A 56,586-nucleotide genomic window follows, 5' to 3' on the forward strand; every position below is an offset into this window, starting at 1 on the left:
TTAATTTAACTACCACACTCGATAACCCAGCAAATGCGATTGAGGGGAGGACCTTTCAGGTTGAGCAACAAGTGAAGTCGGCGCTGTTTGAGCTTGACTACAATGGCGAAATCGCTGAACAAGGCAAAGTTATTGGCGGTCAGTTAGCATTGAAGGGTGACTCGGTGAAATCACTGGCGCAGTGGCAGGGGGTTGATTTAAAAGCCAAAGACAATGCCTTCAATGACTTTAGCCTCAATGCTCAAATGACCATGCAAGAGCAAGTCTTTACGCTAGAGTCGTTAGAGGCGACTTTGGACGAGTTAGTAATTAAGGGGCAAAGTACAGTGGCGCTGTCTGGTAAGCCAGACATTACTGCGACCGTTGATCTGGGCATGTTAGATCTTAACCCTTACTTACCCGAGCCCGTGGAAAAACAGCAACCGCAGCCTGAATCAAAGGACACACCAGCTCAGCCTATTGAGTGGGATGACACGGCCATCGACTTATCTGCACTTAATAGTCTCAATGCCAATGTGCAAATCACTGCAACAGGACTGCGTGCAAGGAAAATAAAGTTAGGGGCAAACCAAATCAGTCTAGTGCTGAACGCCGGCAAAGCAACACTGAGCCTGGATAAGTTTCAAGCCTACGAGGGTCAAGGTAATGGCAAGGTTATTGTCAATGCGGCAACACCACCTTATGCCATCGAAACTGACTTTGCATTAACGGCAATCAATGCTGAGCCACTGTTAACCGACGCCATTGGTTTTGACAAAGTCTTGGGTAAAGGCAGTCTTAATTGGGCGCTTACCACCCAAGGGGTCAGCCAAAAGCAGTTTGTAAGTGCCTTAGAGGGTAAGTTGGGTTTTGAGTTTAAAGACGGTGGCGTAAAAGGGGCCAACCTTGCCGAGATGATCCGCAAAGGCAAAGACATGTTAAAAGGTGACTTTTCTTCTGTTTCTGAAGGCTTAAATGCCAATTTCGACCCCGAGCAAAAAACCGATTTCTCAGCCATGAGTGGCACGTTTGTCTTTACTGATGGTGTAGGTCAGAACAATGATTTCTCGTTGGCAAGCCCACTGCTACGAGTAACCGGAGAAGGCACCGTGGACTTGCCACAGACCTTGGTTGATTACCGCGTGGTTACTGGCATTGTTGATACCATTGAGGGGCAAGCCAGTAGCGATGACAGTACTGGTTTTAAAATTCCAGTGCGGATCAAAGGCCCATTCCACCAAGTTGAAACCAGCCTAGACCTAAAAGAAGCGGCAAAAGACAAAGCCAAAGACAAGGTTAAGGATAAGGTAAAAGATAAACTTAAAAGTTTGTTTGGTGGATAGGTCTTTATGACATTGCAATAAACAGCTCATCTGTTTGTTTTAAATCAATTTCAGCTTAACAAGGGCTTACCGATGGTAGCCCTTGTTCTATATTTACCGCGGGTTAATTACCTACATGTAGTTGTAGTAAGCATATGACTGGCTTATGCCTATAAGCTGTAACCGATTGTAATAGAATTACTGCTATTCATGTGCTTAGATGGGGCGAATAGCTCTATAAACAAACGAAGGATAAAAGAATGAGTGATCCTATTTCACTAGAAATTACAGTGACACCAAAAGCGGATGGTAATTGGGTATTTTCTAACGAAGATCAACCAGTTGAACTTAAGATAGCTAAGGGCAAAAGCGCTAAGCTAACTTATAAGATTGTTACTGATGAAGATGGCTGGAGCTTTGCTGAAAATGGTACTTTTTTTACTGAGGCGCAAGACAACTTTAATTACAATCTAAGTAGCGAAGTTTCTAAAGATCATCGTTCTGTGACTGTGACGATCCAAGCAGTAAGCCTCGAACACACTATTTCATCAGAGCAGTTACAGAAACTGATGGCAGAACCGACGATCGCCATGCCAATGGAGTTGACGCATAACCATAATTCCAAAGTGGACTTCCGCTTGGTTGCTGAGAATGAGACTATTAATGAGGGAATCCGCTATTTTTCTCAAGATCCAAGGGTGATAATTGATGAGCCAGATGTACCAGTCTAATTCGTAATTTGCACTTGGCACAGATAAGTGTAGTGTTCTGTGCCAATTCTTAATTCAAGTGATGGCGAGTGACATAGTGTCCTGAACCATGACAGGCGATAAAAAGATGGGCTCCAGCCTAAATCAATGCTTTTTTTCAGTGAAGCAATCGCGGAATACTTTTCTTCAATCAGCGTTTGAATCAACGACTTTACGTAAAAAGCTTCAGCGGAATCGGGGTACTCAGCTAAATATTCATCAATTGCTATTAATGCCTCTTGATGCCTACCTAGGTGTGCTAGAGCTTGGATGCGCACGACTTCAACTTGGCTTGCTGGATCACTGGCTAAAATTTGCCGATACACTTCACTGGCTTTCGCCTTCTCGCCCATTAGTGAGTATATGTCTGCGTAGTTAAGCAAGATTTCTACATTACTGGGCGCCAATTGAGTGGCTCGTTCAGCAAACTCGAGTGCCCGCTCTAAATCACCTAATAACATCAACACAATGGCATAGTTATTGAAGGTAGCCGTACTTGTATATGAGCGCTTAACTAGAGCTTCATAAGATTTGTTTGCTTCATGGAGCTTGCCAAGTAGAAGAGAGATATCGGCAATGGCCTTAAGTGTTTTTAGGTTATCAGGGCCGTAGTTGCTGGCTGCTCGCAAATACGGCAAGGCTTCTTCATATTGGCCAAGCTTCATATTGAGCAAGGCTGCATTGCGGATGACTTTTAAGGTGGGTCTAAGTTCAAAGGCAAGCTCAGTGTGATGAAGTGCCGAAGCGTAATCGTCTATTAAATTATAGTAGATGCTGATCAGTGCATGCTTTTGATACTCGTCCTTGACTGAATTCTGAATTGCTAAAAAAGTTCCTTTGGCACGGCTTTTGTCTTTTACAAACGCATAAAACTTGAGGTAGGAGGTTTGAATAATTGTACTTGCCTTTAATCTCTCAGGGGCTTGCTGTAATACTTGCTCCCAGTTTAGAAGTACTTGATCGTTTGAGCTATCTCTGTACAACTGAGTTGCAAGTTCAGAATAAAGTGAATACAGCGGCAAAAAGTCTGGCGTTGTATCGATCAGCATTGTTAACTCTTTTATTATCGCAGCGCGGTCTGCTCCCTTTACTAAACTAGCATCATGAAGTGTAGCGTAGTTATTTAGTAATGTTTTATTGCCAGTGGCTAAGTCAGTTGAGCCTCCAGTCAGTGAAGTGAGGGCTGAGGCTGTAATAGCAAAAACATGGCTGTAGTTTTCGCTCGAGGTCATCGTTCGCGCACTATTAATCAAGGCGCCATTAGACGCATCAACTAAGTCGATAACGATGTCACAGCTTTGAATATTACAGTCTAGTTTTATCGTAACGAGCTCATTACTATTTAACGCTCGCCCCAATGCCTTTAAAGGTGCTTCAACACCAATAAATTTTTGTGTTTGCTCTACTTCACTGTCTGAAATGAAGACGTAATCATGGTTACTTAAAAAATGTTGTTTAAGTGCGTCGTTAATTGCTAACTCGATGTTTTGTTGATGCGCTTCAAGTAGTTGAAAAGAGTTAGTGAACTTTATCGGCAGCGCAGCAATATAAACCTTAGGTTTGGTTTCCTGCCAATACCAATAACCACCAACGACAAAGCACACGAGAAAAGTGAAAAGTGCTGCAATGCCGACCTGTTTACGCCGTGCTTTGGCTTTTTCTGCGGCTTTATTTTGTAATTCTATTTCTTCAAGTGATAGCGTCGCTTCGCTGTTATCGTAGCTAAAGGAATGCAGAATTTGCTTTAATTGCTGGCTGACTTCATTGGCGCTGCTTGGGCGAGATTGCTTGTCGTATTGCAGTAAGCGGTCGATAAGCTGTGCAAGAGCCGGAGGTATATCTAAAATACGCTTAGCGCTGGTTTTTAACGGCTGGAACTTTATCTGTTCAGCAATAGCCTGATCACTGCCATCGTCAGCTTGTTCGCTATAAGGGTGATGCTCGGCTAATAGTTGATATGCAATCAATCCAAATGAGAATAAGTCACTGCGGTTATCAAGTGTTTCACCCCTAAGTTGTTCAGGAGACATTGCGGTGAGACTACCATAACTGGTGTGAGGGCAAAGGCTTTGACAGTCTTCTAATTGTGAAATACCAAAGTCGGCTATTTTTGCTGTGCCCTGCTCATTCACTAAAACATTGCCCGGCTTTAAATCCAAATGGAGAATATTTTGGCTATGGGCTGAAGCCAAGCCACTGGCGATATCGCTAAGAAGCTCGATTTTTTGCTCAATAGTTAATACATGCGTTTTTGTATAGTGCTGTAAGGTTGCACCTTGCACGTACTCCATTTCCAAAGCTATTTGACCATCGCTTTCGAAGGCATCGTAAATTTGTACTATGTTGGGGTGATTGAAGCGAGCTAATAAACGCGCTTCGTTGAGAGGATCTGACTGGGTGTGTTGGCTAAACTCGAGAACTTTAACGGCTACGCGACGACCTAGTTTGTTATCGGTGGCAAGATACACTTTGCTCATACCACCTTCGGCAAGCAAGATAACGTCCTGATAATATTCTTCTAACTTCAACACAGCGCTGTCTTTCTCATTAATTGTTGGGGGTAAGTGTATCGTTAAAAACTCTCAATTAGTACTGTTTACGATGGTCACCGGGGTAAAAAGCAAGTTGAAAATTTACCACTTTGCCAACCCTCAGTCTTAATATACTTTAGGGATGTTTTCATCTCTTTAAGGAAAGTCGATGGTAAAAATAAGCGACATCCCGATCAGCGGTCAAATAATCGCTTTTGCTTTATGTACGCTACTGTACAGCCTTGATATTATAGCGGCAACGACAGAGCAAAACTTTAGCTATCCTAATAATGCTCGTAATGCGATAAGCTTATCCTTTGATGATGCCAGGCCCAGTCAAGTTGAAATTGGCATACCGCTTTTGAATCGCCACCGAGTCAAGGCGACTTTTTATGTTATGCCTGCCCGAGTAGAAGGGAAGCTAGCGCTATGGCAAGCGGCAGCAAAGCAAGGCCATGAAATAGGAAACCATACCAGTGAGCACTTATGCACTGGTAACTTCCCATGGCTTAGGGCGCAAGGCAAAGGCCTAGAGCAAGTGGACTTAGCCGATATTGAGCGCGACATAGTCACCACCTCAAAATATATTAAACAGCACTTTGGCGTAACCCCACGGAGCTTTGCTTACCCCTGCGGTAATACCTTTGTAGGGCGTGGTGCTAAGGTAAAAAGCTACGTGCCCCTAATAGCAAAGCACTTCGTCACTGGCCGCACTTGGCTAGATGAAACGGCTAATCACCCCTTTTATACTGACTTGGCTCAGCTAACAGGGATAAGAATGGATGGCATGAATTTTAGTGAGCTAAAAGCGCTATTAGATACACTCCGGGTGAACAACAGTTGGATAATACTGGCTGGCCACGATGTCGGTGAAAAAGGAAGGTATAGCGTCGATGAACAGATGCTAGCGGAGCTGGTGAGCTACTTGAAGAACCCCAAAAATGGCTATTGGTTGGATACGGTGAGCAATGTTGCTGATTATATAAAGCGGCAAAGGCAAACGAATTGAGGCGAGTTTTTACCAATAGCTGCTTGTATTTATTCACTTCGGTGAAGCTAGAAGCAAAGCCTTAATTAATAGAGTTGGTTGTTATTTGTGCAAGTTGTTGAATTCTTTGTTGCTCGCCACAATATCTCAAAACTGTAATCGGTACGTCACGTTAACGCGCTAAATTAATTAAAAATTGACCTATCTTTGACGCGACATTGCTGGTACAATTGCCCGCCCTTGAAAGACATAAACACAGTTTTTTGAGTGGAATTTAACCTAAATGCCTTGATTTTGAACAAGATCTCGGCGAGTTGTAACTACACCGGAGCTCATTAAGATGATCCAAATGCAAACTCAGCTGGACGTTGCTGATAACAGCGGCGCTCGCAAAGTGCAGTGTATTAAAGTCTTAGGTGGTTCGCACCGTCGCTACGCAGCGGTTGGCGACATCATTAAAGTTTCTGTTAAAGAAGCTATTCCTCGCGGCAAAGTGAAGAAAGGTGATGTTAAAAACGCAGTAGTTGTGCGCACCAAAAAAGGCGTTCGTCGTCCAGACGGTTCTTTGATCCGTTTCGACAGTAATGCTGCAGTTATTCTAAACGATAGCCTACAGCCGATCGGAACTCGTATCTTCGGCCCTGTGACTCGTGAACTTCGTACTGAAAAGTTCATGAAGATCGTTTCACTAGCACCAGAAGTACTATAAGGAGTCGATCATGGCAGCAAAAATCCGTCGTGATGACGAAGTAATCGTACTAGCCGGTAAAGACAAAGGTAAGCGCGGTAAAGTGCTTTCAGTTGTAACTGAGACTGGCCGAGTATTTGTTGAAGGCGTAAATATTATCAAGAAACACCAGAAGCCTGTACCACAACTACAGCAAGCTGGCGGTGTAATTGAAAAAGAAGCGTCTGTCGACGTATCAAACGTTGCGATTTTCAACCAGGAAACTGGTAAAGCAGATCGTGTAGGTTTTAGATTTGAAGACGGTAAAAAAGTCCGTTTCTTCAAGTCTACCGGTAAAACTATTTAATAGTTGGAGTAGACGATGGCGAAACTGCATGAAGTGTACAAAGACAAAGTAGTAAAAGAGCTTCAAGAGAAGTTCGGTTACGGCTCTGTCATGCAAGTCCCTCAGATCGAAAAGATCACACTTAACATGGGTGTGGGCGAAGCCCTAGCTGACAAGAAGATTCTAGAGAACGCAGTATCAGATCTAGAAGCAATCTCTGGTCAGAAACCTTTAGTGACTAAAGCTCGTAAATCAGTTGCAGGCTTTAAGATCCGTGAAGGTTACCCAATTGGCTGTAAAGTAACCCTACGCGGCGAGCGTATGTGGGATTTCCTAGAGCGTTTAGTCTCTATCGCGATGCCACGTATTCGTGACTTCCGCGGTGTTAGCGCAAAGTCTTTTGACGGTCGCGGTAACTACTCTATGGGCGTACGTGAACAAATCATCTTCCCAGAAATTGATTATGATAAAGTAGACCGTGTACGCGGTATGGACATCACAATCACTACTTCTGCACAAACAGATGATGAAGGCCGTGCGTTGTTAGAAGCGTTCAACTTCCCATTTAAAAAGTAAGGGTAGGGTTATGGCAAAGAATTCAATGAAAGCACGTGACGTAAAACGTGCTAAATTAGTAGCTCAGTATGCTGAAAAGCGTGCTGCGTTAAAAGCTATCATCAGCGATGTTAACGCATCAGATGATGAGCGTTGGGATGCAGTGTTAAAGCTTCAGACTTTACCACGCGATTCTAGCCCTTCACGTCAACGTAATCGTTGTAACATTACGGGCCGCCCACACGGTTACCTTCGCAAATTCGGCTTAAGCCGTATTAAAGTGCGCGAAGCAGCGATGCGCGGTGAAATTCCTGGCCTTAAAAAGGCTAGCTGGTAATAGAATCACGGGAGTAAGACATGAGCTTGCAAGATCCAATTGCGGATTTGTTCACACGTATCCGTAACGGTCAGTCTGCGAAGAAGGTATCAGTTACTATGCCAACTTCAAAGCTGAAAGTAGCTGTTGCTAAGGTACTAAAAGATGAAGGTTACATCACAGACTTCTCTGTATCTGGCGACGTAAAAGCAGAATTGACTATCGAACTTAAGTACTTCGAAGGCAAAGCTGTAATCGAAAACATCCAGCGTGTTAGCCGCCCTGGTCTACGTATCTACAAGAAACGTGACCAATTACCTAAGGTAATGGGTGGTCTAGGTATCGCTATCGTATCAACTTCTAAAGGCCTGATGACAGACCGCGCTGCGCGTAACGCTGGTGTTGGTGGTGAAATCATTGGCTTTGTAGCTTAATCGGAGGGGAACTATGTCTCGTATAGCGAAGGCTCCAATCAATGTTCCTGCCGGTGTTGAAGTTACAATTAACGGCCAGGACATCAAAGTTAAGGGCAAAAACGGTGAATTAACTCGCACAATCAACGATGCGGTTGAAGTTTCACTTAACGATAACGTTATTACTACTGCGCCACGTGAAGTTGCAAATGCTTGGGCTCAAGCAGGTACAGCACGTGCATTGATCAACAACATGATCAACGGTGTTAACGAAGGTTTTGAAAAGAAACTACAACTAGTAGGTGTTGGTTACCGTGCGGCAGTTAAGGGTAAAGTATTAGACTTAACTCTTGGCTTCTCTCACCCGGTGAACTTCGAGATCCCTGAGGGCATCACAATCGAAGCACCAAGCCAAACTGAAATTGTTGTTAAAGGCGCAGATAAGCAGCTTGTTGGTCAAACAGCAGCTAACATTCGCGCGTATCGTCAACCAGAGCCTTACAAAGGTAAAGGTGTTCGTTACGCAGACGAATATGTGCGTCGTAAAGAGGCTAAGAAGAAGTAAGGTAAGACGATGGATAAGAAATCAGCTCGTCTACGTCGTGCTAAGCGCACTCGTAGAAATATTATCGAACAAGGCCAAACACGTCTTGTTATCCACCGCACGCCACGTCACATGTACGCTCAGGTAGTTAACGCTGAGGGTACTGTACTGGCTGCTGCTTCTACTGTTGAAAAAGCAATTGCTGAAACAGTTAAAGGCACAGGCAACATCGAAGCGGCTCAAGCAGTTGGTAAAGCAATCGCTGAGCGCGTAGCTGACAAAGGCGTTGAGAAAATCGCTTTTGATCGCAGTGGCTTTAAATATCACGGCCGAGTGAAGGCGCTAGCTGATGCTGCGCGTGAAGCCGGTCTGCAATTCTAGGAGTAGACAATGGCTAACGTAGAAGCAAAGCAAGCACAGCCTGAATTGGCTGAAAAGCTAATCGCGGTAAACCGTGTGTCTAAAGTGGTTAAAGGTGGTCGTATCTTTAGCTTCACTGCACTAACAGTAGTTGGTGATGGCGCGGGTAAAGTAGGTTTTGGTTATGGTAAAGCACGTGAAGTTCCTGCTGCTATTCAAAAAGCAATGGAAAAAGCACGTCGCAACATGATCTCTGTTGAACTAAACGGTAACACGTTACAGCACCCTATCAAGGGTCGCCACGCGGGTTCTAAAGTTTACATGCAGCCTGCATCTGAAGGTACAGGTATCATCGCCGGTGGTGCGATGCGTGCAGTACTAGAAGTGACTGGCGTACAAAACGTACTATCTAAAGCATACGGTTCAACTAACCCGATCAACATCGTTCGCGCAACGATTGCAGCCCTAGAGAACATGAATTCTCCACAAGGTATTGCAGCGAAGCGTGGTCTTAGCGTTGACGAAATCTTGGGGTAAGACACCATGGCAAATACAGTAAAAGTAACTCAAGTACGTAGCTCAATCGGTCGTTTACCGAAACATAAAGCTACATTACGTGGCCTTGGTTTACGTCGTATCAACCACACTGTTGAGCTAGAAGACACGCCAGCAGTTCGCGGTATGATCAACCAAGTTTCTTACATGGTTAAGGTTGAGGGGTAATTCGATGAACTTGAATACACTTTCACCTGCTGCAGGTTCAAAAGCCGCTGGTAAGCGTGTTGGCCGTGGTATCGGTTCTGGTCTTGGTAAGACTGGTGGTCGTGGTCACAAAGGTCAAAAATCACGTTCTGGTGGTAAAGTACGCGTTGGTTTCGAAGGCGGTCAAATGCCTATGCAACAACGTCTACCAAAGTTTGGTTTCACTTCACGCAAGTCTCTTGTGTCTAAAGAAGTAAATCTATACGAAATCGCTAAAGTTGAAGGCGATGTGGTAGATATGAACGCGTTACAGGCAGCTGGTATCATTAAAAAGAACATCCAGTTCGTTAAAGTTGTAAAATCTGGCGAAGTTTCACGCGCTGTTACCGTTAAAGGCATTAAAGTGTCTAAAGGTGCACGCGAAGCTATCGAAGCTGCCGGAGGCAAGGTAGAAGACTAAGGAAGTACGCTATGGCTAAACCAGGTCAAGATATGCAAAGTGCACAAAGTGGGCTTTCGGAACTGAAGCGCCGATTACTATTTGTATTGGGTGCTATCATTATTTACCGTCTAGGCTCTTTTGTGCCGATCCCTGGGATTGACGCCGCTGTACTTGCCGAATTCTTCGAGCAACAAAAGGGCACCATTGTTGAAATGTTCAACATGTTCAGCGGTGGTGCGCTTGAGCGTGCATCGGTATTGGCTCTAGGTATTATGCCGTACATCTCGGCTTCGATTATTATGCAGCTATTAACGCACATACATCCTGCGATGATAGAGCTTAAGAAAGAAGGTGAGCAAGGGCGTAAGAAAATAAGCCAGTATACGCGTTATGGTACGCTTGTGCTTGCTACATTCCAATCAATAGGTATCGCTACTGGTCTCCCTAATATGATGGAAGGCCTCGTTGTGAATCCAGGCTTTGGCTTTTATTTCACAGCGGTAGTGAGCTTAGTCACAGGAACCATGTTCCTAATGTGGTTGGGCGAACAAATTACAGAGCGTGGTATCGGTAACGGTATCTCAGTTCTGATTTTTGTTGGTATTGTAGCTAACCTGCCGTCTGCAATTGGTTCGACAGCAGAAATGGCGCGCCAAGGTGATCTGCACATATTAGCATTGTTATTGATTGCGGTAATCGTATTCGCTGTAACTTATATGGTTGTATTCTTCGAACGTGGACAGCGTCGTATCGTTGTTAACTACGCGAAGCGTCAACAAGGGCGTCAAGTGTTCGCTGCACAAAGCACACACTTACCGCTTAAAGTTAATATGGCGGGTGTTATTCCACCAATCTTTGCTAGCAGTATCATTTTGTTCCCTGGTACAATAGCAAGCTGGTTCGGTCAAGGTGAAGGTCCGGTCGCTGACGTGCTACAAGCTATCTCAGCAGTGTTGACTCCTGGTCAACCTCTGTATGCGATGGTACTAGCCGCGGCTATTATCTTCTTCTGCTTTTTCTACACTGCGTTGGTATTTAACCCGCGTGAGACAGCAGATAACCTGAAAAAATCTGGCGCTTTTATTCCAGGCATTCGTCCAGGTGAGCAGACATCTAAATACATTGATAAAGTGATGACACGTCTGACATTGGCAGGCGCTTTGTATATAACCTTTATCTGTCTGGTGCCCGAGTTTATGACTATGGCATGGCAAACGCCATTCTACTTCGGCGGTACATCGATTTTGATTATCGTTGTTGTCATCATGGACTTTATGGCACAAGTACAGACTCATATGATGTCACATCAGTATGATTCTGTGCTGAAAAAAGCGAACCTTAAAGGCTACGGCCGATAAGGTCAGTTTACGGAGTTGAGTAATGAAAGTACGTGCTTCCGTTAAGAAAATTTGCCGTAACTGCAAAGTTATCAAGCGTGCAGGTGTTGTACGTGTAATTTGCAGTGAGCCAAAGCACAAGCAAAGGCAAGGCTAAGCAAATTAAGTCGTGCAGGCTGAGTAATTTTACTTAGCCTGTTTCTTTGGTAAAACTTGAATGTCGGTTGGGTATCCTATACGGGCTTTCCAACAAGACGATGATCAAGTTTATAGTATAGGAGATATGTTAGTGGCCCGTATCGCAGGCATTAACGTTCCTGACCATAAGCATGCTGTTATTGGTTTAACAAGCATCTATGGTGTAGGTAAAACTCGCGCTAAGGCGATCTTAGCTGCGACAGGTATCGCTGAAACAACTAAAATCGGCGAATTAAATGACGAAACACTTGATACACTTCGTGAAGAAGTGGGCAAGTACACTGTTGAAGGTGATCTTCGTCGTGAAGTTACATTAAACATCAAGCGTCTTATGGACCTTGGTTGTTTCCGTGGCTTACGTCACCGTCGTTCGCTTCCACTACGTGGTCAGCGTACTAAGACTAACGCGCGTACTCGTAAGGGTCCACGCAAGCCTATCAAGAGATAAGGTGAGGTAAGTTATGGCAAAAGCACCAATTCGTCGTAAAAAGGTCAAAAAGCAAGTTGCTGACGGTATGGCTCACGTTCATGCGTCATTCAACAACACTATTGTGACCATCACTGACCGTCAAGGTAATGCTCTTTCTTGGGCGACTGCAGGTGGTTCAGGTTTCCGTGGTTCTCGTAAGTCTACTCCATTCGCTGCACAGGTTGCTGCGGAGCGTGCAGGTGTTGCTGCACAAGAGTACGGTCTTAAGAACCTAGAAGTATTCATTAAAGGTCCAGGTCCAGGCCGTGAGTCTGCTGTTCGTGCATTGAATGCTGCTGGTTTCCGTATCACTAATATCACTGACGTGACGCCAATTCCACACAATGGTTGTCGTCCACCGAAGAAACGTCGCGTATAACAATAGGTTAGGAGAAAGAACATGGCAAGATATTTGGGCCCTAAGCTCAAGCTAAGTCGTCGTGAAGGTACTGACCTGTTCCTTAAGAGCGGCGTAAGAGCTATCGACTCGAAGTGTAAACTTGAAACAGCACCAGGTCAGCATGGCGCTCGTAAAGGTCGTCTATCTGACTACGGTCTACAGCTACGTGAAAAGCAAAAAGTTCGTCGTATCTACGGTGTACTTGAGAAGCAATTCCGTAACTACTATAAAGAAGCTGCTCGCCTTAAAGGTAACACAGGTGAAAACTTGTTACAGCTTCTAGAGCAACGTCTAGACAATGTTGTATATCGCATGGGTTTTGCAAGCACACGTGCTGAAGCACGTCAGCTAGTAAGCCACAAAGCGATTATGGTTAATGGTCGTGTTGTTAATATCCCTTCTTTCGTAGTTACTCCTGAAGATGTAGTAGTAATTCGTGAGAAGTCTAAAAAGCAAGCGCGTATCATCGCTGCTCTAGAGTTGGCTGAGCAACGTGAAAAGCCAACTTGGATTGAAGTTGACGGTAAGAAAATGGAAGGCACTTTCAAGCGTCTACCAGAGCGTTCTGATCTGTCTGCGGACATTAACGAACAACTAATCGTCGAACTTTACTCGAAGTAAAGTTAAGAGTTAAGAGAGGATAAAATGCAGGGTTCTGTAACCGAATTCCTAAAACCAAGATTAGTCGATATCGACGCTGTAAGCTCAACGCGTTCTAAAGTTGTTTTAGAGCCTCTAGAGCGTGGCTTTGGTCACACACTAGGTAACGCTCTACGTCGTATACTTCTTTCATCAATGCCTGGTTGCGCTGTGACAGAAGTTGAAATTGACGGCGTATTGCACGAGTACAGCGCGAAAGAAGGCGTACAAGAAGACATCATTGAAATTCTGCTTAACCTTAAAGGTTTAGCGGTATCTCTAGAAGGTAAAGATGAAGTTTTCCTTACCCTGACTAAGTCTGGTGTAGGCCCTGTGACTGCGGCTGATATCCAGCACGACGGAGATGTGACTATCGCCAACCCAGAGCATGTGATTTGTCACTTAACGACTGACAATAGCGAAATCAGCATGCGCATTCGTGTTGAGCGTGGTCGCGGTTATGTACCGGCGTCTAGTCGTTTATCCTCTGATGACGATGAGCGTCCAATCGGCCGTTTGTTGCTAGATGCATCATTCAGCCCGGTTGAGCGTATTGCGTACTCGGTTGAGTCAGCTCGTGTTGAGCAGCGTACAGATTTAGATAAACTAATCATCGATATGGAAACGAACGGCACCTTGGATCCTGAAGAAGCGATCCGTCGTGCGTCGACTATTCTAGCTGAGCAATTAGACGCATTCGTAGATTTGCGTGATGTTTCTGAGCCAGAAGAGAAAGAAGAGAAGCCAGAGTTTGATCCTATTCTACTTCGCCCAGTTGATGACTTAGAACTAACTGTACGTTCTGCAAACTGTCTGAAAGCCGAGCAAATTCAATATATCGGTGACTTAGTACAACGTACTGAAGTTGAGCTTCTGAAAACACCAAACCTTGGTAAGAAGTCTCTAACTGAAATTAAAGACGTGCTAGCTTCACGTGGTCTATCTCTAGGTATGCGCCTAGAAAACTGGCCACCTGCAAGTTTGGCTGAGTAATCTAAGTTACTATATTAGTTTAGTTAGAAGGATAGGGTCATGCGCCATCGTAAGAGTGGTCGTCAATTAAACCGTAACAGCAGCCATCGCAAAGCGATGTTCAGCAACATGGCTGGTTCTTTGGTGAAGCACGAAGTCATCAAAACAACTTTGCCTAAAGCAAAAGAGCTGCGCCGTGTAATTGAACCTTTAATCACACTGGCTAAGACTGACAGCGTAGCAAACCGTCGTTTAGCGTTTGCTCGCACGCGTGATAAAGAAGTAGTTGGTAAATTGTTCTCTGAGATTGGTCCTCGTTTCGCGGATCGTCAAGGTGGTTACACTCGTATTCTTAAGTGTGGCTTCCGTACAGGTGACAACGCGCCAATGGCTTACATTGAACTACTAGATCGCCCAGCGACTGAAGAAGTTCAAGAAGACGCGCAGTCTGCAGAGTAATTAGTGTTGTAAAACACAAAAAAGCCGAGCTATTGCTCGGCTTTTTCTTTTCCTACATATAAATAAATCTTTTCAAGCTATTCCTCTTCATTACTAACTACCTACTAAGCTCCTTTTCAAAGTTAAATGTAATTAGAAGGATCTATTCTTGCGACATAATGGTTAATATTGGCCTGTTTAGCTGTATTTTCATACGAACGATCTGTTTTTCTAAGTTTTCTTTAAAAAAGGGGTTGCATCGTTTTCGATTCTCCCTATAATGCGCACCCACTGACACGGCACAATGCTTACAAACAAGCAATCAAACGAGTCAGGTGAGTCAAGTAAAACTGAACTTTGAAACTTGCAAAAGAAATTCAAAATTAAGTGTTGACAACAAAACGGGGTTGAGTAAAATGCACAGCCCTCGAGACGCGAAAGTGGCTCGAAACGTTCTTTAACAATATGAAGCAATCATCTGTGTGGGCACTCGTACAGATTGAGTTCTAACAGCAGAACTACTTCGGTAGGGACGCAAACAAATTTAGAGTCTCAATTGTAACTGAGTGACTATATAGTCAATTCGTTTTGATTTTACTTTTTTAAAAGTAGAAACAAACAATCAGAATTCATTGAGCTGAAACTTCGGTTTCAAAAAACTTTTAATTGAAGAGTTTGATCATGGCTCAGATTGAACGCTGGCGGCAGGCCTAACACATGCAAGTCGAGCGGTAACATTTCTAGCTTGCTAGAAGATGACGAGCGGCGGACGGGTGAGTAATGCTTGGGAACATGCCTTGAGGTGGGGGACAACCGTTGGAAACGACGGCTAATACCGCATAATCTCTACGGAGCAAAGGGGGCTTTTAGCTCTCGCCTTTAGATTGGCCCAAGTGGGATTAGCTAGTTGGTAAGGTAATGGCTTACCAAGGCGACGATCCCTAGCTGGTTTGAGAGGATGATCAGCCACACTGGAACTGAGACACGGTCCAGACTCCTACGGGAGGCAGCAGTGGGGAATATTGCACAATGGGCGCAAGCCTGATGCAGCCATGCCGCGTGTGTGAAGAAGGCCTTCGGGTTGTAAAGCACTTTCAGTCAGGAGGAAAGGTTAGTAGTTAATACCTGCTAGCTGTGACGTTACTGACAGAAGAAGCACCGGCTAACTCCGTGCCAGCAGCCGCGGTAATACGGAGGGTGCGAGCGTTAATCGGAATTACTGGGCGTAAAGCGTACGCAGGCGGTTTGTTAAGCGAGATGTGAAAGCCCCGGGCTCAACCTGGGAACAGCATTTCGAACTGGCAAGCTAGAGTGTGATAGAGGGTGGTAGAATTTCAGGTGTAGCGGTGAAATGCGTAGAGATCTGAAGGAATACCGATGGCGAAGGCAGCCACCTGGGTCAACACTGACGCTCATGTACGAAAGCGTGGGGAGCAAACAGGATTAGATACCCTGGTAGTCCACGCCGTAAACGATGTCTACTAGGAGCTCGGTCTTTCGGGACTGTTTTCCAAAGCTAACGCATTAAGTAGACCGCCTGGGGAGTACGGCCGCAAGGTTAAAACTCAAATGAATTGACGGGGGCCCGCACAAGCGGTGGAGCATGTGGTTTAATTCGATGCAACGCGAAGAACCTTACCTACACTTGACATCCAGAGAACTTACTAGAGATAGTTTGGTGCCTTCGGGAACTCTGAGACAGGTGCTGCATGGCTGTCGTCAGCTCGTGTTGTGAGATGTTGGGTTAAGTCCCGCAACGAGCGCAACCCCTATCCTTAGTTGCCAGCGATTCGGTCGGGAACTCTAAGGAGACTGCCGGTGATAAACCGGAGGAAGGTGGGGACGACGTCAAGTCATCATGGCCCTTACGTGTAGGGCTACACACGTGCTACAATGGCAGGTACAGAGAGCAGCGAGCTAGCGATAGTGAGCGAATCCCTTAAAGCCTGTCGTAGTCCGGATTGGAGTCTGCAACTCGACTCCATGAAGTCGGAATCGCTAGTAATCGCAGATCAGAATGCTGCGGTGAATACGTTCCCGGGCCTTGTACACACCGCCCGTCACACCATGGGAGTGGGTTGCTCCAGAAGTGGATAGTCTAACCTTAGGGGGGACGTTCACCACGGAGTGATTCATGACTGGGGTGAAGTCGTAACAAGGTAGCCCTAGGGGAACCTGGGGCTGGATCACCTCCTTATACGATTTAGAACTGATTTGTTCGAAGTGTCCACACAGATGATTGTTGCTTGGCCTGATGGCTGAGTGATATTGCTCTTTAAAAATTTGGAAAAGCTGATAATTAAATTCTGATGAATAACGAACGTTATTTATCGAGTTTTCGAAAGAAAATGCCGATTAATTATTTCGATAATTAATTAGCGTCTACTTTAGTATTCAATATTAACTTCTGGCGAAGTTAAATCAGTCTTTGACGTACAACTAGTGATGTAATGCACTATTTTGCGACGTGGATTTGTTATTTAGACAACGCCGTCAAGCAATTTATCGCTGGGAGCATAACGTGTTATGTGACCAAGTAAATTGTGCTGACAAGGCCGTATAAATGACAAAGACCAAGCAAAACCACTTTGGGTTGTATGGTTAAGTGACTAAGCGTACACGGTGGATGCCTTGGCAGTTGGAGGCGATGAAGGACGTACTAACTTGCGATAAGCCTAGTTGAGCCAGTAAGAGGCGCTTGAGACTAGGATTTCCGAATGGGGAAACCCGGCCCTTTGGGTCATCAACAACTGAATACATAGGTTGTTGAGGCGAACGCGGAGAACTGAAACATCTAAGTACCCGTAGGAAAAGAAATCAACCGAGATTCCGAAAGTAGCGGCGAGCGAAATCGGATTAGCCCTTAAGCTGTAATGTAGTTAGTGGAACATTCTGGAAAGTATGACGAAACAGGGTGACAGTCCCGTACACGACAACTTATTTACAGTGAAATCGAGTAGGTCGGAGCACGTGAAACTTTGACTGAATATGGGGGGACCATCCTCCAAGGCTAAATACTCCCAACTGACCGATAGTGAACCAGTACCGTGAGGGAAAGGCGAAAAGAACCCCTGTGAGGGGAGTGAAATAGAACCTGAAACCGTGTACGTACAAGCAGTAGGAGCCCATCACTAAGTTACTTTGGTGAACTCCTAAGTAAGCACAATGTTTGAAATTGCGTTAACGTCGACCTAACTTGTTAGCCGACGATCAACCGCCAAAATCAAGCAGAGGTAGCTTAGTGATGGGTGACTGCGTACCTTTTGTATAATGGGTCAGCGACTTATATTCTGTAGCGAGGTTAACCATTTAGGGGAGCCGTAGCGAAAGCGAGTCTTAACTGGGCGCTTAAGTTGCAGGGTATAGACCCGAAACCCGGTGATCTAGCCATGGGCAGGTTGAAGGTTGAGTAACATCAACTGGAGGACCGAACCCACTAACGTTGAAAAGTTAGGGGATGACCTGTGGCTAGGAGTGAAAGGCTAATCAAACCGGGAGATAGCTGGTTCTCCCCGAAATCTATTTAGGTAGAGCCTCGGACGAATACTTACGGGGGTAGAGCACTGTTAAGGCTAGGGGGTCATCCCGACTTACCAACCCTTTGCAAACTCCGAATACCGTAAAGTACTATCCGGGAGACACACGGTGGGTGCTAACGTCCATCGTGGAGAGGGAAACAACCCAGACCGTCAGCTAAGGTCCCAAAGTGTATGTTAAGTGGGAAACGATGTGGGAAGGCTAAAACAGCTAGGAGGTTGGCTTAGAAGCAGCCACCCTTTAAAGAAAGCGTAATAGCTCACTAGTCGAGTCGGCCTGCGCGGAAGATGTAACGGGGCTAAACATACCACCGAAGCTACGGCTGCAAACTTAGTTTGCGGGGTAGGGGAGCGTTCTGTAAGTGGCTGAAGGTGTGCCGGGAGGCATGCTGGACATATCAGAAGTGCGAATGCTGACATGAGTAACGATAATGGGAGTGAAAAACTCCCACGCCGGAAGACCAAGGGTTCCTATCCCATGTTAATCAGGGTAGGGTGAGTCGACCCCTAAGGCGAGGCTGAAGAGCGTAGTCGATGGGAAACGGGTTAATATTCCCGTACTCAGTATGAATGCGATGGGGGGACGGAGCAGGCTAGGCAAGCATGGCGTTGGTTGCCCATGTGAAAGGCAGTAGGCTGGTGACTTAGGAAAATCCGGGTCGCTAAGGCTGAGAGCCGAGACGAGCCACCACGGTGGTGAAGTTGTTGATGCCCTACTTCCAGGAAAAGCCTCTAAGCTTCAGTTCATACTGAATCGTACCCTAAACCGACACAGGTGGTCAGGTAGAGAATACTAAGGCGCTTGAGAGAACTCGGGTGAAGGAACTAGGCAAAATCGTACCGTAACTTCGGGAGAAGGTACGCTGACATTAGGTGAAGGGCCTGCGCCCGGAGCTGAAGTCAGCCGCAGTGACCAGGTGGCTGGGACTGTTTATTAAAAACACAGTACTCTGCAAAATCGTAAGATGACGTATAGGGTATGACACCTGCCCGGTGCCGGAAGGTTAATTGATGGGGTTAGCGTATGCGAAGCTCTTGATCGAAGCCCCGGTAAACGGCGGCCGTAACTATAACGGTCCTAAGGTAGCGAAATTCCTTGTCGGGTAAGTTCCGACCTGCACGAATGGTGTAACCATGGCCACGCTGTCTCCACCCGAGACTCAGTGAAATTGAAATCGCAGTGAAGATGCTGTGTACCCGCGGCTAGACGGAAAGACCCCGTGAACCTTTACTACAGCTTGGCACTGAACATTGACCCTACATGTGTAGGATAGGTGGGAGGCTTTGAAGCATCGTCGCTAGATGGTGTGGAGCCGACCTTGAAATACCACCCTTGTAGTGTTGATGTTCTAACTTAGGTCCCTGGATCGGGATTGAGGACAGTGCCTGGTGGGTAGTTTGACTGGGGCGGTCTCCTCCCAAAGAGTAACGGAGGAGCACGAAGGTTGGCTAAGTACGGTCGGACATCGTACGGTTAGTGTAATGGTAGAAGCCAGCTTAACTGCGAGACAGACACGTCGAGCAGGTACGAAAGTAGGTCATAGTGATCCGGTGGTTCTGAATGGAAGGGCCATCGCTCAACGGATAAAAGGTACTCCGGGGATAACAGGCTGATACCGCCCAAGAGTTCATATCGACGGCGGTGTTTGGCACCTCGATGTCGGCTCATCACATCCTGGGGCTGAAGTCGGTCCCAAGGGTATGGCTGTTCGCCATTTAAAGTGGTACGCGAGCTGGGTTTAGAACGTCGTGAGACAGTTCGGTCCCTATCTGCCGTGGGCGTTTGAGAATTGAGAGGGGCTGCTCCTAGTACGAGAGGACCGGAGTGGACGAACCGCTGGTGTTCGGGTTGTTATGCCAATAGCATTGCCCGGTAGCTACGTTCGGAACTGATAAGCGCTGAAAGCATCTAAGCGCGAAGCAGGCCTCGAGATGAGTTCTCACTTGGAGTTTAACTCCACTAAAGGGCCGTTGAAGACGACAACGTTGATAGGCAGGATGTGGAAGTGGTGCGAGCCATTAAGCTAACCTGTACTAATTACCCGTGAGGCTTAACCATACAACGCCAAAGTGGTTTAGCGACAGAAGTTGATAAGATACTAAAGTAGCAGCGGTTTTAGACCGCGACGAAGACAAAGAATTTAAGCAGTTTTTTCCAGATTTTAATTAATGAGGGCGACCTCATTGATACACCGAATTTCCTGGTGACTATAGCGTTTTGGAACCACCTGACTCCATGCCGAACTCAGAAGTGAAACAAAACAGCGTCGATGATAGTGTGGGCTTCCCATGTGAAAGTAGAACATCGCCAGGGCCTTATAAGAGAAACCCGCTGCAGCAATGCAGCGGGTTTTTTGCGTTTGGAGTAAAGTACTTCCATGTAGTACCTCCCCTTCGCGCATCCTTGCGCTCACTTCCTCGAACTGCGAAGCGTTGCTTCGGTTTCTCGTCACCCTCGCGTTCACTGCACTGCGAAGCGGTGCTTCGGCCGCAGTTCACCCATGTGTCTCTCTATGAAAAGAATGAGAACATCCTACTTCGTCGCGAGCCAGGGCCTTATTAAGAGGTCGATGAAAGGCATTCATCCATAAATCTCATCGACATTAGTACTTCCTTGTACGTCAAACCCCGATTCGAAAGAGTCGGGGTTTTTTGCGTTTAGCGCACAATAAAAAGCGCGGGGTAAACCCGCGCCTACCAGGTAGGCGACCTTTGGGCACACATCCCTGTGGAGGGCTTCCGGCTCGGTATCCATATCTCGCGTTCACTGCACTGCGAAGCGGTGCTTCGGTCGCAGTTCACCCATGTAGTATCTCCCCTTCGCGCATCCTTGCGCTCACTTCCTCGAACTGCGAAGCAGTGCTTCGGTTTCTCGTCACCCTCGCGTTCATTGCGCTGCAAAGCGTTGCTTTGGTCGCAATGAACCCACGCTGGTAATATACCTATCCACAGGCTGGTATCTCCTTAGCTGGGTTTTCCTTATCCTCAACGTGCCAGTCTGATAGCATGTATACTATTTTGTATTATGGTTTAATCACTCCTCATGATTTGCTAAATATCTGAGCAATAAACATTTGCGATTTTTTCTTGGCTGTATATACTTACAGTAAATAAACCACTGTATGGAATACCAGTTAATGCGACCGCTTACTAAACGTCAAGAACAGATCTTTGAGTTAATAAAAGTTTTTATAAAAGATACTGGCATGCCTCCAACTCGTGCTGAAATTGCCGATGCTTTGGGGTTTAAGAGCGCTAATGCAGCAGAGGAACACCTAAAAGCGCTTGCTAAAAAAGGTGTTATAGAAATGGTTCCAGGTGCGAGTCGTGGTATACGTTTGGTTGAAGAGGAAGAAGAGGAGCTTGGTCTACCCGTTATTGGCCGTGTTGCCGCAGGGGAACCTATTCTAGCTCAGCAGCATGTTGAATCACATTGTCATGTTGATGCCGCATTATTTAAGCCTCATGCTGATTATTTGCTTCGGGTAAATGGTATGAGTATGAAGGATATTGGTATATTGGACGGCGATCTACTTGCTGTTCATAGCACTCAGTTAGCAGAGAATGGCCAGGTAGTTGTGGCTAGAGTGGAAGATGACGTCACTGTAAAGCGTCTTGAGAAGCAAGGAAAAAAGGTTCTTTTGCATGCTGAAAATGATGAGTTTCAAGCTATTGAAGTGGATTTAGAGCATCAGAATTTTGCCATTGAAGGTCTGGCGGTTGGTATCATTAGAAATGCCGACTGGATGTAGCAAAAGTTTTAAGCAATTCTTGCGAATCAATTGATGGTTCTTGTTAAGCTGCCACTTATGGTGTTAAACCGCCTTTTTCAACAAGTCGAAGTGGTAGCTCCTGTTTCTATTCTTACGCTCTCACTGTTGAGTTAATGAAACAAGAGCAGAGTATTTTTTAAGCCTGCCGTTATCATTCTAGATAGTAAATCAATACTTTTGTTAGCAAATTGCGAAGTACAGTTGAGTAACAAGTCACTCCAATCTTTGCGCGTAATAGCTAAAACTATTTCTTAATAACTTTAACTTACTCCATATTAAAGACTTATATCGACTGCCTTAGGGTCTTAGTTTGTTGATATTGCCACAATACTTAGAGCTAATATTGGTTTTACAACAGTAAATATAAAATATTGTTGGTAACACTTATTTTTCAAAAACCTTGCATTTTGTGTGTTTTTTGACTAATTGGTTAATAGTCGTGCAGTAAGTCTATGTGTTAATAGACATTATGACAGTCATCCAATAATAACAAAAAGCCGCTGTGAGCGACTTTGAAGGAGACGTCAAATGAAAATTTGTCGATTAGTTGCCACATTCGTCACCATGCTGATCGCAATGCCATCATTAGCCAATAGTGCTTATAATATGAGGCAGGGTGTGACGGATATTAGCCAGCAAGTGTATGACCTCCATATGACTATCTTTTTGATATGTTGTGTCATTGGGGTTGTTGTATTTGCTGTGATGTTTTGGGCTTTGCTCAAACATCGGAAGTCTAAAGGGGTTGTACCAGCCCAATTTCATGAAAGCACCAAAGTTGAGATCCTATGGACCGCTATTCCCTTTGTGATCTTAATAGCAATGGCGGTTCCCGCCACCAAAACCTTGATTGCAATGGAAGACACCAGTAAAGCCGATTTGACCATTAAAGTCACCGGTTCCCAATGGAAGTGGCATTATGAATACATGGGTCATGATGTTGATTTCTTTTCATTGCTTTCCACACCGAAAGATGAAATAGCCGATCTCAAAGATAAAAACCAAAACTATTTGCTAGAAGTAGACAAACACTTGGTTATTCCAACCGACAGGAAAGTGCGCTTTCTAATGACCTCAGACGATGTCATCCATTCTTGGTGGGTGCCTGACTTTGCAGTCAAAAAGGACGCCAATCCAGGGTTTATCAACGAAGCCTGGACTAAGGTAAATGAGGAGGGCATTTATCGTGGTCAATGTGCCGAGCTTTGCGGCAAAGATCACGGCTTTATGCCGATTGTTGTTGAAGCTGTTGAGCCACAAGAGTTTGATCTTTGGCTTGAAAATGCCAAAGCAGAAAAAGCTGCTGAGCAAGCAGCCTCGGCGGAAGTTGCACAACAAACCTTTTCCAAAGAAGAGCTGATGGAAGTGGGAGAGCAAACCTATATGGCATACTGCGCTGCCTGTCACCAGCCTACAGGGCTTGGCTTACCAGGTGTCTTCCCGGCTTTAAAAGATAACAAAGTGGTAGTTGGAGATATTAAAGAGCATATCGACGTATTGCTGCTAGGTCGTCCAGGTACTGCAATGCAGGCATTTGCTAAACAACTGACAATAAAACAAATCGCGGGCGTTATTACCTACAAAAGAAATAGTTGGGGTAACGACACTGGAGAAGTGATACAGCCGAGCGATGTACAAAAAGAAATCGATGCGCTAGAGGAGGCTGAAAAATGAGTGCCATTGTCGAAGAACATTCACACCACGCCCCCCCGAAAGGCTTGAAGCGTTGGCTTTTTACTACCAATCATAAAGATATTGGAACACTGTATTTACTCTTCTCTCTTGCGATGTTCCTTATTGGCGGTGCCATGGCGATGGTCATAAGGGCTGAGTTATTTCAACCAGGTCTGCAATTAGTTGACCCTCACTTCTTTAACCAGATGACCACAGTGCACGGGTTAATTATGGTATTTGGGGCGGTTATGCCTGCCTTCACAGGGTTAGCTAACTGGATGATCCCAATGATGATCGGAGCGCCTGATATGGCCTTGCCGAGAATGAATAACTGGAGCTTTTGGATACTGCCATTTGCCTTTGCCATTTTACTTTTCTCGCTTTTCTTAGAAGGCGGTGGCCCTGCATTTGGTTGGACCTTCTATGCGCCACTGTCGACCACCTATAGTAACGACAATACGGCATTTTTTGTTTTTGCGGTGCATATTATGGGGATCAGCTCAATTATGGGGGCGATCAATGTCATTGTTACCATCGTTAACCTCAGAGCGCCAGGCATGACTTGGATGAAGTTACCTTTGTTCGTTTGGACCTGGTTGATTACTGCCTTTTTGTTAATAGCGGTGATGCCGGTGCTTGCTGGAGCGGTCACTATGGTACTAACCGATAAGTATTTTGGTACAAGCTTCTTTGATGCCGCAGGTGGTGGTGATCCGGTGATGTTTCAACATATCTTCTGGTTCTTTGGTCACCCAGAAGTATACATTATGATTTTGCCAGCATTTGGGATAATCTCCACGATTGTTCCTACCTTCTCGCGCAAAAAACTATTTGGCTATGCCTCCATGGTATATGCCACAGCGTCTATCGCTTTATTATCTTTTGTGGTTTGGGCGCACCATATGTTTACCACCGGTATGCCGCTGGCAGGTGAACTCTTCTTCATGTATGCCACCATGCTAATTTCAGTGCCAACCGGAGTGAAAGTCTTTAACTGGGTCGCAACCATGTGGCGTGGAGCGATAAGTTTTGAAGTGCCGATGATGTTTGCTATTGCCTTCATTGTGTTGTTCACAATAGGGGGGTTTTCAGGGTTAATGTTAGCCATTACGCCCGCAGACTTTCAGTATCACGATACTTACTTTGTAGTCGCACATTTCCATTATGTATTAGTCACTGGTGCTGTGTTCTCTATTATGGCAGCGGCTTATTACTGGTTGCCGAAATGGACTGGCCATATGTTCGACATTAAGTTAGCTAAATTCCACTTCTGGCTATCTCTGATCAGTGTCAACATCTTGTTCTTCCCAATGCACTTTGTTGGCTTAGCTGGTATGCCGAGACGGATCCCAGATTACGCTCTGCAGTTTGCCGACTTCAATGCCATCATAAGTATTGGTGGATTTGCCTTTGGTTTATCGCAACTGCTGTTTGTGGCGGTGGTGTATAAGTGTGCACGAGGAGGTGAACAAGTGCCTGGTAAAGTATGGGATGGCGCAGAAGGCCTGGAGTGGGACGTGCCTTCACCTGCACCGCACCATACTTTCTCTACCCCTCCGGAGATTAAGTAATGCAACACGGTAGCCTGCTGAAAAAGTTATTGTTATTGACTTTAGGTATGTTTGTTTTTGCGTTTGCACTGGTGCCGCTGTATGACGTTTTTTGTGATATTACCGGGTTAAACGGTAAACCAGCAATGACGGCAGCAAAACAGAGCGAGTCTGTTGTTGAGAATAGACAAGTGTCAGTGAGTTTTACTACGCATAGCCAGAGCCAGGCACCGTTTAAGGTAGAGGCAGTCACGCATGCTGTTACGGTAAAGCCCGGTAAACTTACTGATGTTAAGTTTACCGCCAAAAACCTCAGTGCAGATGCCCGAGTGATGCAAGCTATTCCATCCGTGTCACCAGGCAAAGCGGCCAAATATTTACACAAGATGGCCTGCTTTTGTTTTGATCAACAACCTATGAAAGGGCAGCAAGAAGTTGAATTTGTGCTGCGTTTTTATGTGGATACAGAGTTACCCCCTGAAGTTGAGGAGTTAACTCTATCGTATGCACTATTTGATATTACTGAGCGAGTGTCGGCAACAGAACAGACAGTAAATACCAGCCTGCTTGCTTATAAGGAGTTCAATTATGAACCATGAACATGAGAAGTACTACGTTCCCGAGCAAAGCCCATGGCCTATTGTGGGCGCGGTTGCTTTGTTTTTTATCGCCGTTGGTGCGGCACTAACGGTTATTCAAGCTGAGGCGCAGGAAAGTAGCGGCGTTTTATTACTTTTAGTTGGGATTGCGATCCTGATTTATATGGTATTTGGCTGGTTTCGAAACGTCATTCATGAATCGCAAACCGGCTTATACTCAAAGCAAATGGACCGCTCTTTCAAGCAAGGTATGGGTTGGTTTATATTTTCTGAAGTGATGTTCTTTGCGGCTTTTTTTGGCGCATTACTCTACGCCAGAATGTTTGCTATTCCATGGCTTGGAGGGGCTAGCAACAACGCCATGACACACGAAGTATTATGGCCTCAGTTTGAAGCGATTTGGCCTTTGGTGACTACGCCAGGTGGTACTGAAACACAAGCGATGGGCTGGCAGGGGTTACCATTAATTAACACCATTATACTGCTAATTTCTTCGGTTACTTTGAGCATAGCGCACGTGGCTCTTGAAAAAGAGCAGCGCAAGAAGGTCACTGCATTTTTAGGTTTAACGGTGTTGCTGGGGATCGGCTTTTTGACCTTACAGGTTGAAGAGTACATCCATGCTTATGAAGAGCTTGGTTTAACTTTGCAATCGGGTGTGTATGGTAATACCTTCTTTCTTCTAACCGGTTTTCATGGCCTCCATGTCACCCTTGGCGCCATCATTTTATTCGTAGTCTGGCTGCGCGTTATCAAAGGTCACTTTAGCGCGAAGAACCATTTTGCGTTTCAGGCGGGTGCTTGGTATTGGCACTTTGTTGATGTGGTGTGGTTGTGCTTATTTGTGTTTGTGTATGTGTTGTAGCTAAGGGAGACGGGTTCAGTTTGAGCAGTCCAAACTGGGCCGCAATTAACACCAATACGATAACAGCAACCGAGGTATAAACGCGCTTCATCAACAAGCTGGCCATAGAGCGTTGTTCGGAGCGCAGCATAACGAGTAAAGCTCGAAATAAATTAATAAATGTCGCCAGCAGTAGCAAAATAATAATAATTTTAATCATAAGGGGTGTCCTGTGGATTTAGCCTCAGTTATTAAGGGTAGAGCAAAAGCGCCTATTTTGGCAGCGTTAATCGTTTTACTTGTGTGCTTATCACTGTCAGCGTGGCAGTGGCAACGAGCACAAAAAAAACACCTTATAAATGCTGAAATAACTCAGCAGAAAACAGCTTTATCCAGTTCCGAGCAAGCAAGCGTGCTAGATAGCCATAACACCCAGGTAACCATACAAGGTGAGTTTATCGCAGGGCATGTCTGGTTTTTGGATAACCAAGTGGTCAAAGGGAAAGTCGGTTTCGATGTAATTGCACTGTTTCGAGCGCAACATACGGGCGAGCAATTTATTGTTAATCTCGGGTTCGTGCCGCAAAAGTCAAGCCGTACACCTCCCACGTTTCTGCCACCTAAAGGAGTACAAACGTTATCTGCCTATATTAAGCCTAAGGGCAGTAAAAGCTTTACTCTCGCAGACTCGGCAGCACAAGGCAGTGATGGCCAAAATATAATTCAATACATTGATGTTGAATACCTAGCGCAGCAATCTGACATTCGCCTAGTTCCGGTCATCGCCTACCTCAATACACCTCTCGGTGATACGACAGAGCCTCATTATCAACCTGTTGTGATGTCACCACAAAAACATGAAGCATACGCATTACAGTGGTTGTTAATCGGCCTAGCTGCAGCGGTTATTGGTTGGAAATTATCAAAGAAGGAGTATAGCAATGTCTAAACCGGGAGTTTGGTTTGTGGGGCTTTTCTTATTACCCATTATTGTAGCATTTACGGCGTTAAAGCTGGATTGGCTACCTAATGAAACAACCAATCATGGGGCCTTTTTGGGTTTTGAGCTGCGTCAGCCTGAACTGGTATTAAACACTGAGTGGACGATTGCATTTCAACGTCCGCAACAATGTGACAAGCAGTGTCAGACTATGCTGCAAAGCTTACCTAACTTATATACAGCGCTGGGGAAAAATCAACACAAAGTGTCGCTTGTGGTACTACAACAACCAGCAGACGCACCAATAAAAAACACTCAAACAGTCAACTTAGAGATCGCTAAATTAAAAGATAACTATTTATACCTTGTTGACAAAACCGGGCTTTTTGTCCTTGAGTACGCACCCAGTGTAAAGCTTGATGAAGCGCGAGAAGTACAAAAAGGGTTGCTCAAGGATATAAAAAAACTGCTGAATTACTCTCGTTCTAGTTAGGGTAGGAGACTGAGATGACAAAAACAAAAATTCGCATTTCTTTATTTGCAGCAGTGGTTGCGATAGTGGTTGTAACTTTGGGCGCTTTTACTCGGTTGAGTGATGCCGGGCTTGGTTGTCCTGATTGGCCTGGGTGCTACGGCTTTCTAACCGTGCCAAATGAAAGCCATGAGTTGACAGCTGCAAAAGACAAGTTTCCTCATTTAGAAGTTGAGGCGGACAAAGCTTGGATTGAAATGATCCATCGCTATTTTGCTAGCTTTTTGGGCTTACTTATTTTATTACTGGCCGCTGCCAGAGTGCTGAAGAATAAACAAGAGTCTGGACCTCGGCGCCATTATTACTTGCTCTTACTGCTGGTGCTATTTCAAGGGGCGCTCGGGATGTGGACGGTTACTATGAACCTCCAGCCAGTGGTAGTGATGGGGCACTTACTGGGTGGCTTTAGTATTTTAGCGTTACTGACCTTGTTGGTGTTGCGGCTCAGGCACACGAGTATTAAGGCCAGTGTAACTGTGCAGCAATTCAAGTTATGTATTCTGGCTTTGGCTGTACTGGTTGTACAAATTGCTTTAGGTGGCTGGTTGGCTGCAAACTATGCAGCGCCACATTGTACTGGGTTACCACTGTGCGACAACATGGAGCTGTTCTCATGGCGCAGCATTTTTATCATGCCTGAAGCGGCTGCTAGCTATGAATTTGGGGTGTTGCCGTTTGAGTCTCGAGTTTCTATTCACTTTATTCATCGTTTGTGGGCGTTGGTTACCGTTGCCTTTTTGTGTTTAGCCTGTTGGCCATTGATGAAGTCAACTCAGCATCCTATGCTGCGTTTTTCAGCAATGTTGGTGCTAATACTGGTGGCACTGCAAGTGCTGCTAGGTATGGCCATAGTGCATTTCCAATTCCCATTATTACTTACATTATTCCACAACTTCATGGCAGCTATGGTGCTTTTGGCTACAGTGAGGTTATGTTTCTTCGCGCACTTAGCGAGAAAAATCGGAGGTCAATATGCAGTCTCTCATTAGAACAGAAATACAACACCTGGCTGGAACGCTCAAAGCGTGTTTTGCGATGTGTAAATTTAAGGTCGTGTGCATGCTAGTCATCACCGCTTGGGTTGGCCTGATGTTGGCTCCAGAAACACAAAGAAGTGTGCTGCAACAACTAATGAGTCTTTTGGGTATTGGCTTGCTATCGAGTAGTGCCGCTGCGGTTAATCATATAGTTGACCGCGAGATTGATAAAAAGATGGCGCGGACCAGAGCGCGGCCAATGGCCAACGACGCGGTTTCAGTCTCGACAGCGCTTGCGTTTTCATTGGTTCTGGCTGTAGCTGGCTATGCATTATTGATGTCATTTGCAAATCCACTCACAGCATGGCTGACGCTAGCGGCCCTGTTTGGCTACGCGGTGGTTTATACCTTGCTGTTAAAGCGTGCTACCCCGCAAAATATTGTTATTGGTGGCCTAGCCGGGGCTATGCCACCACTTTTGGGTTGGGTGAGTGAAACGGGGCAGTTAGGCGCTGAGCCTTGGCTACTGGTGATGATTATATTTGCCTGGACTCCACCACACTTTTGGGCCTTGGCAATTGCACGAAAAAGAGACTATGAGAAAGCCGAAGTGCCTATGCTGCCAGTCACGCATGGTGAATCATTCACTAAGTTGTGTGTGTTATTTTATACTATTATTCTGACGCTGGTTTGTTTACTGCCCTATTTAGTGGGCATGTCCGGTTGGTTTTATTTAATCGCCGCCAGTGTGGTGAACGTGATGTTTATTTACAAGGCGGTGAAGTTGCTGAGAACGCAAAGCCTTGAGTATGCGATGCGCGTTTTTTACTTCTCGATCTGGCATTTGCTTGTTATCTTTGTTGCTCTATTTATAGATAAAACAATCATATGAAACGATTTCTGATTTTTTTGTTGGTAGGCGCTATTGCTGCCTGTGCACCTCCACCAGATGTCTCTGAGAAAGTGGTGTGGTATGAGCAACCTAAGGCATTACAAAGCTTTGAGTTAAATGATCAACACGGTAATACTATCACCAATACCGCGTTACAAGGGTCGTGGACGTTGCTGTTTTTAGGTTATACCAGCTGCCCTGATATTTGCCCAATGACGCTATTAAAGTTAGCACATACTTATCAGGCGTTGGAGAGTAACGAGGACGTCGACGTCTGGTTTGTATCGGTTGATCCCAATCGCGATACTCAGCAAAAGCGTGCCGCGTATATCAAGCACTTTAATCCTGAGTTCAAAGCCGTCTCAGCTGAACATGCGCAGTTATTCCCTTTCGTCAAAGATTTAGGGTTAATCTATGCCATTAACCAACAAAGCGACCAAGATTACTATGTTGACCACAGCGCTTCGGTCGCATTAGTAAATCCTCAAGGTAAGTTGGAGGCCATTTTTAAACCCACTTACGCGCCGGGAAGTGTCCCTACCATTGATGAAAAGCAGCTTTTAACCGACCTACAACATATCATAAATTAGTCTAATACTGACATGGGTGAATGCCCATGTCAGTTCCCCTTTCGTGCTCTAACGCTCTAATTATTTGTGTATTTTTCATCAAACATGGTGGCATTTTTGCGATCAGGGTCTAAGCTATTTTTATTACTCTTTTTTACAAGGATTGTCTTCAGCTTATGTTGAAACTTCCAGCTGACATGTCGATACATCATGTTGAAGGTCTGTATCAACAGATCACCCAAGACTCTGGCGAAACTTCTGATGTCACTGTTGATATTAGTGACGTACAGCGTGCTGATACTGCCTCTGTGCAGCTGTTGTGTGCGCTGCAAAAGCATCTACATACGCTCGAGCATGAAATTATTTGGCATGGCGAAAGTGAAGCATTGGCCCAGGCTGTGAGTGAACTAGGTCTAACTAACTATTTATTCCATGGTACTGAAAGTTAAGAGGTGAACATGAAGAAAATTTTAGCTGTGGATGATTCGGCATCTATGCGTCAAATGGTGGGGTTTACATTAAAGAAAGCCGGGTTTGATGTAACCGAAGCCAAAGATGGCAGTGAGGCATTAACGATAGCCAAGCAACAGGGCTTTGATGCGGTTATTTCTGACGTCAACATGCCAGTGATGGACGGCATTACTTTAATTAAAGAGCTGAGGAGCTTACCGAACTACAAATTTACGCCATTACTCATGCTGACGACAGAGTCGGGCTTAGATAAAAAAACCGAGGGGAAAGCAGCCGGGGCGACGGGCTGGATTGTGAAACCATTTAACCCAGAGCAACTGCTGGCAGTATTGAAAAAAGTCATTAGATAAGCGCTAAGGATAATGCCATGAGTATTGATTTAAGTCAGTTTTTCGATGTTTTCTTCGAAGAGAGCTTTGAAGGCCTGGATGTCATGGAGGCTGAGCTTCTGAACCTACAACCAGGCACAGAGGACTCCGAAACGATCAATACTATTTTTAGAGCAGCCCACAGCATTAAAGGGGGGAGTGGTACCTTTGGTTTTACCTCAGTGACTAATTTTACGCATGTGCTGGAAACCTTGCTGGATCAGATCAGAGATGGTCGGCGGCAGTTGACGGCAGAACATGTAAATCTGTTGCTACAGTCGGTAGATTGCCTGCGTGGTTTACTCAGTGCTCTGCAAGCGGAAGAAGAGCCTGACTTAACCGAGTCGTCAGAGCTAAAAGCGCAGTTTGATAGAATCTTGGGTAACGAAGAGCAAACTCTCCAGAGTGAACCACAGTCAAGCACGCCTGAGGCCGAAACAAACACTTACCAAATCGACTTCAAACCCCACTCACATTTATTCAAAACGGGCAATGAGCCGCTCTATATGCTTAGTGAGCTTGCGGAGCTTGGTGACTTAGAAACCCATGCATTTTGTGATGGTATTCCAAGTTTAGATAAGTTTAACCCCGAAGATTGTTATTTGAATTGGCGGCTATACCTAACAACAACACAAGGGCAATCTGCTATTCAAGAAATTTTTGAATGGGTAGAAGATGATGCCGATATCGACATCACCTTGTGTGGCGGCTTATTTGAATCTGAAGTACCTGAGCCGCAAGCCGAACAGTCAGAGGCACAAGTTCAAAATGCAGAGCCTAAACCCAGCGAACAGGCTAGCAAAAAGGCAAATACAGCAGCTAATAAAGTGCCTAGCTCGAAAAAAAGCTCGGAGTCGACATCCATTCGAGTTGGTATCGACAAAGTGGATTCACTAATCAACATGGTGGGTGAGTTAGTCATCACTCAAGCTATGTTAACCCAGCTAGGTGAACAAGAACCTACGGAGCAAACTTTAACGGCACTGCAAGAGGGCCTAGCGCAGTTAGCCCATAATACTCGAGATCTGCAAGAAAATGTCATGCGTATCCGCATGCTCCCTATTAGCTTTGTATTTAGCCGTTTTCCAAGGCTAGTACGAGATACCTCACAAAAACTCAACAAACAAGTTGAACTGAAGTTGCTGGGGGAGCAAACCGAGCTAGATAAAACGGTGATGGAGAAAATTTCTGACCCCATGGTGCACTTGGTGAGAAACTCGCTTGATCATGGCTTAGAGACCCCAGAAGAAAGAATAAAAGCAGGTAAAGACCCTGTTGGCCAAGTCACTTTGAATGCCTTTCACCAAGGCGGCAACATTGTCATCGAAATCATGGATGACGGTAAGGGGTTGAACACTGAAAAAATAAAAAGTAAGGCCATAGCTAATGGCTTGATCCAGGCCACAGACGATCTCAGCCCAGAAGAGATCAACGAGCTTATTTTTAGGCCTGGATTTTCTACGGTGGATGAAGTCAGTGATATTTCTGGGCGTGGCGTGGGCATGGATGTGGTGCGTAGAAACATTCAATCGTTAAACGGCAGCGTCGAGGTAAACTCGGCGCCCGGTGTCGGTTCAACCTTTACTATACGGTTACCTTTAACCTTGGCTATTTTGGATGGTCAGTTGGTCAATGTTGCTAGCCATACCTACATTATTCCACTCATTTCAATCGTTGAGTCATTGCAAATCAATATCGACAAAGTCAGTACTGTGGGTAATGGTCTCGAGGTGCTGCGTCTAAGGGATGAATATATTCCGATCTTACGATTGTATAAGTTATTTAACCATGATGGCGCCATTGAGGCGCTTGATAAGGCATTGCTGGTGGTGGTCGAGAGCGACAATCATAAGGTAGGGCTGCTGGTCGATGACTTATTGGGGCAACAACAGGTAGTCATCAAAAGTCTTGAAGCAAACTATCAGCGCGTCAATGGTATTTCGGGAGCAACAATACTGGGAGATGGGCGCGTTTCGCTAATTCTAGATATCACAGGGTTGATTAAACTTAGTGGACTCAAACGCCCAGGGTCACAAGATCTCTTGATGGAAAAGCAAGAAGAAGAGGTGACGACATGATGACCGAACAAGCATCAATTAACGAACAGTTGGTATTGACCAATCGCGAGGGAGACAAGCAGTTTCTCACCTTTATGATGGCTGAAGAAGAGTATGGCATGGATATTTTATCGGTGCAGGAGATCCGAGGGTGGGAAGAAGTCACTGCGATCCCTAACTCCCCTAAGTTTGTTAATGGTGCCATCAATTTGCGTGGCACCATAGTACCAATCATTGACCTACGTGTGCGATTTGGCCTGCCAAGAGTCGAGTATGGTCCCTTAACCGTGGTTGTGGTGGTGGCCGTAGAAATTCGCGACAACACCAAAGTTATGGGGCTGGTAGTCGATGCGGTTTCAGACGTGTACACCATCAATGAGGAAACAGCCAAGGATGTCCCTGAATTTCAAGGGTCAGAAAATAGCTTTTTTGTACAAGGTTTGGTGAACGTTGGAGAGAAAATGGTGGTTTTATTAAACCTAAAAAGAATTCTAGATTTAGATGAAAATCATAATGAGCAATTGGTTGTCGGGGGGTAACATGAGCGAGCAAGCGTTAGCAAGTCAATTAAATAATAGGATACTCATAGCGGGGGCCATCATTATTGCTGGGCTCGCAATCAGTATGCAAATGCTAAACATAAATATGTCTGCACAGGTTTATGTGGCGTTGGTCATTGCTGCGGTAAGCGTAATTGTCGCGATTTTATTGATGAAGCAAGGAGCGAATGCATTGCTAGAAAAGCTTCGCGATATGGAAGCCATTGCTCCGGCAATTGCAAACAAAGATGCCGACTTATTACGTGCCAGCGGTGTTTCTGAACACAGTAATTTATATCGTGCTGTGGCTGAGTTAATCAATGGCAAAGAAGACGCGCATGAGCACAGCCACAGTCTGTTATTGGCATTACAGGTTTGTCAGGCCAATATCATGCTAGCCGACGAGTCATTAAACATTGTATACATGAATGACTCTGTCATTCGTATGCTGCAAAAAAATGAAGCCAAGCTGCAGCAAGACTTACCAAACTTTTCAGTGAATAACTTAATTGGCCAGAATATTGATGCCTTTCATAAAAACCCCAGTCATCAACGCGGTTTATTAGCCAATCTTAGCCGTCCCTATACCACCAAAATCAAAGTGGCAGGGCTTACCTTTGACTTAATTGCCACTCCTGTATTTGGTGATGATGGTCAGCGCCTTGCAACCTTGGTGGAGTGGAAAGATTTAACCCGTGAGTTAAAAATGGAGCAAGAGCGGGCTGAGCTTGAAAGCTTCAACGCCAAAATTACTAATGCATTAGACGTTTGTCAGGCCAATGTAATGCTCGCGGATGAAAACCTCAACATAATATACGTCAATGAGTCTGTTGTAGAAATGCTGAAAGATAAGCAAGCGCAGTTGCGTGAATCTTTACCTAACTTCTCTGCCGATAACTTGGTTGGTAAGTGCATTGACGAGTTTCATGTGAACCCCTCTCATCAACGTAATTTACTCAGTAAACTGAGTGACGTATATAAAACCGACATTAAAGTTGCCGGTTGCACCTTTGGTCTTATCGCCACCCCGGTTTTCAATGACAACCATGAGCGTATTGGTGTTGTGGTTGAGTGGGACGATAAAACGGAACGGCTAGAAAAAGAGCGTAAAGAAAAGCGCCAAGCGTCGGAGAACTTATGGGTGCGCAGAGCGCTTGATAATGTCTCAACCAATACCATGATTGCCAATGCCGACTATGACATCGTTTACGTTAATGAAGCATTGCAAGAAATGATGGATGATGCGGAGCAAGATATTCGTAAAAGCCTGCCCAAGTTTGACAGCAAGAAGCTGATTGGTAGTAGCATCGATGACTTCCACAAAAACCCCAATCATCAACGCAGCTTACTGTCTCGTTTAGACAGCGAATACGAAACTGAAATCAAAGTAGGTAAACGCACCTTTGGCTTGGTCGCCAATCCCATTTTAAATGGCGACAATGAGCGAGTTGGTTTCGTGGTTGAGTGGGAAGATAGAACCAAAGAAATCGCCATTGAAAAAGAAGTGAATGATTTAGTTCAGGCAGCCAACCGTGGTGATCTTACGGCAAGGCTTTCAGAAGAGGGCAAAGATGGCTTTTACTTACGTTTGGTTAAAGGCCTTAATAGCCTAGTTGAAACCGTTGATGAGACTGTGACAGACATGGGCGATATGCTCGATTCACTGGCAACGGGTAACCTTACACGGCGAATTGATGGTGACTACCAGGGGGCTTATGAGCGCCTTAAGCGCGATGCCAATACGACTGCAGACAAGTTAACCGAAGTCTTGGGTCGTATTCGTACGTCGGCCAATTTAGTTGCCAGTGGCGCGGAAGAAATTTCACAAGGAAATGCGGATCTTAGTCAGCGCACCGAAGAGCAAGCATCGTCACTAGAAGAAACCGCTTCTAGCATGGAGCAAATGACCAGCACCGTGAAGCAAAATGCCGATAATGCCAAAACCGCCAATGAACTGGCTGAGGATACCTGCGATAAGGCCATTAAAGGCGGTGAAGTGGTCACTCGAGCTGTCGCAAGTATGTCTGAGATTAATGAATCCAGTAAGAAAATCTCAGATATTATTGGTGTCATTGATGAAATTGCCTTCCAAACAAACTTGCTGGCTCTGAATGCCGCTGTAGAAGCTGCCAGAGCTGGTGAACAAGGTCGTGGTTTTGCCGTTGTTGCCGGAGAGGTACGAAACTTAGCGCAGCGTTCAGCCGGTGCGGCAAAAGAAATCAAAGACTTGATCCGTGATAGTGTTGGTAAAGTTGAAGATGGTACCTTACTTGTAAATGAATCAGGAGAAACCTTGAAAGGGATCGTTGACTCAGTGAAACGAGTAACCAATATGATCTCCGATATTGCTGAAGCATCCATTGAACAAAGTTCAGGCATTGAGCAAGTTAATAAAGCGGTATCGCAAATGGATGAAATGACACAGCAAAATGCTGCGCTGGTGGAGGAAGCCTCTGCTGCAGGTGAGTCGATGGCAGAACAAGCCAATGATATGCGCAGATTACTCAACTTCTTTACTTTAGGTGACTCGCAACAGCCGCAAAGTGTTATTGAGCAACCCAGCAGCTTCTCTGCACCGGAAAAACAGCTGCCGCAGCAGAGCTCAACGACGCAAAAATCGGCAACGCCTTCTCGTGCTAATCAGTTTGCTAACGACTCAGAGGAGTGGGAGGAGTTTTAGTCTTGAGGTCCATATCCGGTGAGGTATTAAGGCAGTAATGATGGCGGCGATATCGCCGCCTTGTCTACTTAATACCCCAATAATAGTGTAAGCAGTGGCTCAGAACTGCTGCGATGTCAAAAGCGCCTATCTTTTTTATCAGTAACTGAAGGTTTAAGCCCTATGCGAGAGTTTTTATTAACAGACGCAGACTTTGCTACCATCTCAGCCCGAGTCTATAAGGCCTGTGGCATTGTGCTTGGGCCTCATAAAAAAGAGATGGTCTACTCCCGTCTTGCTCGGCGAATTAGAGCCAATAATTTGGACTCCTTTGGGGCTTATTTACGTTATTTAGATGAACATGAAAGTACTGAATTTAGTCATTTTATTAATGCCATAACGACTAACTTAACCTCCTTTTTTCGTGAAAATCATCACTTTGAGTTTTTGGCTCAACAGGCGGTGCCAGAAATCATGGCGCGGCATAAGCATGATAGAAGAGTCAGAATTTGGTCGGCTGGCTGCTCCACAGGCGAGGAGCCTTATAGTATTGCAATGACCATAGCCAATGCCTTTCCCAATGGTTGGGATGTCAAAATACTGGCCACGGATCTGGACTCCAATGTACTGACAAAAGCCAGTGCCGGAGAATACACCGCCCAGAATGTGACGGGGCTTGATGACGAAGTAAAGCACAAATGGTTTCTGAAAAGTGCGGATGGCAATCTCTATAAGACCAAACCGAAACTGCAAAGCTTGGTGCACTTTAAGCGTCTAAACCTTTTGGAACCGTGGCCAATGAAAGGACCATTTGACGTTATATTTTGTCGTAACGTATTAATTTATTTTGATAAAGAAACCAAAGATAAACTGTTTAGAAATTACTATAAAATGTTGGTGCCCGACGGCTATCTGTTAATTGGTCACTCGGAAACCATGGGAAAAGAACATTTCGAATTTCGTAACTTGGGTAAGACGATTTATCAGAAGGGCCCGTTAAATGAGAGAGTTTAAACCTGTTCTTGGCGGCTTCGAGCATGTAAAACGGTTTTGGGATTCAGGCCGTGCCAAAGTGGTGGCCAAGGTGCTGCCAGGAGAGTTTTACGTCTCAAAGCAAGATGAGCTAATCTCAACCGTGTTGGGCTCTTGTATTGCTGCTTGTGTGTATGATGAAAGGCTGGGTATTGGTGGTATGAATCACTTTATGTTGCCAGGGTTAAAAGCTGTGAAAGAGGTCCACGCCGATGACCTTAATTGTCGCTATGGTAACTGGGCCATGGAGTATTTGATCAACGAAGTATTAAAAAATGGCGCAGCGCGAAGTAATCTTAAAATTAAGTTATTTGGTGGTGGTAAGATTATTAGCTCGATGACCGACATTGGAGAGGGCAATATTCGTTTTGCTCAAGCTTACGTTGAAGAAGAAAGTCTGCGGCTGGTGTCACAAGATGTTGGCGGGCCTTGGCCACGCAAAGTGGTGTTCCATCCGCAAAGTGGTCGGGCACAAGTGAAAAAGTTACGACAGATGCACAATAATACCATTGAGCAGCGTGAAGTGCGTTATCTTCACGATATTGAAGAGCAAGACAACAAGACGGATATTGAGCTATTTTAGTGCTAGGGGGGATTTCATGACCTTTGAGCTGATAACAAACCCATTGAGTACGGCTAGAGCCGATTATATAGAGTGCCAGTCATGATAAAAGTACTGATTGTGGATGATTCGCCATTAATTAGGGGCTTACTAAAAGAAATTTTAGGTCAAGCCAATGGTATTGAGGTTGTTGGTACTGCTGAGGATCCTTTCCAAGCCAGAGAGCTGATTAAGTCAACCAACCCAGATGTCCTGACCTTGGACATTGAAATGCCAAAAATGAATGGCATTAGTTTCTTAAAAAACCTGATGCGATTACGACCAATGCCAGTGGTGATGATTTCAACATTAACCCAAGAGGGCTCACCTGCAACCATAGAAGCATTGGAGCTCGGTGCGGTAGACTTTATTTCTAAGCCCACCAGTAATGTTGCTGACACCATGATGTCGTATGCCGATATTTTGGTTAAAAAGATCCGAGTAGCAGCAACGGCTAGAGTCAGAACCTTCAGGCCACCTAAACAAGCTGAGATCCCTGTTGCTGATAAGTTGTCTTTCTCACGTACAACCGTATTTGCCATTGGCGCTTCTACTGGTGGTACTGAAGCGATCCGTGAAGTGCTAATGAAGCTACCCACTCACGCTCCCCCTGTGGTTATTACGCAACACATACCGCCGGTATTTAGCACGTCATTTGCGCTGCGTATGGACCGCACCTGTGCTGTCGCCGTTAAAGAGGCAGAAGAGGGCGATGTGTTAAAACCAGGGCACGTTTACATCGCTCCTGGAGGGCGCCATTTAAGTGTGAAGCAAAAAGCAGGCAGTTACGTTTGTAGTCTCAGTGATGGTGAGCCGGTTAACCGCCATAAGCCGTCGGTGGAAGTTTTGTTTAATTCACTGTTGCCAGTTGCTAAACACGTTTGTGCGGTGATGCTAACGGGTATGGGCAGTGATGGGGCCAAAGCAATGCTGAGCTTACGTGACGCGGGGGCAAAAACATTGGCACAAGATGAGCTGACGAGTGTGGTTTGGGGCATGCCCAAAGCCGCATTTGAGCTCAGGGCGACCGATACCTTAATTCCGCTTGGTCGCATGACCGAAGCGATGATCAACGCGGTTAAGAAGTAACCTTAACCGCGGACGGTTACTTCACTATCACCCAAGGCTGTGAGAACCAGTGGTAGCGGCCAGGCTCTGATATCGAAGGGGCCGTGCAGTTATAGCGCGAACGGCCCAATGGCAAAGCTTTGGGAGTGGTGATCTGAACTTGCTGCTCATTTACCCAGTTGATATCGGCTTGGCCCACACCAGAAACAAAACAAGCAAACTGACTCGAGTGAAAGTCTTGCTGGTTAAAATGCAGCGTTATCTGCGGTTGCTTATTGCTAGTGACACTGTTGTTGTATGCCATTTCTGCAATGGCAAAGGCTTTAGTGTCTAGTTTCACCTTCAGAGTATCAAGCTTGCTATAATTTCCAGAAGCAGGAAACCGGGGTAAGCGAGTAAAGTCTGATGTCGGGCCAACTGCACCGGAGTGTTGGCCAATCCCAATGATGCCCAGTTCAGATACTAACTTTCGTAGCGCCTGATTAAACTCGCCATAAGGGTAAGCCAAGTAAGGGTAATCATGGCCTATCTCCGCTTTTATTCGTGCTTGCGACCAAGTAATATCTTGACTGATCCGCTCACGCCATTGTGCTTGCGTTTCACCCTCTTGCTTGCGGTGTAAATAGTCATGCTGAGCGCTATGGTTCGCAATGGTCGCGCCTTTTTTTGCCACTTCTCTTAATTCTTGCCAGCTCATAACATAGCTTTTTTGCTCATCGATGAGTTTAGGGTTAACAAAAATAGTATAGGGGTAACCAAACGACTCTAAAATGGGGGCCGCCGCACTGAGGTTATTTTTGTAACCGTCGTCAAAAGTAATGGCAACGGTTTTTGCTGGTAATGATTGCCCAGACTGAAGAGCAGATAACATCTCAGGCAAGGCAATTACCGAATAGTTATTGTCTTTTAAGTAGTTAAGGTGAGCTGTAAAAGTGTCCTCACTGACACTGGTTACGGCAGGGAGTTTTTCACTGACGTGATGATACTGTAAGATCACCGCACTCCAGACATTCGTTGAGAATAGGGCTAAGCCAAAAATAGTATGATGTATCAGTTTCTTAAGTGTCATAAAGCGCAACATGTGAGCCTCTTACTGCTTGCAGGTCCAATGATACTATCAAATATTACCGTGCCTTTGTTAGGTTTAGTTGATACTGCCGTGATTGGTCATATGGATCAAGCACACTATTTAGCAGGGATAGCATTAGGGTCGAGCTCCATCTCAGTGCTGTTTTGGCTGGCTAGCTTTTTACGCATGAGCACCACTGGGGTAATTGCTCAAGCCCATGGTCAACAAGACAGTGCCGCACTGGCACGGGCATTACTAACGAGTATTTTAATAGCGCTATTGTTTGCGGTTACGTTAATTGCTCTGTCACCGTTACTTATTAGTGTTATGGCGCAGCTATCAGACTCATCCAGCGAAGTGCTTGAGCAAGCCGAACGTTACTTTCAGATCCGAGTCTTTAGTGCCCCAGCAGCCATGGTTAACTTGGTTTTACTAGGCTTTATGCTGGGAATGCATTACGGCCGTGGGCCATTTTACCTCGTGCTGTTTACCAATTGCATAAATATTGCTCTGGATATTTTATTTGTGGTTGGCTTTGATTGGGGAGTCGCAGGCGCAGCCTGGGCTTCCTTGATTGCCGATTATGCTGCTCTGGGATTGGCCTGTTATTTAACACTGCAGGTTGCCAAAAAACAGCAGCTTAGTCTTACTCTGAAATGGCCGTCACGTGCGCAGTGGCTTAGCCTGCTTTCGTTAAACCGTGATATTTTTATTCGCTCGTTGATATTGCAGCTGTGCTTTAGCTTTATGACGTTTTATGGGGCTAGGCTGGGTGAAACGACCTTGGCTGCCAATGCAGTATTGTTAAACTTCTTAATGCTGGTGAGCTTTGCACTGGATGGCATTGCTTATGCGGCGGAAGCCAAAGTCGGGAAAGCAAAAGGTGAGCAGGATGTCACACAGCTGCACATGTGGGTGAAAATAAGTCTGTTTTGGGGCACGGCTTTTGCGCTACTGTATTGCTTATTGTTTATCTTCGCTGGTGGCTTAATTATTCGCTTACTCACCAGTATTCCTGCTGTTATCCAGCATGCAGAAACCTTTTTACCTTGGTTGATGGTGTTGCCTTTGATTGCCATGGCGTGCTTTCTATTTGATGGCGTGTTCGTCGGTTTAACGCGCGCGGCAGCAATGCGAAATAGCATGGTGATTGCGGCATTGTGTGGTTTTTTCTTGCCTTTGTGGTTGGCACGTGAGTTTGATAATCATGGCTTATGGTTAGCAATGAGTTGCTTTATGGCAGTGCGGGGGCTGACTTTAGCGCTGATCTATCTACGTTTATATCGAATGCAGCGGTTGCTGGATTAATTGCTGTCGAAAGGATCGTTTTGCTTAAGTGCTTGACGGCGTTGCTCTCGTGCCTCGATGACTTGTGAAAAACGGTTGGCAAAAATGCCTAAGTAACCGTAAAAAGCACACCCTAAGCCAGGCACTAATACAATTAACCCAACCAGTTGTAACCAGTGAGTTTGACGGTAGCCGAAGTAAATAAGCGCTGCAGCAGTAATGACGAGGGCGAGACCACTTAAAAAGAATTTAAGGCTTCGCTTAGGGTGAGACCCTAAGCGATAAATGGTGGCTTTCATTGCTTAATAGTAAGAATGCTCACCGCGTGAGTGCTCAGTAATATCACGAACACCGGTGATCTCATCAAACTTAGCGATCATTTCTTTTTCAATGCCATCTTTTAAGGTGACATCAATCATAGAACAACCATTACAGCCGCCGCCAAATTGTAATACTGCAACGCCTTCCGAGGTGATCTCGACTAAACTTACTTGACCACCATGATTCGCTAGTTGCGGGTTAACCTCAGTCACTAACATGTGTTCAACACGCTCTTCTAGGCTGGCATCGTCACGCAGCTTACGGGCTTTGGCATTAGGTGCTTTAAGGGTCAATTGACTGCCCATTTTATCGGTGACAAAGTCGATATCGGCTTCTTCTAAGAAAGGGGCGCTCTCTTCGTCAACCACAGCTTCAAAGCCATTAAATGGCAAGCGAATGTCGCTTTCTTCAACGGCATCGGCTGGGCAGTATGATACGCCACATTCTGCTTGAGCTGTGCCTGGGTTTACAACGAATACTCTGATATTGGTGCCGTCAGCCTGATCGGCTAGTAGCTTGGCGAAATGGCTTTGGGCAGATTCTGAAATACGGATCATAACTTGCTCTATACTTGACTAAATTACTCGGTTAATCGTTATCATACTCTCCTCATCGTGTTGTCGCCAGTGTTCAACGTAAAAATTTGGTAATTTCCGGTGTACTTGGTAGCGTCAAAAGTATACAAAATTAAAGGAAATCAATATGCGCTTAATCGTTAGCTTTTTACTATTGTTGAGTTGCGTGGTGCAAGCCAAGCCACTCGACTATTACTTTGATGATGAAGTTCAGTTTGACCCCGCGATCACTACGCCTGAGCAGGCGTTTGGTTATCAAGTGGGAGATTGGCATTTGCGCCATGGTCAAATTGTACAATATTTGCAAACCCTTGCTGCGCAAAGCCCGAGACTCAGCATCGAAACTATAGGCTACAGCCACGAACAGCGCCCTCTGGTTTTATTGCGAGCCACCTCGAGCAAGCAGCAAACCCAGCTGGAACAAATTCGCCAACAGCACATTACCTCGTTAAGTTCAGAGCAAGCACGAACTGAGCAGCCTTTGGTGATGTGGATGGGTTACAGTGTGCACGGCAATGAATCTTCAGGCAGTAATGCTGCGGTGTTAATTGCCTATTATCTTGCTGCAGCAGAGGGCAAAGCCATTGATGCGTTGCTGGATAATGCCGTAATATTACTCGATCCCGCGCTTAACCCAGATGGCTTGTCTCGCTTTGCCACTTGGGCCAACAGCAATCGCAGTAAGTCGGTATCTACCGATCCGGCACACCGTGAACACAATGAATCATGGCCATCTAGTCGCACCAATCATTATCTGTTTGATTTAAACCGTGACTGGCTATTGCTGCAGCACCCTGAATCACGTGCTCGGATTAAGGCATTTCATCACTGGAAGCCGAATGTGTTAACGGATTTCCATGAGATGGGCCCCAACAGTACTTACTTCTTCCAACCTGGGATCCCGTCACGCACGCACCCTATTACTCCGCAGCAAAACGTGACCTTAACCAATACCATTGGCCAGTTTCATGCTGATGCCTTAGACGCTCAAGGCAAACTTTACTTTACTCAAGAAAGTTTCGATGACTTTTATTATGGCAAGGGCTCGACTTATCCCGACGTTAACGGTGCAGTGGGAATTTTATTTGAACAAGCCAGCAGCCGAGGTCACCAACAAGAAACCCAATATGGTGTTTTAACCTTTCCAGAAACAATAAAAAATCAGGTGACGACCAGTCTTTCTACCTTTAAAGCCGGCTTAGCCAATAAAAAAGCATTATTAGATTATCAGCAAAACTTTTATGCCAAGGCGACAGAGTTTGGTAGTAAAGATGATAACTATGGCTTTGTGGTGGCGAAAGGCAACGATGCCTATCGCTTTGATGCTTTTAAATCGCTACTGCAGCAGCATGATATTAAGGTGCAGTACTTAACTAAGAGCAAAGAAATCAAAGATGGTGAGTATCACCAAGGCGATCTTTTTGTGCCACTGGCGCAACCGCAATACCGTTTAATTAAAGCGTTATTTAGTACCCAAACCAATTTTGCCGATAACACCTTTTATGATGTTTCTGGTTGGACGTTACCTTATGCCTTTGATCTAAATTTTGCTGCAGTAGAAAGTAGCTGGGGTATCGAAGTAAGTGATGTACTACCAAGCAAGAGCATAGCGAGTTTACCTCCAAGTCCAGGAAAATATGCTTATGCTATTGATTGGCAACACTATTTAGCACCACAGCTAGCCAATAGACTGTTGCAACAAGGGGTAAAAGTCGCCGCGGCGATGTCACCATTTACCGCCAAAACAACAGCGAGCGAGCGTGACTTTGCTGCTGGCACGCTGGTGGTTGCTCGTGGTATTCAGGATAACGCAGAGTGGTTTGAGCTACTGACTTCGACAGCACAAGAACTCAATATTCCTGTGCATGGGATTACCTCAGGTCTCACCACCAACGGAATAGACTTTGGTTCACGACAAATGCTGCAGCTTAAAGCCCCTCAGGTACTTATTGTGGGTGGTGAAGGGGTAAGCCAATATGAAGTCGGCGAACTATGGTATCACCTCGACCGTCATGTGGCTTTGGCACCGAGTATTATCGAAAAAAGCGACTTAGCAGCGGTGGATTTATCCCGTTACAGTCATATTTTGTTGGCGAATGGTAACTATAAAGATCTCAGTGACAAAGCCAAGACGCAGCTGCATAGCTGGGTCGCTAAAGGTGGGGTGATCTGGGGTCAAAAACGCGGTGCTCAGTGGCTAATTGAGCAGCAGCTATTAGACGCTAAAATGGTATCGCGAAATGAAATGCGTGAACAATTTACTAGCCAAGGGTTACGGTTTGCTGATCGCGATAGCCTAGCGGCACGACAGCGCATTGCCGGTGCTATTTTTGATGCTCGTTTAGACTTAACTCATCCGTTAGCTTATGGTTTTGCAGATAGTCAGTTGCCGGTGTTCAAAAATAGCACTTGGCTTATGTACTCTGATGGCAAACCCTTTATTGAGGCGCTGTCATATACCAAAGCCCCCCTGCTTGCAGGCTATGCTGATAAGACCAATGTTTCGCAAATTGCTGACAGTTCCGTCTTAATTGCCACTAAGGCAGGTAAGGGCGTTGCCATCGGAATGACAGATAACCCAGTGTTTAGAGGGTTCTGGTATGGCTCTAGCCGATTGCTGAGTAATACACTGTTTTTTGCCAAAGCCACACGTTAATCCTTTGCCTGATATGGCGTGAGGCATAGCGCCATGGCCCACACCATATCAGCTCCACCTTCTTTACATGTTTTGGCGGCCGATTCTATGGTCGCCCCTGTGGTGATAACATCATCAATAAGCACTATTTTTTTACCTTGCAGCGGCTGGTTAAGTGAAAACGCAGCCGTTACATTTTGTTGCCGCTGAGCTAAGCTCAAACGGCTTTGCGGTCGTGTTTTTTTATTACGTCGTAAAACACTTGGTTGTAATGGCAAACACTTAAAAGCCTGCTCAACTTGGTTGTAACCGCGCCTAATTAAGCGCTCTGGATGCAAAGGTAAGCAGCAAACAATGTCCGGTGTGAAAGGGGCCTCAACTTGAAACCGACCCCACAATTTTGTCGCAAGCACGGTTAAAGCCAATTGGTAATGCTTTTGTTGCTGAAACTTCACTCCTCGTACCCATTGGCTTTGCGGGCGCTGATACCAGCATGCTGCGGTTAAGCCATCGCAATGGGGTATTGCGACGATACGTTCAACATCTGGGTGTTGAATAAGATTGATATGGTAGTCGGAAAAAGCCTGCAGCTGCTCAGTGCAAGAAGAACACAATTGTGCCCCCAATACCGGCAGAGTACAGCATAAACAACGTCGCGAGTGCCAACGCTCAAGCAGGTGAGATAATAACGTCATTGCTTTCCATCCTTGGTTAGCTATCATTGCCCTCAAGTTTGGTAGAGAGACGTAAAAAATGCAAAAACAGCTGGTTTTCCTCCATGGCTGGGGGATGAACAAGGCCGTCTGGCAATTATGTCAGCAAACGCTGGCAACAGATAAATCATTGCAAATACAAGCACTGAATTTACCAGGTTTTGGTGGCGAGGCGCTCCCCACCAGTGGCTTTTCAATCACAGCTTGCGCAGAGCAACTGGCTGAGCAATTGCCAGACCACAGTATTTTAGTCGGTTGGTCGTTAGGAGGGCTATTTGCCCTCTACTTAGCGCATCACTACCCCCATAAAGTGAGTAAGGTGGTGCTGGTATGTGCCTCTCCTTATTTTTGTCAAAGCAGCGAGTGGCCTGGAATTAAGCCCGATGTGTTGGCAAACTTTGCTACCCAGCTACAGCGAGATAGTAATAAAACCATAGATCGTTTTTTGGCGATCCAAGCCATGGGAAGTGAACACGCTAGAGAAGACATTAAGCAGTTACGGCAATTACTCGCAAGTTTGCCAGCACCACAGCAACAAGCGCTTGCTGGTGGACTTAACATGTTGCAGTCATTAGACCTAAGAGTGGCTTTTAGTGAATTAAAGCAGCCTGTGGCAGGGGTTTTTGGACGCTTAGACTCTTTGGTGCCGGCTGCGGTCGTTGACGATATGCACAAGCTTAACGCAAACTTTCGTGCTCACGTGATGGCGAAAGCCTCACATGCGCCGTTTATTTCACACAAAGATGAATTTATATCGCTTCTAAAAACAATTATTTAGTGCCTAATATAAGTAAAAGCGGCAAAAAATTGCCGCTTTTACTTTCTTTTCTTGCCTGGTTGCGCAATAATTAGTCAATAAATGTAACTGTATCTAGGTGGTAATATGCCAATAGGTGATGTATTAAATAACGGTATTGACGGCTATAACCGCGCTGCGCAGGGCATTGCCCAAGCCAGTGCAGATATTAACCGTGCCACAGTTGAGCAACAAAGCGCAGATGAAAGGGCTTCTCAACGCCAGTTACAAGCAGCAAGCAGTGATGAAGCCACAACTGCACCAGTGAGTGAAACGCCAAGTTTGACTGAGTCTGTGGTGGCATTAAAAGTTGAAGAGTTTAATGCTAAAGCCAATGTTCAGACCATACGTACGGCTGACGAAGCACTGGGAACGTTAATTGATATCAAAGTGTAATGAACATTGTAACGCCCCCGCCGGCGATGAATCTCAACACTGCCAACGTGTACACCGAAACCGCTGTACGCGACAACCAGCTACGCGAAGTTATACCTAAACCCGCGGCCAGTAATCCTACGTTTGCAGAAAATAAAAACTCCACTGATGCCGATAAAGGTCGTTCCGCCAATGCCGACGAGGCCAAGGTATACGATGCCACCGGTAAGGCCGAGCAAGATAAATCGGTAAATGCGAAAAAAGAAGGCGAACAAGAGCAGGGTCAGCAGCAGGAAAAGAACGAGCAGGAACAGCAACAGGCAGAGCAAGATGAGCAAGTAGTTCAGGAGCTCAAAGCCCGAGACCGTGAAGTGCGCCAACATGAGCAAGCTCACGCCAGAGTGGGAGGGCAATATGCTGGCTCCCCCAGCTATGAATATCAACGTGGCCCTGATGGCAAAAACTACGCCATTGGCGGTGAGGTAATGATTGATGTTGGACCTATCGAAGGCGACCCAAAAGCCACCATTGAAAAAATGCAAACCGTAAGAGCCGCTGCTTTGGCTCCTGCTGAGCCCTCTAGTGCTGACCGCGCGATTGCCGCGGATGCCACTCAGAAGCAGTCAAGCGCCCAAGCAGAGCTTGCCAAGCAATCGATCAGTGGTGAAGAGCAAGACAAACCAAAGCGGGTGCAGAGCATTCAAACGCGACGTTTGAGTGGTGAGCAAGCAGCAGCCGAGAGTGGAAGTGAGCAGGCTAAGCTAAAGCAAGATGCGGATCCGCATGCCATTGCCATGCCCATTGAACCCGATCCTGAAATTCAAGCCAGAGCGTTACGGATCTCTGACTTCTATTATCAAGTAGCGGCACCGAATAAACCGGCGTCGCTTTCCGTAGAAATTTAACCGGAGCAGCGGCTTTTCCTCCGCAAGTCGCTACATAGCAACGAGTTAAAACCCCATTAACCGAAAAGCGCGACGTTAGCCGCGCTTTTCTTTGCTTGTCTTATTAGCGAACTGTTTGTCTTATACCAGTGCTATTTTTTCAATTTTGCAAAGGCTTCGGCGAACGCGTTCCCCATGGCAGCATTGCCATTATCGCGAGACTTTTGCTTGGCCGCTTTATTACCTTGTTTACCTTTGGCCGGTTTCTGGCTGGGTTTGTGCGATGCCGCAGGATTAACTTCGTCATGCAGTCGCATGGTAAAGCTGATGCGTTTACGGGGAACGTCAACCTCAATGACTTTTACTTTAACAATATCACCGGCCTTAACCACATCTCGAGGATCAGAGATAAACTTATCGGTGAGTGCCGAAATATGAACAAGACCATCTTGGTGGACGCCAACGTCTACGAACGCACCAAAGTTTGCTACATTCGATACTACGCCCTCTAGCACCATTCCCACTTTTAGGTCATTGATAGCCTCAACGCCAGCTTTGAATTGCGCTGTTTTGAACTCAGGACGCGGGTCGCGGCCAGGTTTATCGAGCTCTTTGATGATGTCATTAACGGTAGGCAAGCCAAACTTATCGGTAACATAGTCATTGGCAACAAGTGCATTTAACACCTCTGAGTTACCTAGTATGCCAGACACGGCAATATTCTGCTTTTCACACATGGCTTTTACCACTGGGTAGGCCTCAGGGTGCACTGCTGAAGCATCCAGCGGATCGCTGCCATTGCTAATACGCAAGAAACCAGCGGCTTGCTCAAAGGCCTTAGGACCCAGTCTTTCGACTTTCTTTAGTGCCTTGCGGTTTGCAAATGAGCCGTGCTCATCACGGTATTTCACAATGTTACTGGCTAATGTTTTGTTTAAACCCGACACGCGAGTAAGCAAAGGAACAGAAGCGGTGTTCACGTCAACGCCCACTGAGTTCACACAATCCTCAACAACTGCTGTCAGTGACTGCCCTAATTGACTCTGTGAAACATCATGTTGGTACTGCCCTACGCCAATAGACTTAGGTTCAATCTTAACCAGTTCAGCCAGAGGGTCTTGCAGTCTTCTTGCGATTGATACGGCACCGCGCAAAGAGACATCAAGATCTGGAAACTCATTGGCGGCAAACTCAGACGCCGAATACACCGACGCTCCGGCTTCACTGACCATGACTTTGTTTAATTTAAGCTCAGCGGCATTTTTCAAAAGCTCAGCGGCCAATTTATCGGTTTCACGCGATGCGGTACCATTGCCAATAGCGATCAGCTCGACTTTATATTGGCGACACATTTGTTCAAGTGTCTTCAGTGATTTATCCCACTGATTTTGCGGTGCATGAGGATGGATAGTACTGGTTGCTACCAGCTTTCCTGTGGCATCGACAATGGCAACCTTGCAGCCTGTACGTAGTCCAGGGTCTATACCCATGGTCACCTTTGCACCAGCAGGTGCGGCCATCAGCAGGTCTTTTAAGTTTTTGGCAAAGACATCAATGGCATCGCGCTCTGCACGTTCACGCATGGCGGCCAAAAACTCGTTTTCGAGGTGTAAGGCGATCTTAATTTTCCAGGCCCATTGTACTACGCTCATTAACCAGTCACTGGCGGTATAACCTGATACCGCAAGCTGGTAGTGATCCGCAATCATTTGCGCACAAAACTGCGCTGCGTCTTGGGCACTGGGTTCTGGATTGATGTTAAGCTGCAGTACGCCCTCATTGCGCGCTCTGAGCATAGCCAAAGCGCGATGCGAAGGCACTTTGCTTAATAATTCGTTGTGTTCAAAATAATCGCGGTACTTGTTGCCACTTTCTTCTTTTCCAGCAATCACTCTGGCTTCGAGTTGGGCGTTAAGTTTTAAGTGCTGGCGCAGTTTAGCTAATAATTTAGCGTCTTCGGCAAAGCGCTCCATCAGGATAAACTTAGCGCCATCAAGCGCGGCTTTGCTGTCTGAAATACCTGCATCACCATTAACAAACTCTAAAGCTTGTTGTTCCGGGTTGAGATTAGGATCGGCAAATAAGGCATCTGCCAACGGCTCAAGCCCTGCTTCAATGGCGATTTGGCCTTTGGTGCGGCGCTTCGGCTTATAGGGTAAGTACAAGTCTTCAAGCTCAGTTTTACTCTCTGCAGCATTGATCTCAGCGCTCAGCTCGCTACTCAGTTTGCCCTGCTCATCAATGGTTTTAAGAATAAATTCACGGCGCTCATCCAGCTCACGTAAATAGCTGAGACGCTGCTCAAGCAAACGTAGCTGGGTATCGTCTAAGCCACCCGTTACCTCTTTACGGTAGCGGGCAATAAATGGCACTGTGGCCCCTTCGTCTAGCAAGGTAACAGCAGCGGTTACTTGTTGCTCTTTAGCGCTCAATTCCGTTGCTAAACGTTGTGCGATATTGCTCATGCAAAATCCTTATAATCTCTTATAACTGTTTTATGGCCGTGTGGCACTAACCTGATGAGGCAGGCTTACCAAGGTGCCGCGAGCTAATTACTGGCTAATATAGTATCACTGATCTGTGTCGCTACGATATTCGATTTGATTGATAAACCAAAGTCGTTCGCCTTGTGGAGAGCGGACGACTACTTCATCATCGACCTGTTTACCTAACAGCGCCCTTGCCATTGGGGCATCGATGGAGATGTAGTCGTTGCGGTCATAAATTTCATCAGGACCAACAATGCGAAATTGTCGCACTTCGCCGGCTTCACTTTCCACCTCAACCCAAGCACCAAAAAAGACTTTGCCTTCTTGCTGACGATCGTAGGCGACCACTTTCAGCTCTGGTAAACGCTTACGCAAAAAGTGTACTCGGCGGTCGATTTGCCGCAGTAGGCGTTTATTGAAGGTGTAATCGGCGTTTTCAGAGCGATCGCCTAGGCTGGCAGCCCAATTCACAATTTTGGTGATTTCAGGGCGCTTTTCAAACCATAAGTGGTCATGCTCTTGCTGCAACTGACGATAACCTTCCGGGGTGATTAAATTTGTCTTCATAAGGCCATGGTTGGTGTTAAATGTCTTGTAATGTTCGGTAACAATCTAGTATCAATGTATGGTGTCTAAAGTAGTGAAATTCAATTATATTTAAGAATAATAATATTACCATGCTGAAAGCATGCACAGCGTTTACTTAATTTTCGCTGTAACAGCAAGCTAATCACTTTTTCAGACTTATAAATAGAAGAAAGTAAATGGGAAACGAAACCACCAAAGTACTAGTTGTTGATGATGATATGCGCTTACGCAGTTTGCTTGAACGTTACTTGGTTGAGCAAGGATTCATTGTCAGAAGCGCCGCCAATTCCGAGCAAATGGATCGCTTAATTGAGCGAGAGAATTTCCACCTAATGGTACTCGACCTGATGCTACCGGGCGAAGACGGTTTATCGATTTGTCGTCGTCTGAGGCAAAAAGAAAATGAAATCCCCATTGTTATGCTGACCGCCAAAGGCGATGAAGTGGATAGAATCATCGGTTTGGAGTTAGGGGCGGATGATTATATTCCTAAGCCTTTCAACCCAAGGGAGTTATTGGCACGGATTAAAGCAATATTGCGCCGTCGCGCCAAAGAGGTCCCAGGGGCTCCCGCGGCGGAAGAAAACGAGGTCAGTTTTGGTGACTTCACACTCAACTTGGCAACCCGAGAAATGCAACACGGTGATGAGACGATTTCGCTCACCAGTGGTGAGTTCGCTGTGCTTAAAGCATTGGTTAGCCATCCCCGAGAGCCACTCAGCCGTGATAAGTTGATGAACTTAGCGCGAGGCCGTGATTACAGTGCGCTGGAGCGCAGCATTGATGTTCAAGTGTCGCGCTTACGTCGGATGATTGAGGACGATGCCGCCAATCCACGTTATATTCAAACCGTTTGGGGTTTGGGATACGTTTTTGTGCCCGATGGCGTGAAGTAGTCTTATGTTACCTCGTAGTGCCTTTGGGCAAACCGTCTTTTTTGTCGGTGCTTTACTGCTCATAAACCAGGTCGTTTCTTATGTCACGGTAACGCTCTATGTGTTCAAACCCACCTTTGAACAGGTCAACTTGATGCTGGCTAAGCAAGTAAAAACGGTATTCATTGACTGGGAAGACGGCGTCGAAGTGGACTCTAGCCTGTCGAGTAAGTTCTTTGAAATTACCGGCATTGAGGTGATGACACAGCGGGATGCTTATCGTAATGGCCTCGGTCAAGCAAAAGAGTATACGCTACTATCACGCAGTATGTCTGAGCAGCTCAATGGCTCTGCCCGAGTGCGGATCAGTCAAGGCGACCCTGTGGTTTACTGGGTTGAGACACCACAAGCACCAGGATGCTGGGTACGAGTACCTTTAGCTGGGCTGAGTGAAACAAAAATGGAGTTTTTGATTTTTTACCTTTCCAGTATTGGTTTTCTCAGTGTGCTTGGAGGCTGGTTATTTGCTCGACACCTGAATAAGCCATTAAAGTCGTTGCAGGTGGCTGCAAGTCGAGTCGGTGATGGTGACTTTTCAACCCGCTTAGTGGAAGAGGGCTCAACGGAAGTAATAGAAGTGACTCGGGCGTTTAACAAAATGTCTAAAGGCATTGCCGAACTGGAAAACGATCGGCGGCTATTAATGGCTGGGGTATCTCACGATTTACGTACGCCATTAACTCGGATTAGGTTAGCCACCGAGATGATGTCGGAAGAGGAAGACTATTTGCGTGATGGCATCATTGACGATATTGAAGACATGAATGCCATTATTGATCAATTCATTGAATATTTGCGTCATCATAATGGTGCCGAAATGGTCAGCGGCGATGTTAATGGCGTCGTTGAAGAGGTCGTTCATGCTGAACAGCAACATCAACGGCCAATACATTTCCAAGCAGAAGCCCATTTACCCGAAGTGGTCATGAATGCGGTTGCCATTAAACGGGTGGTGACGAATATGATTGAAAATGCTATTCGTTACTCGCAAGAAGCGATTGAGGTCACCACAGAATACAGCGCAAAACACCGCGCGGTACTGGTAAATGTGATGGATCGTGGCCCGGGCATTCCTGAGTCTGAATTGGAGTCGGTATTTGAGCCCTTTAAACAAGGGGATCAAGCGCGCGGCAGTGAAGGCAGCGGCCTTGGGCTTGCCATTATTAAACGCATTATCACCACCCATGGCGGCCGGGTAAAGCTGCGCAACCGCGAAGGGGGAGGCCTAATAGCACAGATTTCACTGCCCATCGCGAAAAAATACAGCTCGCAATAAAGGACTGCCCTTGGCAACAGAAAATATCCTTAGTGTAAGCTATACCCCAGGTTGCCTCGAAGAGCCGCTGGTGATGCAAATAAAGTCCGTCATTGTCGCTTCATTTAACGGCATTGATGCGGATGCTTATTATCAGCAATACTTTGATGATCCGGCTGTTTCAAAGCGGCGTTTGCGGCTGTACTTTGAAGATAACCTGGTGGTGGGGTATTGCTTGCTGACTTTTACTGATATGTCTAAACGGCAAGTAGTAATAGGTGCATCAGCGGCATTTTTAGCCCACCACCGTGGCAAGAACAATACCTTTGCCTTTTCTATTGTCGAAGCAATCAAGCATTATGCTCAGCGCCCTTGGCGGCATCATGTTTACGCCGATACCATGCTGAGCCCTGCGATGTTTCGGGCTATGGCCAAGAATATTGCTATCGTTTACCCCAGTCAAACAGGTTTTAATCCTAAGGTAGCCTCCCTTTATGAAAAGCTTAACCCAGAGGGAATAATCAGCGCCGGCAATAACATGCGTTGCTTGCGCAAAGTGGGTCGGCATGTCAGTTACAGCGCAGCTGAAATCAGTCAGTTTAGAGCCAGTCAAAAGCCAGAAATTGCACTGTATTGCCAAGTGAACCCAAACTTTCATCAGGGGGTTGCACTGGTAACCATTATTCCTATTTCAGTTAGGCAATTAATGACCACGGCAATAAAGCTTTTTGCCAGAATCTTCACTGGCTGAATTACAGTAAAGGCGTTGAAGCCGCCTTTACTGTCTATCAGTTTTCTAGCTAGGGCACATTCCCAAAGATTCACAAATCGCAGGGTGGGTGTTGCAGACTTGCCAACTATTGCAGTCAATTTTAGAGACTTCGTACTCTCCTGCCGCTATCTGCTGTGTTACTGTTCGTTGCAGTTGATCCGCTCTTAGTGATTTGAGTGGCTTCTTTTTTAGTCTTAGTTTCATTAGCTTTCCTTAAACGTTAGTCAATAGCACTGATATGAAAGCATAAAGTTAATGGTAGGTTAAGGTTTGTTGGTTGAAGTTTACTCAAGTTCATTATTTTTGCTTAATTAAGTCGCGTTTTTTTAAGCATGCAAACCTTATTTAGCAGCACTTTTTACTTGGATTATTTGGTGCAGTAGAGCTCGAACTTTGTACGATTGCGGTTACTGCAGTGGCAGTTGAATCCTAGTGGCAGAATAAAGTGATGGAATGAGCAGACACAAAAAAACGCCCAACGAGGGGCGCTTTTGATAAAGGAATCTTACTGGGTGGCTTAGCCGCGTGGACCCGCTGCTTTTATCGCCTCAGAGACATCATACTTAGCAAAGTTTTCTTTGAAGTCTGTTGCCAGCTTCGCTGCATACTCTGCGTATTTGTCTTTATCCTGCCAAGTATTGACTGGGTTTAGCAATTCACTATTAACCCCTTCAACAGCCACTGGCACGTCTAGATTAAGCGCTTCAATATGCTGTGTTTCAACGCCTTCCAGTGTGTCGTTAACAATTGCATCAATCACTGCGCGAGTAGTTGGAATATCAAAACGCTTACCTACACCGTAAGGGCCACCGGTCCAGCCAGTATTCACTAAGTACACCTTAGCACCAAACTCACGTACACGTTTCATCAACAACTCGGCGTATACGCCAGCAGGGCGAGGGAAGAAAGGCGCACCAAAACAAGTAGAGAAGGTGGATTCAATATCTGATGTTGAGCCAATCTCAGTTGAGCCTACTTTTGCAGTGTAGCCACTTAGGAAGTGATAGGCAGCAGCTTCTTCGCTTAGGATAGAAACTGGCGGTAATACACCACTAACATCGCAGGTTAAGAAGACCACGGCACGCGGTTCACCAGCACGGTTCTCTTCTTTGCGCTTTTCTACGTGCTCAAGTGGATAAGCCGCTCGAGTGTTTTGCGTTAAACTTGAATCGGTGTAATCAGGGGTGCGAGTTTCATCGAGCACGACGTTTTCTAAGATAGTGCCAAAACGGATGGCATCCCAAATTACTGGTTCATTCTTTTGTGAAAGATCGATGCATTTAGCGTAGCAACCGCCTTCAATATTGAATACGCTGCCAGGCGCCCAGCCGTGCTCGTCATCACCAATAAGGAAGCGTTTTGGATCGGCCGATAAAGTGGTTTTACCGGTACCAGAAAGGCCAAAGAATAGCGTGGTGTCGCCTGCCTCACCAACGTTCGCGCTGCAGTGCATTGGCAGTACGCCTTTTGCTGGAAGCAAAAAGTTTTGCACCGAGAACATCGACTTTTTCATCTCGCCTGCGTAATGCATGCCAGCAATAAGTACCTTACGTTGTGCGAAGTTAATGATAACCGTACCATCGCTGTTGGTGCCATCGCGTTCAGGATCACATACAAACGACGGCACATTCATTACCTGCCACTCAGGTAAATCAGCAGCATTATAGTTTTTAGGTTCAATAAACATGTTCTTGGCAAAAATATGGTGCCATGCTGTTTCTGTGGTCACATTTACTGGTAGATAGTGCTCAGAATCAGCGCCAACTTCAAGGTGAGAGACGAAGTGGTCATTTTCAAGCACGTGAGCTTCAACGCGAGCCCATAAAGCATCGAATTTATCGGCATCAAACGGGCGGTTGACATTGCCCCATTGGATGTCATTTTCTGTGCTTGATTCTTTAACGATAAAACGGTCATTAGGAGAGCGTCCAGTACGGCGACCTGTTTTTGCAACAAAAGCTCCATTTGCGGCTAAAGTGCCCTCGCCACGGCGGATCGCGTGTTCGACAAGTTCAGCTGCAGTTAAATCGACAAAACGAGTAGCGCTTGAAGTCATGTTTATACCTAAAAAGTGAGAGTTGAACGGGATAGCTCTGGGGTACTTTTGCCCTAAGCTGATTTTATAGTAACAGATGGAATTGAGATATTCGAGACTTTGAAGGGGCTAAAACTGCATAAAAACAGCAAAAAACTTGAATAATTTCAATGATACCGGTGTCATAAATTTAAGGCTTTTTATGACACCGGTATCACTTTTTGGGGATAAAAAAACCGCTAATTTCAGCGGTTTTATTTACTATGTCGAGCTAAAAGCTGATTTAGTTAAAAATCGATTTAATATCTTGCTCGTTAAAGACATAATTTTTCAAACAATAATGGCAACTGATATTGATCTCACCTTGTTCCTTTATATCTGCCATTAATGCGTCAAGGCCAATGTTGGCCAGTGCATTTTCGGTTTTTTCACGGCTACAGCCACAGACAAACTCAATGGCTTGTGGTTCGAACAGCTGCGGGTTGTCTTCGTGGTATAAGCGAGTCAGCACGGTGTTTGCGTCTAGCTCCAACAACTCATCGTCTTTGATGGTATTGCTAAGCGCTTCTAAATGTTTAAAGTCCGCCAATGACTTTTCTTTATCAACCGGCAGTACTTGTAAAAATAACCCAGCTGCTTTTACGCTGTCGTTATTTACGCGGGTCGCAAACCACAGACGCGTTTTTAGCTGCTCAGACTGTTCAAAGTATTCTTCTAAGCACTCTGCTAACGTTGGTTTAGCAAGAGGAACAATGCCTTGGTAACGCTCACCTTTGGTCGGAGTAATGGTGAACACCATGTGGCCCTTG

57 protein-coding genes and 3 rRNA genes (2 of these 60 only partly in view) are annotated in these 56,586 nt (G+C 45.7%); 49 read left to right on the top strand and 11 right to left on the bottom strand.

Annotated elements, in window-relative coordinates:
* Both R3P39_RS14650 and R3P39_RS14655 read left to right on the top strand, forming a co-directional pair.
* Positions 1–1,322, top strand: partial view of an AsmA family protein gene (locus R3P39_RS14650; protein ID WP_336568353.1) — the 3' portion only. It extends 622 nt beyond the left edge of the window; the window shows 1,322 of its 1,944 coding nt (coding positions 623–1,944); its start codon lies beyond the left edge, outside the window; it ends in the stop codon at positions 1,320–1,322.
* 239 nt (positions 1,323–1,561) lie between these two features.
* The gene (locus R3P39_RS14655; RefSeq protein ID WP_336568354.1) at positions 1,562–2,032 is read left to right on the top strand and encodes a hypothetical protein; all 471 of its coding nucleotides are present in this window, start codon (positions 1,562–1,564) and stop codon (positions 2,030–2,032) included.
* Here R3P39_RS14655 and R3P39_RS14660 read toward each other — a convergent pair.
* Positions 2,029–4,581 (bottom strand): protein kinase domain-containing protein, encoded by a 2,553-nt coding sequence (locus R3P39_RS14660; protein WP_336568355.1) that lies wholly within the window; start codon positions 4,579–4,581, stop codon positions 2,029–2,031. The genes R3P39_RS14655 and R3P39_RS14660 overlap by 4 nt on opposite strands.
* A gap of 169 nt (positions 4,582–4,750) precedes the next feature.
* Between R3P39_RS14660 and R3P39_RS14665 the strand changes: the two genes are divergently transcribed.
* The 26 genes from R3P39_RS14665 (at position 4,751) to R3P39_RS14790 (ending at position 26,364) form a co-directional block, all read left to right on the top strand.
* Positions 4,751–5,590, top strand: a complete 840-nt coding sequence (locus R3P39_RS14665; RefSeq protein ID WP_336568356.1) for a polysaccharide deacetylase family protein — start codon at positions 4,751–4,753, stop codon at positions 5,588–5,590.
* Positions 5,591–5,909: 319 nt separating this feature from the next.
* Positions 5,910–6,278: a 50S ribosomal protein L14 gene (gene rplN, locus R3P39_RS14670; protein ID WP_138546586.1), complete on the top strand. Its 369-nt coding sequence runs from the start codon at positions 5,910–5,912 to the stop codon at positions 6,276–6,278.
* Between the two features lie 10 nt (positions 6,279–6,288).
* Positions 6,289–6,603, top strand: a complete 315-nt coding sequence (rplX, locus tag R3P39_RS14675; protein WP_336568357.1) for a 50S ribosomal protein L24 — start codon at positions 6,289–6,291, stop codon at positions 6,601–6,603.
* A gap of 15 nt (positions 6,604–6,618) precedes the next feature.
* Positions 6,619–7,158, top strand: coding sequence for a 50S ribosomal protein L5 (gene rplE / locus R3P39_RS14680; RefSeq protein WP_336568358.1), 540 nt, complete (start codon positions 6,619–6,621; stop codon positions 7,156–7,158).
* Between the two features lie 10 nt (positions 7,159–7,168).
* Positions 7,169–7,474 carry a 30S ribosomal protein S14 gene (gene rpsN / locus R3P39_RS14685; RefSeq protein WP_336568359.1) on the top strand — a complete coding sequence of 102 codons (306 nt, stop codon included), beginning with the start codon at positions 7,169–7,171 and terminating at the stop codon, positions 7,472–7,474.
* A gap of 20 nt (positions 7,475–7,494) precedes the next feature.
* The gene (rpsH, locus tag R3P39_RS14690; RefSeq protein WP_336568360.1) at positions 7,495–7,887 is read left to right on the top strand and encodes a 30S ribosomal protein S8; all 393 of its coding nucleotides are present in this window, start codon (positions 7,495–7,497) and stop codon (positions 7,885–7,887) included.
* Between the two features lie 13 nt (positions 7,888–7,900).
* Positions 7,901–8,431, top strand: coding sequence for a 50S ribosomal protein L6 (rplF, locus tag R3P39_RS14695; protein WP_336568361.1), 531 nt, complete (start codon positions 7,901–7,903; stop codon positions 8,429–8,431).
* Between the two features lie 9 nt (positions 8,432–8,440).
* Positions 8,441–8,791 (top strand): 50S ribosomal protein L18, encoded by a 351-nt coding sequence (gene rplR, locus R3P39_RS14700; RefSeq protein ID WP_336568363.1) that lies wholly within the window; start codon positions 8,441–8,443, stop codon positions 8,789–8,791.
* A gap of 9 nt (positions 8,792–8,800) precedes the next feature.
* Complete coding sequence (gene rpsE, locus R3P39_RS14705; protein ID WP_336568364.1) at positions 8,801–9,307, top strand: 30S ribosomal protein S5; 507 nt, start codon at positions 8,801–8,803, stop codon at positions 9,305–9,307.
* A gap of 6 nt (positions 9,308–9,313) precedes the next feature.
* Positions 9,314–9,493: a 50S ribosomal protein L30 gene (gene rpmD / locus R3P39_RS14710; protein WP_010378276.1), complete on the top strand. Its 180-nt coding sequence runs from the start codon at positions 9,314–9,316 to the stop codon at positions 9,491–9,493.
* Between the two features lie 4 nt (positions 9,494–9,497).
* Entirely contained in the window at positions 9,498–9,932 is a 435-nt protein-coding gene (gene rplO, locus R3P39_RS14715) for a 50S ribosomal protein L15 (RefSeq protein WP_336568370.1), read from the top strand.
* Positions 9,933–9,943: 11 nt separating this feature from the next.
* Entirely contained in the window at positions 9,944–11,272 is a 1,329-nt protein-coding gene (gene secY, locus R3P39_RS14720) for a preprotein translocase subunit SecY (protein ID WP_336568371.1), read from the top strand.
* 22 nt (positions 11,273–11,294) lie between these two features.
* Positions 11,295–11,408 (top strand): 50S ribosomal protein L36, encoded by a 114-nt coding sequence (gene rpmJ, locus R3P39_RS14725; protein ID WP_002959476.1) that lies wholly within the window; start codon positions 11,295–11,297, stop codon positions 11,406–11,408.
* 132 nt (positions 11,409–11,540) lie between these two features.
* Positions 11,541–11,897 (top strand): 30S ribosomal protein S13, encoded by a 357-nt coding sequence (rpsM, locus tag R3P39_RS14730; protein ID WP_336569328.1) that lies wholly within the window; start codon positions 11,541–11,543, stop codon positions 11,895–11,897.
* 13 nt (positions 11,898–11,910) lie between these two features.
* Positions 11,911–12,297: a 30S ribosomal protein S11 gene (gene rpsK / locus R3P39_RS14735; RefSeq protein WP_336568383.1), complete on the top strand. Its 387-nt coding sequence runs from the start codon at positions 11,911–11,913 to the stop codon at positions 12,295–12,297.
* A 21-nt stretch (positions 12,298–12,318) separates the two neighbouring features.
* Complete coding sequence (gene rpsD / locus R3P39_RS14740) at positions 12,319–12,939, top strand: 30S ribosomal protein S4 (protein WP_017218390.1); 621 nt, start codon at positions 12,319–12,321, stop codon at positions 12,937–12,939.
* Positions 12,940–12,963: 24 nt separating this feature from the next.
* Positions 12,964–13,950, top strand: coding sequence for a DNA-directed RNA polymerase subunit alpha (locus R3P39_RS14745; protein WP_336568386.1), 987 nt, complete (start codon positions 12,964–12,966; stop codon positions 13,948–13,950).
* A 39-nt stretch (positions 13,951–13,989) separates the two neighbouring features.
* Positions 13,990–14,388, top strand: coding sequence for a 50S ribosomal protein L17 (rplQ, locus tag R3P39_RS14750; protein WP_336568388.1), 399 nt, complete (start codon positions 13,990–13,992; stop codon positions 14,386–14,388).
* A gap of 642 nt (positions 14,389–15,030) precedes the next feature.
* Positions 15,031–16,564, top strand: a 16S ribosomal RNA gene (locus tag R3P39_RS14755).
* A 402-nt stretch (positions 16,565–16,966) separates the two neighbouring features.
* Positions 16,967–19,962: ribosomal RNA gene (locus R3P39_RS14760) — 23S ribosomal RNA — on the top strand.
* A gap of 141 nt (positions 19,963–20,103) precedes the next feature.
* Positions 20,104–20,217 (top strand): 5S ribosomal RNA (gene rrf, locus R3P39_RS14765).
* Together the 16S, 23S and 5S rRNA genes form the textbook arrangement of a ribosomal RNA operon.
* Positions 20,218–21,040: 823 nt before the next feature.
* Complete coding sequence (gene lexA / locus R3P39_RS14770) at positions 21,041–21,655, top strand: transcriptional repressor LexA (protein ID WP_336569329.1); 615 nt, start codon at positions 21,041–21,043, stop codon at positions 21,653–21,655.
* A 549-nt stretch (positions 21,656–22,204) separates the two neighbouring features.
* Complete coding sequence (coxB, locus tag R3P39_RS14775; protein ID WP_336568390.1) at positions 22,205–23,350, top strand: cytochrome c oxidase subunit II; 1,146 nt, start codon at positions 22,205–22,207, stop codon at positions 23,348–23,350.
* The gene (gene ctaD, locus R3P39_RS14780) at positions 23,347–24,921 is read left to right on the top strand and encodes a cytochrome c oxidase subunit I (protein ID WP_336568392.1); all 1,575 of its coding nucleotides are present in this window, start codon (positions 23,347–23,349) and stop codon (positions 24,919–24,921) included. The genes coxB and ctaD overlap by 4 nt, the downstream gene beginning before the upstream one ends.
* Positions 24,921–25,499: a cytochrome c oxidase assembly protein gene (locus R3P39_RS14785; protein ID WP_336568394.1), complete on the top strand. Its 579-nt coding sequence runs from the start codon at positions 24,921–24,923 to the stop codon at positions 25,497–25,499. Before ctaD ends, R3P39_RS14785 begins: the two co-directional genes overlap by 1 nt.
* Positions 25,489–26,364, top strand: a complete 876-nt coding sequence (locus R3P39_RS14790) for a cytochrome c oxidase subunit 3 (RefSeq protein WP_336568395.1) — start codon at positions 25,489–25,491, stop codon at positions 26,362–26,364. Before R3P39_RS14785 ends, R3P39_RS14790 begins: the two co-directional genes overlap by 11 nt.
* Here R3P39_RS14790 and R3P39_RS14795 read toward each other — a convergent pair.
* Entirely contained in the window at positions 26,264–26,563 is a 300-nt protein-coding gene (locus R3P39_RS14795; protein WP_336568397.1) for a DUF2909 domain-containing protein, read from the bottom strand. The genes R3P39_RS14790 and R3P39_RS14795 overlap by 101 nt on opposite strands.
* Positions 26,564–26,575: 12 nt before the next feature.
* Between R3P39_RS14795 and R3P39_RS14800 the strand changes: the two genes are divergently transcribed.
* The 13 genes from R3P39_RS14800 (at position 26,576) to R3P39_RS14860 (ending at position 39,069) form a co-directional block, all read left to right on the top strand.
* On the top strand, positions 26,576–27,292 hold the full coding sequence (locus tag R3P39_RS14800) for an SURF1 family protein (RefSeq protein ID WP_336568398.1): 717 nt from the start codon (positions 26,576–26,578) through the stop codon (positions 27,290–27,292).
* Positions 27,285–27,776: a transmembrane cytochrome oxidase associated protein gene (locus R3P39_RS14805; RefSeq protein ID WP_336568399.1), complete on the top strand. Its 492-nt coding sequence runs from the start codon at positions 27,285–27,287 to the stop codon at positions 27,774–27,776. The genes R3P39_RS14800 and R3P39_RS14805 overlap by 8 nt, the downstream gene beginning before the upstream one ends.
* A gap of 14 nt (positions 27,777–27,790) precedes the next feature.
* Positions 27,791–28,804: a COX15/CtaA family protein gene (locus tag R3P39_RS14810; protein WP_336568400.1), complete on the top strand. Its 1,014-nt coding sequence runs from the start codon at positions 27,791–27,793 to the stop codon at positions 28,802–28,804.
* Positions 28,788–29,684 (top strand): heme o synthase, encoded by an 897-nt coding sequence (cyoE, locus tag R3P39_RS14815; RefSeq protein ID WP_336568402.1) that lies wholly within the window; start codon positions 28,788–28,790, stop codon positions 29,682–29,684. Before R3P39_RS14810 ends, cyoE begins: the two co-directional genes overlap by 17 nt.
* Entirely contained in the window at positions 29,681–30,274 is a 594-nt protein-coding gene (locus R3P39_RS14820) for an SCO family protein (RefSeq protein WP_336568403.1), read from the top strand. The genes cyoE and R3P39_RS14820 overlap by 4 nt, the downstream gene beginning before the upstream one ends.
* Positions 30,275–30,429: 155 nt before the next feature.
* Positions 30,430–30,702 carry an STAS domain-containing protein gene (locus R3P39_RS14825; RefSeq protein WP_336568404.1) on the top strand — a complete coding sequence of 91 codons (273 nt, stop codon included), beginning with the start codon at positions 30,430–30,432 and terminating at the stop codon, positions 30,700–30,702.
* A gap of 9 nt (positions 30,703–30,711) precedes the next feature.
* Positions 30,712–31,074, top strand: a complete 363-nt coding sequence (locus tag R3P39_RS14830; protein ID WP_336568405.1) for a response regulator — start codon at positions 30,712–30,714, stop codon at positions 31,072–31,074.
* Positions 31,075–31,091: 17 nt separating this feature from the next.
* Positions 31,092–33,170 carry a chemotaxis protein CheA gene (locus R3P39_RS14835; RefSeq protein WP_336568406.1) on the top strand — a complete coding sequence of 693 codons (2,079 nt, stop codon included), beginning with the start codon at positions 31,092–31,094 and terminating at the stop codon, positions 33,168–33,170.
* Positions 33,167–33,688 carry a chemotaxis protein CheW gene (locus R3P39_RS14840; RefSeq protein WP_336568407.1) on the top strand — a complete coding sequence of 174 codons (522 nt, stop codon included), beginning with the start codon at positions 33,167–33,169 and terminating at the stop codon, positions 33,686–33,688. The genes R3P39_RS14835 and R3P39_RS14840 overlap by 4 nt, the downstream gene beginning before the upstream one ends.
* A gap of 1 nt (position 33,689) precedes the next feature.
* Entirely contained in the window at positions 33,690–36,368 is a 2,679-nt protein-coding gene (locus R3P39_RS14845) for a methyl-accepting chemotaxis protein (RefSeq protein ID WP_336568408.1), read from the top strand.
* 162 nt (positions 36,369–36,530) lie between these two features.
* Entirely contained in the window at positions 36,531–37,361 is an 831-nt protein-coding gene (locus R3P39_RS14850) for a CheR family methyltransferase (protein ID WP_336568409.1), read from the top strand.
* The gene (cheD, locus tag R3P39_RS14855; protein ID WP_336568410.1) at positions 37,348–37,962 is read left to right on the top strand and encodes a chemoreceptor glutamine deamidase CheD; all 615 of its coding nucleotides are present in this window, start codon (positions 37,348–37,350) and stop codon (positions 37,960–37,962) included. Before R3P39_RS14850 ends, cheD begins: the two co-directional genes overlap by 14 nt.
* Positions 37,963–38,043: 81 nt before the next feature.
* Positions 38,044–39,069, top strand: coding sequence for a protein-glutamate methylesterase/protein-glutamine glutaminase (locus tag R3P39_RS14860; RefSeq protein ID WP_336568411.1), 1,026 nt, complete (start codon positions 38,044–38,046; stop codon positions 39,067–39,069).
* Between the two features lie 16 nt (positions 39,070–39,085).
* On the opposite strand, the gene R3P39_RS14865 is transcribed toward R3P39_RS14860, so the two are convergent.
* A complete protein-coding gene (locus R3P39_RS14865) occupies positions 39,086–40,129 on the bottom strand; it encodes a polysaccharide deacetylase family protein (RefSeq protein ID WP_336568413.1) in 1,044 nt (347 codons plus the stop codon).
* On the opposite strand from R3P39_RS14865, the gene dinF reads away from it, so the two are divergent.
* Positions 40,094–41,425 (top strand): MATE family efflux transporter DinF, encoded by a 1,332-nt coding sequence (gene dinF, locus R3P39_RS14870; RefSeq protein ID WP_336569330.1) that lies wholly within the window; start codon positions 40,094–40,096, stop codon positions 41,423–41,425. The two genes, R3P39_RS14865 and dinF, sit on opposite strands and share 36 nt — an antisense overlap.
* Here dinF and R3P39_RS14875 read toward each other — a convergent pair.
* Entirely contained in the window at positions 41,422–41,703 is a 282-nt protein-coding gene (locus tag R3P39_RS14875) for a hypothetical protein (RefSeq protein WP_336568414.1), read from the bottom strand. The two genes, dinF and R3P39_RS14875, sit on opposite strands and share 4 nt — an antisense overlap.
* A 3-nt stretch (positions 41,704–41,706) precedes the next feature.
* Positions 41,707–42,282: a Fe-S biogenesis protein NfuA gene (gene nfuA, locus R3P39_RS14880; RefSeq protein ID WP_336568416.1), complete on the bottom strand. Its 576-nt coding sequence runs from the start codon at positions 42,280–42,282 to the stop codon at positions 41,707–41,709.
* Positions 42,283–42,427: 145 nt separating this feature from the next.
* Between nfuA and R3P39_RS14885 the strand changes: the two genes are divergently transcribed.
* The gene (locus R3P39_RS14885) at positions 42,428–44,956 is read left to right on the top strand and encodes a M14 metallopeptidase family protein (RefSeq protein ID WP_336568417.1); all 2,529 of its coding nucleotides are present in this window, start codon (positions 42,428–42,430) and stop codon (positions 44,954–44,956) included.
* On the opposite strand, the gene R3P39_RS14890 is transcribed toward R3P39_RS14885, so the two are convergent.
* On the bottom strand, positions 44,953–45,630 hold the full coding sequence (locus R3P39_RS14890; protein ID WP_336568418.1) for a ComF family protein: 678 nt from the start codon (positions 45,628–45,630) through the stop codon (positions 44,953–44,955). The two genes, R3P39_RS14885 and R3P39_RS14890, sit on opposite strands and share 4 nt — an antisense overlap.
* A 58-nt stretch (positions 45,631–45,688) precedes the next feature.
* On the opposite strand from R3P39_RS14890, the gene bioH reads away from it, so the two are divergent.
* The 3 genes from bioH (at position 45,689) to R3P39_RS14905 (ending at position 47,724) form a co-directional block, all read left to right on the top strand.
* Positions 45,689–46,426 (top strand): pimeloyl-ACP methyl ester esterase BioH, encoded by a 738-nt coding sequence (gene bioH / locus R3P39_RS14895; RefSeq protein ID WP_336568419.1) that lies wholly within the window; start codon positions 45,689–45,691, stop codon positions 46,424–46,426.
* Between the two features lie 105 nt (positions 46,427–46,531).
* On the top strand, positions 46,532–46,840 hold the full coding sequence (locus tag R3P39_RS14900) for a hypothetical protein (RefSeq protein WP_336568420.1): 309 nt from the start codon (positions 46,532–46,534) through the stop codon (positions 46,838–46,840).
* Positions 46,840–47,724 (top strand): putative metalloprotease CJM1_0395 family protein, encoded by an 885-nt coding sequence (locus R3P39_RS14905; protein ID WP_336568422.1) that lies wholly within the window; start codon positions 46,840–46,842, stop codon positions 47,722–47,724. Before R3P39_RS14900 ends, R3P39_RS14905 begins: the two co-directional genes overlap by 1 nt.
* A 131-nt stretch (positions 47,725–47,855) precedes the next feature.
* On the opposite strand, the gene R3P39_RS14910 is transcribed toward R3P39_RS14905, so the two are convergent.
* The gene (locus R3P39_RS14910) at positions 47,856–50,168 is read right to left on the bottom strand and encodes a Tex family protein (protein ID WP_336568423.1); all 2,313 of its coding nucleotides are present in this window, start codon (positions 50,166–50,168) and stop codon (positions 47,856–47,858) included.
* Positions 50,169–50,273: 105 nt separating this feature from the next.
* The gene (greB, locus tag R3P39_RS14915) at positions 50,274–50,759 is read right to left on the bottom strand and encodes a transcription elongation factor GreB (RefSeq protein ID WP_336568425.1); all 486 of its coding nucleotides are present in this window, start codon (positions 50,757–50,759) and stop codon (positions 50,274–50,276) included.
* Between the two features lie 197 nt (positions 50,760–50,956).
* Here greB and ompR point away from each other — a divergent pair, with 197 nt between their 5' ends.
* The 3 genes from ompR to R3P39_RS14930 are packed head-to-tail and all read left to right on the top strand — an operon-like array spanning position 50,957 to position 53,721.
* Entirely contained in the window at positions 50,957–51,676 is a 720-nt protein-coding gene (gene ompR / locus R3P39_RS14920; RefSeq protein WP_336568427.1) for an osmolarity response regulator transcription factor OmpR, read from the top strand.
* Between the two features lie 4 nt (positions 51,677–51,680).
* Positions 51,681–52,991: a two-component system sensor histidine kinase EnvZ gene (gene envZ / locus R3P39_RS14925; RefSeq protein ID WP_336568428.1), complete on the top strand. Its 1,311-nt coding sequence runs from the start codon at positions 51,681–51,683 to the stop codon at positions 52,989–52,991.
* 10 nt (positions 52,992–53,001) lie between these two features.
* The gene (locus R3P39_RS14930) at positions 53,002–53,721 is read left to right on the top strand and encodes a hypothetical protein (protein ID WP_336568429.1); all 720 of its coding nucleotides are present in this window, start codon (positions 53,002–53,004) and stop codon (positions 53,719–53,721) included.
* Between the two features lie 45 nt (positions 53,722–53,766).
* Here the strand turns inward: R3P39_RS14930 and R3P39_RS14935 are convergent, their stop codons facing one another.
* The 3 genes from R3P39_RS14935 to hslO form a co-directional block, all read right to left on the bottom strand.
* A complete protein-coding gene (locus tag R3P39_RS14935) occupies positions 53,767–53,946 on the bottom strand; it encodes a hypothetical protein (protein WP_336568430.1) in 180 nt (59 codons plus the stop codon).
* A gap of 313 nt (positions 53,947–54,259) precedes the next feature.
* Positions 54,260–55,798, bottom strand: a complete 1,539-nt coding sequence (locus tag R3P39_RS14940) for a phosphoenolpyruvate carboxykinase (RefSeq protein WP_336568431.1) — start codon at positions 55,796–55,798, stop codon at positions 54,260–54,262.
* A gap of 262 nt (positions 55,799–56,060) precedes the next feature.
* Positions 56,061–56,586, bottom strand: partial view of an Hsp33 family molecular chaperone HslO gene (gene hslO / locus R3P39_RS14945; protein WP_336568432.1) — the 3' portion only. It continues 320 nt past the right edge of the window; the window shows 526 of its 846 coding nt (coding positions 321–846); its start codon lies beyond the right edge, outside the window; the stop codon is at positions 56,061–56,063.

It is taken from the genome of Pseudoalteromonas sp. UG3-2, from assembly GCF_037120705.1.
GTDB lineage: Bacteria > Pseudomonadota > Gammaproteobacteria > Enterobacterales > Alteromonadaceae > Pseudoalteromonas.

Coding starts and splice junctions, on each gene's coding strand:
- R3P39_RS14655 (WP_336568354.1), top strand. CDS start 1,562: ATGAGTGATCCTATTTCACTAGAAATTACAGTGACACCAAAAGCGGAT.
- R3P39_RS14665 (WP_336568356.1), top strand. CDS start 4,751: ATGGTAAAAATAAGCGACATCCCGATCAGCGGTCAAATAATCGCTTTT.
- rplN (WP_138546586.1), top strand. CDS start 5,910: ATGATCCAAATGCAAACTCAGCTGGACGTTGCTGATAACAGCGGCGCT.
- rplX (WP_336568357.1), top strand. CDS start 6,289: ATGGCAGCAAAAATCCGTCGTGATGACGAAGTAATCGTACTAGCCGGT.
- rplE (WP_336568358.1), top strand. CDS start 6,619: ATGGCGAAACTGCATGAAGTGTACAAAGACAAAGTAGTAAAAGAGCTT.
- rpsN (WP_336568359.1), top strand. CDS start 7,169: ATGGCAAAGAATTCAATGAAAGCACGTGACGTAAAACGTGCTAAATTA.
- rpsH (WP_336568360.1), top strand. CDS start 7,495: ATGAGCTTGCAAGATCCAATTGCGGATTTGTTCACACGTATCCGTAAC.
- rplF (WP_336568361.1), top strand. CDS start 7,901: ATGTCTCGTATAGCGAAGGCTCCAATCAATGTTCCTGCCGGTGTTGAA.
- rplR (WP_336568363.1), top strand. CDS start 8,441: ATGGATAAGAAATCAGCTCGTCTACGTCGTGCTAAGCGCACTCGTAGA.
- rpsE (WP_336568364.1), top strand. CDS start 8,801: ATGGCTAACGTAGAAGCAAAGCAAGCACAGCCTGAATTGGCTGAAAAG.
- rpmD (WP_010378276.1), top strand. CDS start 9,314: ATGGCAAATACAGTAAAAGTAACTCAAGTACGTAGCTCAATCGGTCGT.
- rplO (WP_336568370.1), top strand. CDS start 9,498: ATGAACTTGAATACACTTTCACCTGCTGCAGGTTCAAAAGCCGCTGGT.
- secY (WP_336568371.1), top strand. CDS start 9,944: ATGGCTAAACCAGGTCAAGATATGCAAAGTGCACAAAGTGGGCTTTCG.
- rpmJ (WP_002959476.1), top strand. CDS start 11,295: ATGAAAGTACGTGCTTCCGTTAAGAAAATTTGCCGTAACTGCAAAGTT.
- rpsK (WP_336568383.1), top strand. CDS start 11,911: ATGGCAAAAGCACCAATTCGTCGTAAAAAGGTCAAAAAGCAAGTTGCT.
- rpsD (WP_017218390.1), top strand. CDS start 12,319: ATGGCAAGATATTTGGGCCCTAAGCTCAAGCTAAGTCGTCGTGAAGGT.
- R3P39_RS14745 (WP_336568386.1), top strand. CDS start 12,964: ATGCAGGGTTCTGTAACCGAATTCCTAAAACCAAGATTAGTCGATATC.
- rplQ (WP_336568388.1), top strand. CDS start 13,990: ATGCGCCATCGTAAGAGTGGTCGTCAATTAAACCGTAACAGCAGCCAT.
- lexA (WP_336569329.1), top strand. CDS start 21,041: ATGCGACCGCTTACTAAACGTCAAGAACAGATCTTTGAGTTAATAAAA.
- coxB (WP_336568390.1), top strand. CDS start 22,205: ATGAAAATTTGTCGATTAGTTGCCACATTCGTCACCATGCTGATCGCA.
- ctaD (WP_336568392.1), top strand. CDS start 23,347: ATGAGTGCCATTGTCGAAGAACATTCACACCACGCCCCCCCGAAAGGC.
- R3P39_RS14785 (WP_336568394.1), top strand. CDS start 24,921: ATGCAACACGGTAGCCTGCTGAAAAAGTTATTGTTATTGACTTTAGGT.
- R3P39_RS14790 (WP_336568395.1), top strand. CDS start 25,489: ATGAACCATGAACATGAGAAGTACTACGTTCCCGAGCAAAGCCCATGG.
- R3P39_RS14795 (WP_336568397.1), bottom strand. CDS start 26,563: ATGATTAAAATTATTATTATTTTGCTACTGCTGGCGACATTTATTAAT.
- R3P39_RS14805 (WP_336568399.1), top strand. CDS start 27,285: ATGTCTAAACCGGGAGTTTGGTTTGTGGGGCTTTTCTTATTACCCATT.
- R3P39_RS14810 (WP_336568400.1), top strand. CDS start 27,791: ATGACAAAAACAAAAATTCGCATTTCTTTATTTGCAGCAGTGGTTGCG.
- cyoE (WP_336568402.1), top strand. CDS start 28,788: ATGCAGTCTCTCATTAGAACAGAAATACAACACCTGGCTGGAACGCTC.
- R3P39_RS14820 (WP_336568403.1), top strand. CDS start 29,681: ATGAAACGATTTCTGATTTTTTTGTTGGTAGGCGCTATTGCTGCCTGT.
- R3P39_RS14825 (WP_336568404.1), top strand. CDS start 30,430: ATGTTGAAACTTCCAGCTGACATGTCGATACATCATGTTGAAGGTCTG.
- R3P39_RS14830 (WP_336568405.1), top strand. CDS start 30,712: ATGAAGAAAATTTTAGCTGTGGATGATTCGGCATCTATGCGTCAAATG.
- R3P39_RS14835 (WP_336568406.1), top strand. CDS start 31,092: ATGAGTATTGATTTAAGTCAGTTTTTCGATGTTTTCTTCGAAGAGAGC.
- R3P39_RS14840 (WP_336568407.1), top strand. CDS start 33,167: ATGATGACCGAACAAGCATCAATTAACGAACAGTTGGTATTGACCAAT.
- R3P39_RS14845 (WP_336568408.1), top strand. CDS start 33,690: ATGAGCGAGCAAGCGTTAGCAAGTCAATTAAATAATAGGATACTCATA.
- R3P39_RS14850 (WP_336568409.1), top strand. CDS start 36,531: ATGCGAGAGTTTTTATTAACAGACGCAGACTTTGCTACCATCTCAGCC.
- cheD (WP_336568410.1), top strand. CDS start 37,348: ATGAGAGAGTTTAAACCTGTTCTTGGCGGCTTCGAGCATGTAAAACGG.
- R3P39_RS14860 (WP_336568411.1), top strand. CDS start 38,044: ATGATAAAAGTACTGATTGTGGATGATTCGCCATTAATTAGGGGCTTA.
- dinF (WP_336569330.1), top strand. CDS start 40,094: ATGTATCAGTTTCTTAAGTGTCATAAAGCGCAACATGTGAGCCTCTTA.
- R3P39_RS14865 (WP_336568413.1), bottom strand. CDS start 40,129: ATGTTGCGCTTTATGACACTTAAGAAACTGATACATCATACTATTTTT.
- R3P39_RS14875 (WP_336568414.1), bottom strand. CDS start 41,703: ATGAAAGCCACCATTTATCGCTTAGGGTCTCACCCTAAGCGAAGCCTT.
- nfuA (WP_336568416.1), bottom strand. CDS start 42,282: ATGATCCGTATTTCAGAATCTGCCCAAAGCCATTTCGCCAAGCTACTA.
- R3P39_RS14885 (WP_336568417.1), top strand. CDS start 42,428: ATGCGCTTAATCGTTAGCTTTTTACTATTGTTGAGTTGCGTGGTGCAA.
- R3P39_RS14890 (WP_336568418.1), bottom strand. CDS start 45,630: ATGACGTTATTATCTCACCTGCTTGAGCGTTGGCACTCGCGACGTTGT.
- bioH (WP_336568419.1), top strand. CDS start 45,689: ATGCAAAAACAGCTGGTTTTCCTCCATGGCTGGGGGATGAACAAGGCC.
- R3P39_RS14900 (WP_336568420.1), top strand. CDS start 46,532: ATGCCAATAGGTGATGTATTAAATAACGGTATTGACGGCTATAACCGC.
- R3P39_RS14905 (WP_336568422.1), top strand. CDS start 46,840: ATGAACATTGTAACGCCCCCGCCGGCGATGAATCTCAACACTGCCAAC.
- R3P39_RS14910 (WP_336568423.1), bottom strand. CDS start 50,168: ATGAGCAATATCGCACAACGTTTAGCAACGGAATTGAGCGCTAAAGAG.
- greB (WP_336568425.1), bottom strand. CDS start 50,759: ATGAAGACAAATTTAATCACCCCGGAAGGTTATCGTCAGTTGCAGCAA.
- ompR (WP_336568427.1), top strand. CDS start 50,957: ATGGGAAACGAAACCACCAAAGTACTAGTTGTTGATGATGATATGCGC.
- envZ (WP_336568428.1), top strand. CDS start 51,681: ATGTTACCTCGTAGTGCCTTTGGGCAAACCGTCTTTTTTGTCGGTGCT.
- R3P39_RS14935 (WP_336568430.1), bottom strand. CDS start 53,946: ATGAAACTAAGACTAAAAAAGAAGCCACTCAAATCACTAAGAGCGGAT.
- R3P39_RS14940 (WP_336568431.1), bottom strand. CDS start 55,798: ATGACTTCAAGCGCTACTCGTTTTGTCGATTTAACTGCAGCTGAACTT.